The sequence below is a fragment of the Paenibacillus tyrphae genome (genome assembly GCF_024158745.1).
Classification (GTDB): domain Bacteria; phylum Bacillota; class Bacilli; order Paenibacillales; family NBRC-103111; genus Paenibacillus_G; species Paenibacillus_G tyrfis_A.
This window is the reverse complement of record NZ_JAMZAW010000021.1, coordinates 115,343-164,294: the sequence shown is the minus strand read 5'-3', so window position 1 is coordinate 164,294 and position 48,952 is coordinate 115,343. Positions and strand designations below refer to the sequence as shown.

The 48,952-nt window shown below is 54.1% G+C and carries 45 protein-coding genes (1 of these 45 only partly in view); 21 read left to right on the top strand and 24 right to left on the bottom strand.

The window, feature by feature from the left end; all coding sequences use genetic code 11:
• The 4 genes from NI000_RS27270 to NI000_RS27255 all read right to left on the bottom strand — a co-directional run.
• On the bottom strand, positions 1-987 hold a 987-nt coding region (locus tag NI000_RS27270), incomplete at its 3' end, for an ATP-binding protein (RefSeq protein WP_253414516.1).
• Entirely contained in the window at positions 975-1,529 is a 555-nt protein-coding gene (locus tag NI000_RS27265; RefSeq protein ID WP_253414515.1) for a hypothetical protein, read from the bottom strand. The genes NI000_RS27270 and NI000_RS27265, both read right to left, overlap by 13 nt.
• Before the next feature lie 7 nt (positions 1,530-1,536).
• Positions 1,537-2,769 carry a hypothetical protein gene (locus tag NI000_RS27260; RefSeq protein ID WP_253414514.1) on the bottom strand — a complete coding sequence of 411 codons (1,233 nt, stop codon included), beginning with the start codon at positions 2,767-2,769 and terminating at the stop codon, positions 1,537-1,539.
• Between the two features lie 624 nt (positions 2,770-3,393).
• A complete protein-coding gene (locus NI000_RS27255) occupies positions 3,394-3,570 on the bottom strand; it encodes a hypothetical protein (protein WP_253414513.1) in 177 nt (58 codons plus the stop codon).
• A gap of 316 nt (positions 3,571-3,886) precedes the next feature.
• Here NI000_RS27255 and NI000_RS27250 point away from each other — a divergent pair, with 316 nt between their 5' ends.
• The 6 genes from NI000_RS27250 to NI000_RS27225 all read left to right on the top strand — a co-directional run bounded on the left by NI000_RS27250 (position 3,887) and on the right by NI000_RS27225 (position 7,782).
• Positions 3,887-4,318 (top strand): GNAT family N-acetyltransferase, encoded by a 432-nt coding sequence (locus NI000_RS27250; RefSeq protein WP_253414512.1) that lies wholly within the window; start codon positions 3,887-3,889, stop codon positions 4,316-4,318.
• 5 nt (positions 4,319-4,323) lie between these two features.
• Positions 4,324-4,839 carry a GNAT family N-acetyltransferase gene (locus NI000_RS27245; protein ID WP_253414511.1) on the top strand — a complete coding sequence of 172 codons (516 nt, stop codon included), beginning with the start codon at positions 4,324-4,326 and terminating at the stop codon, positions 4,837-4,839.
• Positions 4,840-4,843: 4 nt separating this feature from the next.
• Positions 4,844-5,365: a hypothetical protein gene (locus NI000_RS27240; protein WP_253414510.1), complete on the top strand. Its 522-nt coding sequence runs from the start codon at positions 4,844-4,846 to the stop codon at positions 5,363-5,365.
• A 10-nt stretch (positions 5,366-5,375) separates the two neighbouring features.
• Positions 5,376-6,017 (top strand): histidine phosphatase family protein, encoded by a 642-nt coding sequence (locus NI000_RS27235; RefSeq protein ID WP_253414509.1) that lies wholly within the window; start codon positions 5,376-5,378, stop codon positions 6,015-6,017.
• Positions 6,018-6,105: 88 nt separating this feature from the next.
• Positions 6,106-6,816, top strand: a complete 711-nt coding sequence (locus NI000_RS27230; protein ID WP_375541008.1) for a GNAT family N-acetyltransferase — start codon at positions 6,106-6,108, stop codon at positions 6,814-6,816.
• Positions 6,817-6,888: 72 nt separating this feature from the next.
• Positions 6,889-7,782, top strand: coding sequence for an ATP-grasp domain-containing protein (locus NI000_RS27225; RefSeq protein ID WP_253414507.1), 894 nt, complete (start codon positions 6,889-6,891; stop codon positions 7,780-7,782).
• Positions 7,783-7,786: 4 nt separating this feature from the next.
• Here NI000_RS27225 and NI000_RS27220 read toward each other — a convergent pair whose 3' ends face one another.
• On the bottom strand, positions 7,787-9,070 hold the full coding sequence (locus tag NI000_RS27220; RefSeq protein WP_253414506.1) for an NCS2 family permease: 1,284 nt from the start codon (positions 9,068-9,070) through the stop codon (positions 7,787-7,789).
• A 72-nt stretch (positions 9,071-9,142) separates the two neighbouring features.
• Between NI000_RS27220 and NI000_RS27215 the strand changes: the two genes are divergently transcribed.
• From NI000_RS27215 to NI000_RS27190, 6 genes are all read left to right on the top strand, one after another.
• The gene (locus NI000_RS27215; protein ID WP_253414505.1) at positions 9,143-9,505 is read left to right on the top strand and encodes a DUF4339 domain-containing protein; all 363 of its coding nucleotides are present in this window, start codon (positions 9,143-9,145) and stop codon (positions 9,503-9,505) included.
• A gap of 30 nt (positions 9,506-9,535) precedes the next feature.
• The gene (locus NI000_RS27210) at positions 9,536-10,009 is read left to right on the top strand and encodes a hypothetical protein (protein WP_253414504.1); all 474 of its coding nucleotides are present in this window, start codon (positions 9,536-9,538) and stop codon (positions 10,007-10,009) included.
• Positions 10,010-10,047: 38 nt separating this feature from the next.
• On the top strand, positions 10,048-10,569 hold the full coding sequence (locus NI000_RS27205; protein ID WP_253414503.1) for a hypothetical protein: 522 nt from the start codon (positions 10,048-10,050) through the stop codon (positions 10,567-10,569).
• Positions 10,570-10,649: 80 nt separating this feature from the next.
• Positions 10,650-11,621 (top strand): hypothetical protein, encoded by a 972-nt coding sequence (locus NI000_RS27200; RefSeq protein WP_253414502.1) that lies wholly within the window; start codon positions 10,650-10,652, stop codon positions 11,619-11,621.
• Positions 11,622-11,629: 8 nt separating this feature from the next.
• Positions 11,630-12,103, top strand: coding sequence for a VanZ family protein (locus tag NI000_RS27195; protein WP_253414501.1), 474 nt, complete (start codon positions 11,630-11,632; stop codon positions 12,101-12,103).
• Between the two features lie 74 nt (positions 12,104-12,177).
• A complete protein-coding gene (locus NI000_RS27190) occupies positions 12,178-13,044 on the top strand; it encodes an Rpn family recombination-promoting nuclease/putative transposase (RefSeq protein WP_253414500.1) in 867 nt (288 codons plus the stop codon).
• A gap of 91 nt (positions 13,045-13,135) precedes the next feature.
• On the opposite strand, the gene NI000_RS27185 is transcribed toward NI000_RS27190, so the two are convergent.
• The 3 genes from NI000_RS27185 to ilvB all read right to left on the bottom strand — a co-directional run bounded on the left by NI000_RS27185 (position 13,136) and on the right by ilvB (position 16,236).
• On the bottom strand, positions 13,136-13,702 hold the full coding sequence (locus tag NI000_RS27185; protein WP_253414499.1) for a hypothetical protein: 567 nt from the start codon (positions 13,700-13,702) through the stop codon (positions 13,136-13,138).
• Between the two features lie 185 nt (positions 13,703-13,887).
• Positions 13,888-14,424, bottom strand: a complete 537-nt coding sequence (gene ilvN / locus NI000_RS27180; RefSeq protein WP_253414498.1) for an acetolactate synthase small subunit — start codon at positions 14,422-14,424, stop codon at positions 13,888-13,890.
• 3 nt (positions 14,425-14,427) lie between these two features.
• Positions 14,428-16,236 (bottom strand): biosynthetic-type acetolactate synthase large subunit, encoded by a 1,809-nt coding sequence (gene ilvB / locus NI000_RS27175; RefSeq protein WP_253414497.1) that lies wholly within the window; start codon positions 16,234-16,236, stop codon positions 14,428-14,430.
• Between the two features lie 124 nt (positions 16,237-16,360).
• Here ilvB and NI000_RS27170 point away from each other — a divergent pair, with 124 nt between their 5' ends.
• A complete protein-coding gene (locus NI000_RS27170; RefSeq protein WP_253414495.1) occupies positions 16,361-18,406 on the top strand; it encodes a helix-turn-helix domain-containing protein in 2,046 nt (681 codons plus the stop codon).
• 76 nt (positions 18,407-18,482) lie between these two features.
• Here the strand turns inward: NI000_RS27170 and NI000_RS27165 are convergent, their stop codons facing one another.
• The 5 genes from NI000_RS27165 to NI000_RS27145 all read right to left on the bottom strand — a co-directional run bounded on the left by NI000_RS27165 (position 18,483) and on the right by NI000_RS27145 (position 25,623).
• A complete protein-coding gene (locus tag NI000_RS27165; protein ID WP_253414494.1) occupies positions 18,483-20,048 on the bottom strand; it encodes a response regulator in 1,566 nt (521 codons plus the stop codon).
• Positions 20,026-21,930: a cache domain-containing sensor histidine kinase gene (locus tag NI000_RS27160; RefSeq protein WP_253414493.1), complete on the bottom strand. Its 1,905-nt coding sequence runs from the start codon at positions 21,928-21,930 to the stop codon at positions 20,026-20,028. The genes NI000_RS27165 and NI000_RS27160 overlap by 23 nt, the downstream gene beginning before the upstream one ends.
• Before the next feature lie 105 nt (positions 21,931-22,035).
• Positions 22,036-23,718 carry an ABC transporter substrate-binding protein gene (locus NI000_RS27155; RefSeq protein ID WP_375541007.1) on the bottom strand — a complete coding sequence of 561 codons (1,683 nt, stop codon included), beginning with the start codon at positions 23,716-23,718 and terminating at the stop codon, positions 22,036-22,038.
• 47 nt (positions 23,719-23,765) lie between these two features.
• Complete coding sequence (locus NI000_RS27150; protein ID WP_253414491.1) at positions 23,766-24,653, bottom strand: carbohydrate ABC transporter permease; 888 nt, start codon at positions 24,651-24,653, stop codon at positions 23,766-23,768.
• A 19-nt stretch (positions 24,654-24,672) separates the two neighbouring features.
• Positions 24,673-25,623, bottom strand: coding sequence for an ABC transporter permease (locus tag NI000_RS27145; RefSeq protein ID WP_253414524.1), 951 nt, complete (start codon positions 25,621-25,623; stop codon positions 24,673-24,675).
• A 260-nt stretch (positions 25,624-25,883) separates the two neighbouring features.
• On the opposite strand from NI000_RS27145, the gene NI000_RS27140 reads away from it, so the two are divergent.
• The 4 genes from NI000_RS27140 to NI000_RS27125 are packed head-to-tail and all read left to right on the top strand — an operon-like array spanning position 25,884 to position 30,825.
• Entirely contained in the window at positions 25,884-27,935 is a 2,052-nt protein-coding gene (locus NI000_RS27140) for an alkaline phosphatase (protein ID WP_253414490.1), read from the top strand.
• Between the two features lie 59 nt (positions 27,936-27,994).
• Positions 27,995-28,918 carry a hypothetical protein gene (locus NI000_RS27135; protein WP_253414489.1) on the top strand — a complete coding sequence of 308 codons (924 nt, stop codon included), beginning with the start codon at positions 27,995-27,997 and terminating at the stop codon, positions 28,916-28,918.
• Positions 28,918-29,604: an ABC transporter ATP-binding protein gene (locus NI000_RS27130; protein ID WP_253414488.1), complete on the top strand. Its 687-nt coding sequence runs from the start codon at positions 28,918-28,920 to the stop codon at positions 29,602-29,604. Before NI000_RS27135 ends, NI000_RS27130 begins: the two co-directional genes overlap by 1 nt.
• A 3-nt stretch (positions 29,605-29,607) precedes the next feature.
• Complete coding sequence (locus NI000_RS27125; RefSeq protein ID WP_253414487.1) at positions 29,608-30,825, top strand: ABC transporter permease; 1,218 nt, start codon at positions 29,608-29,610, stop codon at positions 30,823-30,825.
• A gap of 72 nt (positions 30,826-30,897) precedes the next feature.
• On the opposite strand, the gene NI000_RS27120 is transcribed toward NI000_RS27125, so the two are convergent.
• Positions 30,898-31,413, bottom strand: a complete 516-nt coding sequence (locus tag NI000_RS27120; protein ID WP_253414486.1) for a TlpA family protein disulfide reductase — start codon at positions 31,411-31,413, stop codon at positions 30,898-30,900.
• Positions 31,414-31,557: 144 nt separating this feature from the next.
• Between NI000_RS27120 and NI000_RS27115 the strand changes: the two genes are divergently transcribed.
• Entirely contained in the window at positions 31,558-32,037 is a 480-nt protein-coding gene (locus NI000_RS27115; RefSeq protein ID WP_253414485.1) for a hypothetical protein, read from the top strand.
• A gap of 23 nt (positions 32,038-32,060) precedes the next feature.
• Here NI000_RS27115 and NI000_RS27110 read toward each other — a convergent pair whose 3' ends face one another.
• Positions 32,061-33,017, bottom strand: coding sequence for a hypothetical protein (locus NI000_RS27110; RefSeq protein WP_253414484.1), 957 nt, complete (start codon positions 33,015-33,017; stop codon positions 32,061-32,063).
• Positions 33,018-33,213: 196 nt separating this feature from the next.
• Between NI000_RS27110 and NI000_RS27105 the strand changes: the two genes are divergently transcribed.
• Entirely contained in the window at positions 33,214-34,047 is an 834-nt protein-coding gene (locus NI000_RS27105; protein ID WP_253414483.1) for a hypothetical protein, read from the top strand.
• Between the two features lie 166 nt (positions 34,048-34,213).
• On the opposite strand, the gene NI000_RS27100 is transcribed toward NI000_RS27105, so the two are convergent.
• The 6 genes from NI000_RS27100 to NI000_RS27075 all read right to left on the bottom strand — a co-directional run bounded on the left by NI000_RS27100 (position 34,214) and on the right by NI000_RS27075 (position 40,727).
• Positions 34,214-34,696, bottom strand: coding sequence for a GyrI-like domain-containing protein (locus tag NI000_RS27100; protein ID WP_253414482.1), 483 nt, complete (start codon positions 34,694-34,696; stop codon positions 34,214-34,216).
• A gap of 98 nt (positions 34,697-34,794) precedes the next feature.
• Complete coding sequence (locus NI000_RS27095; RefSeq protein ID WP_253414481.1) at positions 34,795-35,718, bottom strand: helix-turn-helix transcriptional regulator; 924 nt, start codon at positions 35,716-35,718, stop codon at positions 34,795-34,797.
• Between the two features lie 132 nt (positions 35,719-35,850).
• A complete protein-coding gene (locus NI000_RS27090) occupies positions 35,851-37,107 on the bottom strand; it encodes an alpha-L-fucosidase (protein WP_253414480.1) in 1,257 nt (418 codons plus the stop codon).
• A gap of 119 nt (positions 37,108-37,226) precedes the next feature.
• Positions 37,227-38,759, bottom strand: a complete 1,533-nt coding sequence (locus NI000_RS27085) for an extracellular solute-binding protein (protein WP_253414479.1) — start codon at positions 38,757-38,759, stop codon at positions 37,227-37,229.
• Between the two features lie 89 nt (positions 38,760-38,848).
• Positions 38,849-39,730, bottom strand: coding sequence for a carbohydrate ABC transporter permease (locus NI000_RS27080; RefSeq protein ID WP_253414478.1), 882 nt, complete (start codon positions 39,728-39,730; stop codon positions 38,849-38,851).
• Position 39,731: 1 nt separating this feature from the next.
• Positions 39,732-40,727, bottom strand: coding sequence for an ABC transporter permease (locus tag NI000_RS27075; RefSeq protein ID WP_253414477.1), 996 nt, complete (start codon positions 40,725-40,727; stop codon positions 39,732-39,734).
• Positions 40,728-41,058: 331 nt separating this feature from the next.
• Between NI000_RS27075 and NI000_RS27070 the strand changes: the two genes are divergently transcribed.
• Positions 41,059-42,462, top strand: a complete 1,404-nt coding sequence (locus tag NI000_RS27070; protein ID WP_253414476.1) for a TraB/GumN family protein — start codon at positions 41,059-41,061, stop codon at positions 42,460-42,462.
• Positions 42,463-42,529: 67 nt separating this feature from the next.
• Here the strand turns inward: NI000_RS27070 and NI000_RS27065 are convergent, their stop codons facing one another.
• Positions 42,530-42,898, bottom strand: a complete 369-nt coding sequence (locus NI000_RS27065) for a VOC family protein (RefSeq protein WP_253414475.1) — start codon at positions 42,896-42,898, stop codon at positions 42,530-42,532.
• A gap of 162 nt (positions 42,899-43,060) precedes the next feature.
• Here NI000_RS27065 and NI000_RS27060 point away from each other — a divergent pair, with 162 nt between their 5' ends.
• A complete protein-coding gene (locus NI000_RS27060) occupies positions 43,061-43,774 on the top strand; it encodes a TetR/AcrR family transcriptional regulator C-terminal domain-containing protein (protein WP_253414474.1) in 714 nt (237 codons plus the stop codon).
• 13 nt (positions 43,775-43,787) lie between these two features.
• Here NI000_RS27060 and NI000_RS27055 read toward each other — a convergent pair whose 3' ends face one another.
• The gene (locus NI000_RS27055) at positions 43,788-46,106 is read right to left on the bottom strand and encodes an AraC family transcriptional regulator (protein ID WP_253414473.1); all 2,319 of its coding nucleotides are present in this window, start codon (positions 46,104-46,106) and stop codon (positions 43,788-43,790) included.
• Between the two features lie 137 nt (positions 46,107-46,243).
• On the bottom strand, positions 46,244-48,952 hold the 3' portion of the coding sequence (locus NI000_RS27050; RefSeq protein ID WP_253414472.1) for a polysaccharide lyase family 8 super-sandwich domain-containing protein. It continues 2,403 nt past the right edge of the window; 2,709 of the gene's 5,112 nt are visible here — the last part of the coding sequence; the start codon falls outside the window, past its right edge; the stop codon is at positions 46,244-46,246.

Here is a 48,952-nt window from a genome sequence, read left to right as displayed (position 1 = left end):
AATTTTATTAATATGTGAAACTTCTCTTATCAATTCTTCTTTTAATTCAATCAAGTCACGTTGTTCAAATGAAACATTACTAAGATTCGTTTGAACATCTGCAAGCTCTTGCTCTTTATGAACCAACTCTTGACGAAGTTGTTGAATTTGAAGTTCGAATTTTGAAGAATCTGACTTTCGATTTTTCACTTCATTTCGCAAAAGTTGAACTCGTTGCAGTTCCAGTTTATCTACAGTCAATTTTCTTAAGAGTTCACTTGATGGAAGACTGCTTACGTCATACCCCATTTCGGTAGCCAGAACGCCAAAATTATCGAATAATATTTTTTTTGCATCTCTTTGCTTCTCATACTCACGCAATTGCCCCAACATGGCATAGAAATCAGAAAAACGATGGCCTACTAATAATTCAAAGATGACCTTACGTATATGGACCGAATCTGAAACGAAATTACCATCCGTTTTATGCTCTTTATATATTTTCTTTGGTTCTGTGCCTTGGTCATAATGGATGAGGCGAAACAAGTCTGTAAAATTGACTTTAAAGTGAGACGTGCCTTGCCAAACATCAACTACTTCAATACCCAACTTTTGAAGTAACCAGTCTGAATAAGTGGATTGTCCCTCTGGCATATGTTGTCTGTTTAAATACAATGACTCTTCTTTACCACTCTTGTCTTGGACAATAATCATGTTATTCTGTTTTTGGCCAAAATAACGTTTAATCAAATAAGGTTCATGATTAATTTCAATTTCAAGAAGCACAAAATTGTTAGTGTCGTTTTTGACCTCTTTATGGACTTCTGTTTTAGAAAAATTAAACATTTGAACATAGTCGCCAAGTGCATAACAGATTAACGCACTAAATGTTGATTTTCCTCCACCATTTCCAGCTTCAATAATATTTACGCCATCTGATAATTTTGGCGAACTATAGGTGTACTTATCGCCATTGTAATGCACTCGATTAATTTTTAATCTTCCCATATATGTACACCCCTTTTCCTAAACAATTCATCAAGTAATGAGTCAGTTTTCATTGTTCTGATATATGAGAACATGGATTTAATTTGTTTACTATGGTCACGTTCCATACGAAATAACTCTGAGGACGAAAATTCTTCTGGAAGGTTTTCATTACATAACCATATATCAAATGATTTTCTCGTCTCATTTTTGGACATTGAAAGAATACCCTTTTGTTGAAGCGCATAGAACAATGACCCTGCCCAGTTCAATCGCAACCGACTTTTTAGGTAGGTTTCCTTTAAATGATTCCTATCAATAGGTGATGCTTTACTGTCCAATGCTTTATTAGAAGCTACAATCGAAAATAATGCGTGATTAGACAAAAAAGGAATTAAATAATTTAATTTTGACCATTCTTGTAAGCGTTGCTGCTTACTTGTAAAACCCAGTGTCTGTAAAAAAATTATCGTATTGTAAGCGAAATAATAATAATCATCTTCCGCGCTAAACATCATTCGTTTCTTAACGTTCACATTTTCATTCTTTATTTGGTCACCCATTGCACATTTAATTCCTCCTGTCAAAAGCTAAATAACATGAATTAATTAATTCATAAACTGTATCTCGAACAGCATTTTCACTTTTAAAAGGATAATGATAATCTTTACCCCAATCTTCTAAATGTGCTGTCGCTGAACGAACCAACATATCTATCCAGTCGTCAACGATTGGTGGTTCAACCGTAGATTGACGTGTCTGTTTATGTACGACTCGTATCAACTGTTCTTCACAAGTCTCAAACACACGATAAAGATATGCGCCACGTTCTTGCGGCTGAACTCTTAATAATTGTTTTTCAATTGAACCAATTTTTCGTGCGAAAATCTCAAAAGTTGATTCATCATATTCAGGTGATACGTCTTTAATTTTACTGTCAATATTTCGACCATCAAATGGTTTTTCCATTGACTCCCAATCTTCATAGCAAGGGTCTAATGGCTTTGCAGACGCAATATTGTTACCTATTTCAAGAAATTTTGCTCTTACTGTATCCGCATTAATCATTCGATGAATTGGGTCTTTAAATGCTTGTCTTTTTTCGAGTTCTTTATCCAATGCATCAATGATATACTGTTCTTTTCCAGAAATAGTAACTGTATCATACAAACGACAGCTCTTAACTTTTGACAATAACGAAATTTCAAGTTCATTTTCGTCTTCTTGGTCAAATTTCCAATCAATCTGTTCTAGGAACTGCGTCCATATTTCATCTGTATATTTTTCAATTATATCTAAATACCCAGTCTCATGTTTATCCTCGTATTGCTTTCTATAGTCGTCTAATACGATGCATTTAAGATATGGTAGTACCGTCTCATAATCCCTATCCATCAATAGACGCATAAGTTCTTTTTCAGGCAGCTCCAACTTATGTTTTTTCAGTAACTCAGTTGTACGTTCATTTGTAATACCAGTGTTGGTATAAAAGCCAAAACGAATATGTTTTCCATGATGTAAATACACATCTAGAAAGCTTACTAAACTATTCTTAACCTCATCTGAGTTTAGTGAAAAACATTTTGATTCATAACTTTTATCGCTCTCTAAATATTCATTGCTCCCACCATTCCCATCATTTGATGTGATATAGACATCTTCAATATACTCACATGCAACAAGCACAGAGATATTTGTGGATTTTTCAAGTTCGTCAAATATTAGTTGGATAGCTCTTAGTCGCTGCAGCCTTTCACCCTTACTTTGTTCACCTACTACCCGACTGATAACACTTCTCTCCATAGGCTTCCATCCTTATTATTATGAATCTTATGCACTATGGCATTTCGACACCATCCTCCATTATTCCTTTTTATTGTCCAAATTTTTGGATGACAAGGAATATATAACCTTCATAATAGAACATATGTTTCCATATTATCATTAGGAGATTAGTATGACTACTAAAAAATTTTCGAGAATAACCTTTTGCAATATTAATTAAATAATAAAATAAACACTCGTTATGGACCGAGTGTTTATTTCCCTTGGAATCATCTAAAATTATTCTTATTCGAGTCACAAATGCTTCAAATTTATATTTTAAAAGCAAATCGTCCAGTTCAACAATGATATAGCCTTTAACTAGACGATAGAGTAATGCTTCTTCTTGAAAAAGCAATCTTAACGTGAAGTTGCCTTTTTGGTTATGGAAAAAATATCCTTTCTGGATGAAAACAAAGTGTAAGAAAGCCACAACAGCTTGCAACTCAGATTTCGAATCTTATGTATTCCATTGTTCCATGAATTAATGAAAACAATATGATATTAAAAGAAAGCGCTAGGTATTTGCACGACCTTGATAATACACATAACCTCGGATGAACTGTTTGTACTAGACTCGAGCTGCCCCGTCATGTTCAACCCTCAGGCTCTGACCGTCCCGTCGCTCATGACAGCCAGCGTATGCGCCATCCCTCCGGAAACGGATACCACCGTCAACGACGATGACCCTTCCGGCTCCGCGCGCACGTACGCGAACGATCCGAGCCATGGCCCGGCGGTCAGCAAGAAAACAAGCAGCCAACGTATCCTTTTATTCAAGCTCCAGCCTCCATTCCCATAAACGAACAATAATCGCATCTATTGTAAGAAGTTTTCCAAGTCTCGTATACTTACGAAAGTTAATGGAGCAACCAACTTTTTTGAGGAAAAAGGATTTGCATGGCTTTGGAAAAACTTTTCAAATCCTATATACTGAATATAAGAAAGAGCTTTCCTGACTAAACCAAAAAGACGGTTAACGAAATTCATCATTAATAACAGCAATGAATGAGCGCAAGCTTGCATCACCCGCTACTTTTTTTATACCCTTAACCTTTCGCATCGTTTAGATCACACACCCAAAGGAGCGATCCCCTTGCTAATCGATATCAAATCCAGATTGAACCAGCCCGAAATCGCGGAGCTTCTTGAATACTCCATTTTTCCCGACCCGGTTCGGCTGGCGCAAACCCTGGACGACTATAAGCGCAACGAAGAGCTTGAAATGTACGGCTACGAAAAGGACGGAAAGCTGATCGGCCTCGCCGGCTTCCGGATCGATTCCGGGCGCGTGATGGAGCTGCGGCACATTGCGGTCCAGCCGGACTATCGGGGACAAGGCTATGGCCGGGGGCAAATTTTGGAGCTGATCCACCTCAAAAACCCCGCGGAAATCGTCGCGGAAACGGATGAGGATGCGGTCGATTTTTACCGGAACATCGGATTCGAGATTGTCAGCCTGGGCGAAAAATATCCGGGTGCGGAGCGGTTTCGCTGCACCTATGCGGTTGAGCCGGAGGAGGAATAGGAAGCATGAGCCGTTCCGTTGAAATCGTCGAAATCCGGGCGTACGAGCCGGAATCGTTGGAGCAGCTGGCCGAGCTGCTGATTGATGCCGTGGAGAGCGGCGCTTCGGTCGGCTTTTTGCCCCCGTTAAGCAAGGAAGAAGCCATGAATTATTGGAAAAGCGCGCTGGAGCCCGGCGTCGTCCTGTGGGCGGCCAAACTCGATCGGGCGATTGTCGGCACCGTACAGCTCCAGCTCGCGCAAAAAAAGAATGCCGCCCACCGGGCGGAAATCGCCAAGCTGATGGTCCATACCCGCAGCCGCAGACACGGCATCGCCCGCGCTCTGATGCTGGCGGCCGAGGAACGGGCCCGCACCGAAAACCGAACGCTGCTTGTGCTCGATACGCGCGCAGGCGATCCGTCCAACCTGCTGTATCGGTCGCTCGGGTATGTGGAGGCGGGACGCATTCCCCGCTACGCCCGCTCTGCGGACGGCAGCCTGGACGATACCGTGTTTTACTACAAGGAGGTCGAGCTATAGCGCCATGAAGCATCTCCTGCTTCTTCTCGCATGGCTGCTGGCAAGCCAACCTGTCACGACTCCGGAGACCGTCACGCAGCCCACGCGAGCCAGCCAGGCCGCGCCGGATCATTTTCCGTATAAGGTTTCCTTATTAACCCATGCGTTTGAAAAGTTGATGGCTCTGGAGCCAAGCCTGGACTCCAAGATGCAGTTTATTTCTTTGGATTGGCAGATGACGGACTGGAAGCTGTCCGAGGACGAGCGGAACGAACTTATCGATCATTTTCATACGAAATACGGCGCGGAGATCCTGTTCGACTCCTATCATCAATTAAAGGAGAAAAACAAGCTGGACCCGAAAACGAACAGCCTCTACGGTATCCTGCTCAATATCGAGAAACTGGAAATTCATTCACCGGAAAGCGTGACGGTCACCGGCGGAAAATATCGCTCTCCGTTAGGCGCCGCGGGAATGACAACCACTTGGCAGAAAACGAAGGATGGCTGGGAAATCGTCAAAATTACCGATAATTGGATCAGCTAGGAGGCTCGGGATGAACAAAACAACCGTATATTTAGTCCGGCACGGACAGACGGAATGGAACGTACAGCACCGGTTTCAAGGTCATCAGGATTTTCCGCTGACGGAGCTTGGCTTGAAGCAGGCTCGTTGGCTGGGCGAAGCGCTGCTGGAGCAGCCGCTCGATTGGATCTACAGCAGCTCCAGTCTCCGGGCCATCAAGACTGCCGAGCTGATCCGCGGCAGCCGGCCCATTGCCATGACGGAATGCGACGAAATGAAGGAAATCAACCTGGGCGAATGGGAAGGACAGGTCGCTGCCGAAATTGCCGAGCGCTGCCCGGAGGCTTACGAGCACTTCTGGCGTCAGCCGGACCGCTTCCGCGCCGCTCAAGCGGAGACGTTCGCGGAGGTGGAGCGGCGCGCCCTCGGCAAGCTCCGCCACATTCTGCAGGGCCATGCCGGGCAGACCGTGCTGATCGTCACCCATACGGTCGTGGTCAAATTGCTGATGGCCGCTTTCGAACAAAGGCCGATCGAGCAATTATGGGAGCTGCCGTACATACATCCGGCCTGCCTATGTAAGATCGAGTTTACTGAGGACGGCAAGCCGGACATCAAGCTGCACGGCGACATCAGCCATTATCAGGAATCGCTTCAGCCTGCGGAAGGATAAATGACGCATGATCCGGGATGGAGGTCTGGAAATGAGCATCGTACAAGTTACCTCAGATAATATCGCTCGGGAGCACATCTGCTGCGCCATGTCGGACAAGAAAGCCCAGCACGGCGTCAGCCTGAAGAAAGAGTGGCTGGCGTGCCGTTTTCAAGAAGGGCTTGTCTTTAAAAAGCTGGACGCCAAAGGAAAAGTGTTCATCGAATACTTGCCTGCCGAGAACGCTTGGGTGCCCATCGATGCGCCGAACTATACGTTCATCAACTGTTTCTGGGTGTCCGGAAGCTACAAGGGACAAGGCTATGGGGCACAGCTTTTGCAGGAATGCATCCGGGATTCGGAGGGCAAAGCAGGCATCGTTGCGGTATCGAGCCACAAGAAGCGGCCATATCTGTCGGAGAAGTCTTACTACGTGAAACACGGGTTCGAGGTGTGCGATACCGCCCCTCCCTATTTCGAGCTGCTCGTCAAGCGGTTCGATCCGAACGCCCCGCTTCCCCGGTTCAAGGAAAGCGCCAAGCAGCAGACCGTTGCGGACGGTGATGGCCTGGTCGTGCTGTACACGGACCAGTGCCCTTTTACCGATCATTATACCGGCGAAGAGCTCGATGCCATTGAACAAGCGTACGGAATCCCGGTGAAGCGCGTGAAGCTCACGACCAAGGAGCAGGCGCAAAATGCCCCGTCCGCCTTCACCACGTACAGTGCGTTTTATAACGGACGGTTTGTCACGCACGAGATTTTGACGAAAGCCAAATTCGATAAGCTGTGGAACACGCTCGGGGAGCCGCAGGGTTAGAAGTGGGTGCGGTTTTATCCAGGGTAGATACCCTCGGAAGCCCCCGATCCAGAGCCGAAGGAGAGACTTACGGTGAACATTGTATTTTGCAGCGATCCTCTGGACCCGAAAACGGCGGATGCCGACTACGAGCTTGAATACCGCACGGCCGCAGGACTGGGGCTCCCCGTCGAGCTGATCTCGCTCGAAGACTTGCTGGACGGACAGGCGGCTCGCGCCGTCCGGCGGGTCCGGGAAGCGGACACGGCTGAGCCTGCGATTTACCGCGGATGGATGTTGAAGCCCGCGCATTACGAGCAGCTGTACATGGCTCTGCGACAAAAAAACATCCATCTGGTCAATACGCCGGAACAGTACGTGCTCTGCCATCATTTTCCCCATAGCTACAGCTTCATTCAAGAGCATACCCCCGAGAGCCGGTGGCTGGACATCGCTGCGGTCCACTCGGACATCAACCGCGTCCATGACATGCTAGCCTCGTTCGGCAGCCGGCCGCTTCTTCTGAAGGATTACGTCAAATCGCGGAAGCACGAATGGGCGGAAGCCTGCTATATTCCCGATGCGTCTGACCGGAAGCAGGTGGAAAAGGTGCTGAGGACTTTCATTGGGCGGCAGGGTGACGGGCTGAACGGCGGAATCGTGTTCCGAGAGTACGTCGAGCTCGAAAAACTGGGAGCGCACGAAAAAAGCGGTATGCCCCTATCGAAAGAATACCGTCTCTTCTTCTACCGGCACCGGCTGATCGCGGCGCAAAATTATTGGGAGGAAGTAGCCTACGACGCGGAACAGCCGGATTTAAACGTGTTTGTCACGATCGCACAGCGGATTCGCAGCAGCTTCTTCACCATGGACATCGCAAAAACGACCGCGGGAGAATGGTTGATCATCGAGATCGGCGATGGGCAAGTATCCGGCCTTCAGGATATGACGGATGTGGAGACTTTTTACCGGTCGTTTCTGGACTGAGAGGTCAGATAAACGGCAGGGCAAAATTCAAGACGAACAAAGCAGCGATGGCCACGAACACCGGGGAAATTTCCCGTCGTTTGCCCGCCGCGAGCTTCAGGATCGGGAAAGCCACGAAGCCGAGCCCCATGCCGTCCACAATGCTGGAGGTGAGCGGAATTCCGGCCACGATCAGAAAGGCAGGCAGCCATTCCGACAAATCGTCGAACGGAATATCTTTCACGCCTCGGAGCATCAATCCGCCGATCAAAATCAGCACTGGCGCGATGGCCGAATCGGGAATCAGCCGCATGACCGGACCGAGCGGCACCGCGCAGGCGAAGAGCGCTCCGGCCGTTGCGGCCGTTAAGCCGGTCCGACCGCCGGCAGAGATACCTGCGGCGCTCTCTACCGCAGTCACCGTTGGACTCGTGCCCAGAACGCCGGAAGCAGCTACGGATACGGCTCCCGCCTGAAGGCTGCGGGCCGCCTTCCCCGGTTGCCCGATGAGCCGAAGCTGGGCGTCGATGAGCCCGATGTTTTCGAACAGCACAACAAGCACGAATGAAAACACCGCGGTCCAGAATACGACGGACGACAGCCCCGAGAACGACATCGCTCCGAACACGGAGCCGTAAGCCGCCAGCGATAATTCCGTCCCCACGCCGTCCCAAGCAAGCTGCCCGGTCACGGCCGCCAAGCCGGTACCGGCCGCGATCCCGATCAGCAGGTTTCCCGGGACGCCGCGGACGTACAAAGCCAAGGTCACGGCCAGCGTGGCCAGTGTCAGCAGCGTGTGCGCACTGCCGAAATCGCCGAGCGCAACGATCGACGAACTGCCGGGGACGACGATGCCCCCCTTTTGCAGTCCGATAAAAGCCAAAAATAAGCCGACACCCGCGCCGATCGCATGCTTGAGCGAGTCGGGAATCGTAGCGGCAAGCCGCTTGATCAGAGGCGTAAAAGCAAGTGCCGAGACGAGTAAGCCGGATACGAAGACGGCCGCCAGCGCCTCCGGCCACGACAGCCGCATTCCTTGGACGACAGTGTACGAGAACAGCGCGTTAACGCCCATTCCCGGGACGATGACCAGCGGACTGTTCGCCCAGAGACCGACGAGCAGCGATCCGAAACATGCCGCTAGCGCCGTCGCGATCACCCCCGCCTCGTACGGAGTACCCGCATCCGCCAGGATCGATGCGTTGACGGCGACAATATAAACCACCGTAACAAACGAAACGACGCCCGCGGTCATTTCCGTACGGACGGTCGTACCGTGCTGTTGTAGAAGAAACCGTTTGGTTAGCATGCGCACCCTCCCGAGCGACATCCCGCGCGCTCATTAGTTCCATACCTAAAATGCCAAAGGATGATCACGGCAATGAAACTGACTTGGTACTATCAAGCAACCGCTGCAGAAGGCCCTTTCTCGCAAACGGAAATGGAACACTTGATTGCAAACGGCATCATTGACGGGTTCACCAACGTAAGGGCAACGACCAGCGGACCGTGGATTCCTGCCAAAGATACGGACGCTTTTCATGCGGCTTTTCCTTCGGCTTTTGACGCCTTGCCCCGCCAAGAACGACGGAAGCATAAGTTCAGCCTCCGCGTCTCTCTTTATGTGATCTGCTTTATTGTTAACCTGTTCGTAGTTATCTTATTACTAATTTCTGTGGGACAGTTGGCGAATTTGGCGATGCTCAGCTTGGCCTTTCTCTTTTTCAGGCGGATGATTTTGTAAGATCTTTTTTTGGGGGAGGCTGCGGGGATAATGGAGACCGACTACGATTTTAGAAGAAGAAAGATCAAGGCACCGAACGGAAAATTAAGCATCTTGATCATCCTTCTCCTATTGGCTGCCGGAGGATACTACCTGTACCTGATGATAACCGAGAACCCGGATGCCGCTAAGAATAAGGATGTTAAGACTACGCTGGTCCAATTTTATAATGAGTTTGTGAAGAGCCGCAATGTCGGCCCTGCGGCTAAATATATTTATCGTAACGATGGGCAGCTCGTTGTCAATTACCGTTTTTATTACTGGGATATACAATCGTACCGGATCAAAAAAATTCAAGACATCGAAGCCTACAAAAAGAAAGGCATCGTCGAAGTCCGGACCCTGAATTGGGAGTCCAAGGAATCCAAGTATACGGATACCGTGACGCTCGAATACATCGAAGGCCGGTGGCAAATTACGAATTATTGGAGCACCAGTTCGGACGGTTGGCCGAAGCTGCCATAGCGGGGGAAGCATGAGTATTTAGGGACGTTCATAAAGTATTGAAGCATTTTGAAACCCATTTGTTCGCTTCCGAAACGCCCAGCGACAAAGTAACGATCCTGCGAAGCATACGGACTATTTGGCATGATATTGAAAAATATTCCAAGAATATTTTTCCTGCGAAAACGGCTGAATTATCCCATATCATTCATTGCATCCCTGCCGACGATCTGGCGATTACGAGAAAGATGTATGAGAGCGCTATCGGCCAATTTGTACGTTTAAAGGACGCTTGGCAACATGAAAAAGAGATTAAATCGTTTTATTCGCGGTTATTCCGGCTCTTGGAGGAATTGCTGCTGTTCAATAAAGATTGGGATGAATGCTGCGAGTTATGCCAGGGGGCCTTGTTTTATTATATTGAAGAGTGCAGGCAAATTGTCCTGAAGCAATGCCGCAGCTGCGGAAATGTTTACGATGCCGAAACGAACGAAAGGCTGCCGATTCGTCATGCTTATGAGCTGCGAATTGCCCTTAGAAGCGATCTCTCGCACATACTCGGACCCGATGAATGGATTTAAGCAAGAATTGGAACTTCTTGTTAAAATGAACCGTCTGTATTTAAAAAGCCACTACTTTTATTTTTCGGGAGGTCACGTCATTGAATTATACTTCGTTTTATGTCGATCTGGCTCAGCAATATGCGCAGCAGCAGCCGATCGCGCAGCAGGTTGGCGCTTTGGCAGGCGGCTCTGTGGGGCGCGGCGAAGCGGATCGGTTCAGTGACTTGGACTTAAATGTCTATACGTCGAACCAAGAACAGCCGCATTACAGCGCCAATGTGCTATTTCAGGAGCACGTCATTCAGCTTCATGTCCACCCGCTGCCGCAGATGGAGCAAATTATCGGTTCCCCGTGGGATTTCCGCTTTCTGGAGGAAGCCCGCATCGTTTCGGACCCTTCAGGACTGCTGCAAGCTTTGATCGCCGATGCTTCGGCATATTTTCAATCGCCGCAAGGCAGAGAACGGATGCTATCGCAGGCCAAGGCCGAGATAGCCGAACATCAAGCTTGGTTTCAGGAAAGTCTCGATGCCCAAGAACCGTTGACGGCTAGCTTCGCCGCCGATGCCGTTTGGGCAGATGCGGCACAAGCCTACGCTTATTTTGTCCATGGCGCGATGTCGACCGGAGGATTGCTGCCGATCATGAGACAGCTGGACTTGTACCCGGCCTACCGGGAAATTCGGTTCGGTGCGGGCAGTATCGAGCCCGACAAACTGCTCGCGTCGCTTCAGGCATACCGCGCTTACTTGCGCGAGCGGAGCGGCGATGCGGATGCCTTTGCGCTGCAATCCGTGCAAGACGAGCTCGCGGCCCGCAAGGCAGCGAGGTATCGTGAAACAGGCGACCCGGATAATCTCGCTTGGCAGCTTTATGCCGAGGCCTTCTGGTGTTATCTTGCCCTTGGGGACGGCCAAACGTTCGAACAGTATGTCCGGAAGCTGCCGGAAGCGATGCAGACGCACCTTGTCACGCTCGGCTTCCGAACGTATTCGGAGGAGCAAATGCATACCTTACTGAAACAAGCGGAGCACTTGATCGGTCTTTGCGAAGAAGGCCGGGTGCGCTAACGAACCTTATGAGGAGAAAAAAGAAAGGAGCTCGCAATCTATGGGCCGCCGCCGCATTCATCTTGTATACGTCCTGCATGCTGTACATGATGTTTGTCGGGTTCGGACGGTCCGTTCATGCGGACGAGCTCCGTTACAACCTGCATCCTTTTCGCACAATCGGCAATTATTTCATTTATTTTGATTCCTATGCGTTTTCCATTGTGCTCATCAATCTCGGCGGCAACATCGGGATGTTTATTCCCTTCGGAATTTTGCTGCCGCTCTTGTTCCGCAGCTGTCGCACGTTTGCCCGCTTTTCACTCGGCTTCATCGTTCCGCTAATCGCTGTTGAGTTTCTGCAGACGGTACTGCGTGTCGGTTCCGGCGATATCGACGACGTCATTCTTAATTACGCGGGCGCCTCTCTCGGGTATGTGCTGTATAGGGTTGTCTTTGGCAGGAGACGCCACAAAGGATCGCCCGGTATTTCCATGGTGTGAGAATATATTGTCCATATGTCTGAACGTTTTCCGTCGTGGTATAATAAAATGGCAAACGAAATGGAGTTGAGAGGATGACCAACAGACTTGACCCTAAAGTCGATTTCGTTTTCAAACGCATTTTCGGTGTTGAAGAAAATAAAGACGTACTGTTGGATTTTTTGAATGTAACCTTGAGAGAAAGCGAGCCTTCTCCGATCACGGACATTCAGCTCCTCAACCCGTATATTGATAAAAACGCGCTGCACGACAAGCAATCAATTCTCGATCTTCATGCCCGCACGGCGGACGGAAAGCAAGTAAACATCGAAATTCAACTGTTCAACCGGTACGATATAGAGAAACGGACGTTGTACTACTGGAGCAAAATGTATTCCAGCCAGCTTGAAGAAGGACAAAAATATAAAGATTTGAAGAAGACGATTACCATTAACATCTTAAATTTCAACTTTATCCCGAATGATCGTTACTATAATCTTTTTCATTTGCGGGAACACCATAGCGGATTGAGGCTTACCGATGATATCGAGATTCATTTCATGGAACTGCCCAAGCTGCAATCGCAGAGGGCCAGCTTATCCGATAAGCTGGTGAAATGGTTATTGTTCCTGAAAGGCGTAGATAAACAAGAACTATGGGAGGTCATCGCCATGAACGAACCGACATTGCAAAAAGCGATGGATACACTGGAGTTTCTGAGCCAGAACGAAGAAGCCCGCCGATTGTATGAAATGCGGCAAAAAGCGCTGCACGACGAAGCGTCCATGATCGATGGAGCCAAGGAAGAAGGTAAGCGCGAAGGTAAGCTGGAAGGAAAACGGGAAAAAGAAATTGAAGTCGTCAAAAATTTGCTGGAGATGGGCATGGATGTGGCCAAAATCGCCAAAGCGACAGGATTACCCGAAAGCGAAGTCAAAAAACTAAAAGAGCAGTTTCACTAATCTCCCCTGCCAAAAATTCATCTGTCATTCAAGAAAACACGTTCAATAGGACGTGTTTTCTTCTTGAACCCCGCTGCCTTTGCAGCCCCGTTTAATCTTCACCCTCCGCATCCTCTTCCCTCTCGACTTCGAACGTTTCCATCCAATATTTCGCCCGAAACGCCACCATTTCATTCGGCGAATCGACGAAAGGCGAAATAAACTCTTCTGCGCCTTCGTCGTTCCACACAATCGTTTCAAAATATTTCTCAATCACCGCATGGCACCAAGACGGATTCATCGGTTCTATACGTTGTTTCAGCCCCGGTATGGCTAACTCCGTAATCTCTTCAGGCATATATTCGATGGCGTCCAATGCCCAATAATGGGGAGCGTTGGCATCCTCTTCATCCAAGATTCGCAGCAAATAATCGATATAAGCGGGAGACGGATGGTTCAGCACCGACCCGATCCAATAGTGAGCATGCACCCATGCTTTCGTGACCAGATTTTCTGAAATGTAGGCAATGATTTCTTTCTGAACTTCCGCTGGATCCAATTCGCCCACTCGATCTATCAGCTCGTAAAGCAGCTTATGCGCCTCATTGTAATCTGCGGCATGCTCCATTTTATGTACATAGATCGTGATAAGTCTTGCTAGCGAACCCGATTCCTCCATAAACTTCTCTCCATCTCTTGATCGTTTTGTACAAAAGGATAAGGATTTATTAAGCATGGCACTTAGGCGTATACGGTCTCCAGCCCGCTATGAGCTAGTGTATATGCTACAGCATACGTTACTAGCACTCCCTCGGAGCCGTTTCCGTTTGCGATGCCGGTCCTTTTGCTATGATCCATTATCCCTCAAGCTAAGCTGGAAAGAAAAGGGGAACTTTCGTTAAAGGAAGCGATACCCGCTTGGCCTTCGCCGCGGTTCATGGCCGTCTCCCCCGTACGGGTCAGCTCCAGAATGCCGTACGGCTTCAGGACGTGCAGAAACGCATTGTTTTTGTCCGTGTCTCCGACGACCTGAACGACGACCGAGTTTGTGCCGATGTCAATGACCGAGCACCGGAACGTCTCGACGATGCCGAAAATTTCCGGCCGGGTGGCGGGCTCCACCCGCAGCTTCACCAGCATCAGCTCCCGCGAAACCATCGGATAGCGGCTGACATGGACGACTCCGATCACGTCGATGAGCTTCTCCAACTGGCGGCCGATTTGCTCCAGCGTCGTGTCGGTTCCCTTCAGCGTAATGACGACCCGCGACAGCCCTTCCTCTTCGGCCGTGCCGACGGAGATGCTATCGATGTTGTAGCCTCGGCGCCCGAACAGTCCGCAAATGCGCTGCAGCACTCCGGGGTGGTTGTTGACGAGGATGGAAATCGTGTGCTTTTGCATGCCCTACTCCGCCTCCAATATCATATCGCTTAGCGTCTGCCCTTGCGGAATCATCGGAAATACCAGCTCGTCCTTGGACACTTGAAAATCGATCAGCACCGGCACCGGCGTGTCCAGCGCTTCCTGCCACGCCTGTTCCGCTTCCCGTTTGTCAGACGCTCGCAGCCCTTTGACCCCGTACGCTTCGGCTAATTTGACGAAGTCCGGGCTACCGGACAGATCGATATGGCTGTACCGGCCGTCGTAGATCAGCTCCTGCCACTGCTTGATCATGCCGAGCGTCCGGTTGTTGATGACGACGATCTTGACCGGAATGTGATGAATGGCGCAAATCGCCAGCTCCTGCGCGCACATCTGCATGCCCCCGTCCCCGTTGACCGAAACGACCAACCGGCCGGGATGCCCCACCTGCGCCCCGATGGCCGAAGGAAAGCCGAACCCCATTGTGCCCAAGCCGCCGGAGGTAAGCAGGGAACGGGGATGCTTGAATTTGTAAAATTGCGCCGTCCACATCTGATGCTGCCCGACATCCGTCGTCACGATCGCTTCGCCGTCCGTCGTTCGCGAGATCATCTCCAGCACGTACTGCGGCTTCAGCTCCGTCTCGGAATCGCGATAGGTCAACGGATAGTCCGCCTTCCACCGCTTCACTTGCTCCAGCCAAGCTCCTTCCTTCGGCCGGATGCCCGAAGACAAGGCGTTCGCAGCTTGTAGAACCTGCCGGGCGTCGCCTGTGATGGGCAGCGCGGTCGGCACCAATTTGCCGATCTCCGCGGCATCGATATCAATGTGCGCGATCGTGGCCTGAGGCGCGAAGCCGTCGAGACGCATGGTAACGCGGTCGTCGAACCGGGCACCGACCGAGAGTAGGAAGTCGCAGCGCAGCAGCGCCTGATTCGCCGCATACGTCCCGTGCATGCCCGGCATGCCGAGCCACAGCTCGTTCCCGCTTGGAAAAGCGCCCAGCCCAAGCAGCGTCGTCGTCACCGAAACGTTCAGCCTGCTGGCGAACGCCGTCAGCTCCTCCGCCGCACCCGCCTGCACTGCCCCGCCTCCGGCGAGAATCAGCGGCCGCTCCGCCGCTTCGATCGCCCGCAGCAGCTCTTCCACCTCGCTTGCTTTGGCCTCCCGCACCGGACGGTATCCCCGCACGGACACCGTCTCCGGGTACCGGAAAGCCGTGATTGCCGCCGAGACGTCCTTCGGAATGTCCACCAGCACGGGACCTTTGCGGCCCGTTCCGGCGATGTGGAACGCTTCCCGCAGGATCGTAGCCAGTTCTTCCACCTTACGGACGAAATAGCTGTGCTTCGTAATCGGCTGGGTGATACCGACGATGTCGGCTTCCTGGAAGGCATCTGTGCCGATCAGTGAAGTCGCCACATTGCCGGTGATGACGACCAGCGGGATCGAATCCATGTGCGCGGTCGCGATGCCCGTAACCAGATTGGTCGCTCCCGGCCCCGACGTCGCCAGGCAGACGCCGATTTTGCCGGTGGCACGGGCGTATCCGTCGGCGGCGTGAATGGCCCCCTGCTCGTGCCGGGTGAGAATATGGCGGAAATGCGGATTCCCGTGCATCGCGTCATAAATGTACAACACCGCGCCTCCGGGGTAACCGAATACGCATTCCACCCCTTCGAGCAGCAAAGTGCGGAGCAAAATCTCCGAACCGCTGACCCGGTCCGGGGCAAGCAGCTTGGCACGAAGCGCCTCCCGTTCGGCGAGATCCCCCTGTCCGCTGTAACATTCCGGGCCTTGCCCGGCTCCAAAGCCGCTCAAGCGGCGCGCTTCCGTATCGAATGTGCTCATCGTCCTGCCTCCGTTTTATGAGATTACGGTTACTTTATCACGGGGTCGTAGAAGCAGGTACTACCCATTGGTTGACACTAATAGTATACTTTGTGATAAAAAACCGGCGGCAGGTGAGGACTCGTTGGAGACGAAACGAACGGAACAAGCTTCTGCTTTTCAAACGATAGGGGAACGGCTGGAGCGCTGGCATGCGGACGATTTTGTCGGCAGGGCGTTCGAGCTTGGGGTGTTCGAGCAATACGTGACGCAGCTGGCAAGCCGTCAGGAACGGATTATTAATGTGTACGCCACCGGAGGGATGGGCAAAACGCAGCTGCTGGAGCGGTTCCGGCGAAGCGCGGCGGACCACGGGGCTTGTTATTTGGGGATCGATATGCGGGATTATTTGAACAATCCGGCCGCCGTCTGCGGGCACCTTCTGCTTGAGCTGGGAGCACCGGTTAATCCGGAGGAGCCCGCGCTGCTGGAGCAGTGCTTGGATAGCATCCGGCAAAAGGCGGAGGAAACGCGCATCATCCTTGGCATCGATCACTATGAGGAGGCGGGCAGCCTCGACCGATGGTTTCGCGAGACGTTCATCCCGAGGCTTCATGCGAATATTCTTCTCGTGATCGCAGGGCGTTTTCCATTGGCAGGGTCTTGGCAGCTTTCATCCGCCTGGCAGAGGCTAATTGTACCGCTTCCGTTGTCCGAGCTCAGCTACGAAGAAACGCAAGACTGGCTGCTGCAAAACGGCATCACCGACGAAAAGCTTCAGGAAGCGGTATGGATGCGGACGTTCGGGCACCCGCTCTCGCTATCGCTCCTCGGCCCGATTGCTCGCGCAGATAGCTCCCCCCTCGCAAGTTCGGGAGACCCGCTGGAAGACCTTCTACGCCAGTGGCTGCGGGAAGCGCCGGACGACGAGCTCCGCAGGCTGATCCTGACCGCATCCGTCCCGCGGACGTTTAACCAGGAGTTGCTGACGCTGCTTGAGGAGCGGGACGTGCCCTTTTCGCTGTTCGACCGGCTGATCCGTCTGTCGTTCGTACGGCGCTGCTCCGGCGGCTGGCAAATGCACGATTTGGTCCGGGAAACGATCCGGCTCACCTTCCGGGAGCGGATGCCGCAAACCTTCGAACAGTATGGCAAAAAACTGGTCGAAACGTATTATTCGCGGATTGTCCGCGCGATTCCCTTCAAGCAGGACGTGTCGTGGGAGATCGCCGAGATGATTCCTCACACGGACAATCCGGTGCTGCGGGCCCATTTTCGCCATGCCCCGGGGTCGGGGAACTATCTGGAAACGATTGATGCGCACAACCTGAACGATGCGGAAAATTATATCGACCGGCGCAAACGGGAAGCCCGCAGCTGGAAAATCGCCTGCTCGGACCCGGAATCGGACACGTTGTTCCGCTTCACGATGACGGCGGAGCAGACGCTGTACCGACTGACGGGGCTCGAGCTGCCCCGGATGCTGCAGCTTGGCTGCGAGCTGCGCCTGCTCCGCAGCCCCGAAGGCCGCGTCGCCGGCTTGATGGCCGCCGTGCCGATTCACGAGCGGACGCTCGATTTTCTCGCGCAGTCGCCGATATCCGGCGCGTATTTCGCCAGCTTGCCGCCGGGCGAACAGGCACGGTACCGCACGCCGCCGGAGCAAGCGTCCGGCACGTTTCTGTTTACGATCGATGTGGAAAATCTGGAAAAAGAAGAGCTGCGTTCGGACATTATCCGCCTGCTTTTCGAATCCATGATGGCCGGCAAGGTGCTGCTTACCTCCCCGCCCCCGCTCGATTACTACAAGCTCGCTTTCCGCAGCCTCGGCTTCGAGACGGTTCCCGGGGCGGAGCACCGCGGCTATGACGGCACGACCCCGACTCCCACGTACCGGGTGGATACGCGCAAGGAAAAGCTGGCCGCGTTTCTGGACCGACTGATCCGCAGCTCCAAGGAACACGCTCCGTCTTCGCCGGGGCCGGTGGCCGGGGAAGCCTTGGACTTCACGCCCAGAGAGCGCGAAGTCGCCGACCTGCTCGTACGCGGCGATACGAATGCGCAAATCGCAGCCGCCCTGTACATCAGCGAGGTTGCCGTGAAGAAGCACGTCAATGCGATGCTGCAAAAGACCGGGCTGAAAAACCGGACGCAATTGGCGGCCAAAATATTGGACAGCCGCAACGGGTAACCATTTGGGCCATTCCCGCTTGCGGTGCCGGTCCTGCCTGCTACGGAAAGCCGGACGATTCGTTCAGCGGAAGCCACTACCGCTTCAGCGCTTCGTGCAGCTCCCGGTATTCCTGCGGGCTGATCCCCTCCATTTCCTTGAATACGCGGCTGAAATGCTTCGTATTCTCGAACCCGGTCATCCCGCTGATCTCGTACACTTTGAGTCCGGTCGTGACAAGCAGCTCCTTGGCTTTGTCAATGCGCAGCTTTTTCAAATAGCTCACGAAGCTCTCGCCGGTATATTCTTTAAAGGCTTGGCTGAAATAGGAATAGTTCAACGACACGTGATTGGAAACGACGGCCATGTTCAAATCTTTATGGAAATTATCTTGCATATACTGCACAGCCTGCTTCATTTCTTTGTGATCGATATGGAACGTCTTCATGCTGCGCACATAGTCATCGAGCCGATGCAGCAGCCCCTCCACGCTGTGGTAATAATCGTGAAAATAATAAAAATTCCAAAGGTCCCCGACCTTCTTGAATAACCGGAGAATCTCGACCGATTCGCCCCCGTAAACGTGAAACACCTTGTCAAAAATCAGCTCGTTGAACGCGCGGCTGACGCCTTCCAAATACGCAATATCGTATCGCGCCACCGTCCGGATATCGAGCACTTCCATCAGCAGCGACGTTATTTCCTTCTCCCGGCCTGTGCCCAGCATATTGGCCAGCTTTCTGATCTTGTCCGCAGGGATCGCAAAGTCCCTGCTCTTCCCGGCGATGCACTCGTAGGAGACGACCCCCGGCGCAGATTGAAGAAACGTATATTTCAGCGCCTGCTCCGCCTCTTGATAAGCCGTCCGCAAGCGCGCGACGCCTTGGGTATAGCCGCTCACTCCCATGCTGTATGCGAAATAACCCGTTTCTGCGATGCGTCCGGCCAAAAATTGAAAGAGCTCGCGGCGCTGTGCGATCAGCACAAGCTGATTCTCCTTATCCCATACGTGCGCACGCTGCTGTCCAGCCGACTCAGGAGCGTTTTCCAGCTCGGCTTGAATGCGCCCCAGAAATTCGGGCGGCCCCATCCCCTGGACGGAACCGCGATATTGCAGCACCGCAAGCTGAAAGCCCTCCACCAGCCACTCCAGACCGCATCCCTTCAGCCGCTCCAACAGCCCCGGCTCGTCCGGATGCGGATGGCGCAGCAAATAGCTTAGCTGACTTTCCCGATAGGCTTCCTGCTGCCGCATTGAACTCGTCAATTGTTCGTCGATGCGCTCCCTCTGCTTCAGCTCCTTCTCCAGCTTCAGCATCGTCCGGGCCAGCTCGTCACGGACGATCGGCTTGAGCAAATATTCCGACACATCGCAGCGGATCGCTTCTTGAGCGTATGGAAAGTCATCGTGGCCGCTCAAAATAACGACGGCCGGCTTCCGCTCCAGCTCCTGAATCCGCTGAATCAGCGCAATCCCGTCCATCACCGGCATCCGGATGTCTGTAATCACGACATCCATGGAGGCCCGATACAAAATCTCCAGCGCCTCCGCCCCGTCTTCGGCAAAATCGAACGTATAAGCGTCCGGGAACAGGCGGTCGATCATCGCTTTCAACCCGAGCCTAATATTTTTCTCATCGTCAACGATAAGCACTTTTCTCATCTGCAGACAACCCTCCCGATAAAATCAAATAGGGCAGCTTTATCGTCACCCGGGTGTAAGCTCCCTCCTCGCTGTCCACGGTCAGTCCGTACTCGCCGCCGTAATGCATGGCGATCCTTTGCATCACATTGCGCAGGCCGATCCCTCTGCCTTCCTGCTCCCCGGATAACCGCTGTCCATATTGGACCTGGAATCGAACATCGTCCATAACGAGCTTCTCGCGCAGCTCGGCAAGCTTCTCCCCCGGCATGCCGGCCCCGTTGTCCGTCACCTCAATGTACGTCGATTCGTCCCCTCTCCAAGCCCGAATCCGAATCGCAATCCCCTCCCGTCGTGTGCGCTCTGTCCGCATGCCGTGCTTAACCGCATTTTCCACAAGAGGCTGCAGCGACATCTTCAGCATCTCCTGCTCCCGGTATCCTTCGGGAATATCCAGCTGCAGGTCGAGCTTATCGTCATAGCGCATATTCATAATGGCGATGTAGTTGCGGATGTGCTGCAATTCGTCCCGAAGCTGCACGTATTCGCTCGACCACTTCAGGCTGTAGCGCATCAATGCCCCGAGAGAGGTCAACGCGTCCGAGATGGTGTACTGCGCCTCCACTTCGGCCAGCATCTTCAGATTCTCCAGCGTATTGTAGAGGAAATGGGCGTCGATCTGATTTTTAAGAGCATGCAGCTCCGCCTCCTTCGTCGCCGCTTGTTTATTCACCGCTTCCACGATCAGCTCGTTCATTTTCTTCATCATCTGCCGAAAATGATGCGCAAGCTCGCCTACCTCGCCGCCCGCATCGATATCGATCTGCACATTCAGATCTCCCCGGCGCACCTTTTTCATCGAATCGCGCAAAATGTGCAGCTTTTTCAAGATCAGCGACTGCAAAAAATAAGTGATCACGGACAAGAGCGCGATGAGGACGACCGCTGCGGCGATGAAGAGATTGCGCGTATGCCGAATTTGCGTCACCTGATTTTCTAGAGATACGACATTGAGCAGATAGGCGTCCATCTGGTCGATCGGCGTCGTCAGGCACAAATACGGCGTGTCCCCGACCGTAAACGTAAAGCTGGCCCCTTCCTCATGAGGACGCTCCGCCCAATCGCGCCGAAGCCGCTCCAAGTCGATATCCTTGAAAAAAGCGCTGCCCGTGTCGGTGAACATTCGTCCCGAACGGTCGATAACCAGCATGCGGGACTGATCGTCTTGAAGGGGACTGAACACTTTTTGAAAAAACTTATCGATTTTCATGTCCACCTCAAGAATGCCGACATGCTTGTCGCTCGGGTAATAAATTTCTTTCAACAGCGAGACATAGGTCGACGCAGCCCGGTTGTCCGCCGTGGCCCGGTTCATGATGTCTTTTTCATCCTTCAAAATCTCCCAAAGGAATTCGCCCCGCTGCTCCAGTACGCTCTTGTACCACGGCCTTGCAGAGATCCGGCTTTCATGGAAAATCATCGGCCAGATTTCCATCGTATTCGGATTATTCGTAAACAGGCGGACATTCGTAATGTTAGGGTTATTAAACATGAGCCTTTGCAAATTGGAGAACGACTTGGCATTGAAATCGACGAGCTCGGGAACCTCCAGATCGTCCGGGCTTTGCATATAATTCATGAGCTCTTTGTTCGCCGTGTAGAACTGTGCCGTGCGTAGCATGATTTCCATATTATTCAAAATATACGCTTTCTCGCTGGACAGCGCATATTGATTTTTCTTGAGCGTATCTTGAATCGTATTATGATAAAAGCCGTTGAATATATACCATGAAAACAAAATGATAGGGATCAAAATAATGAAAATATAGGCCCCGATCAGCTTGAACTGTATGGAAATGCGGTCCGTCAATCTGGCAAGCCTTATGCTCCGCATGCTTTTCATTTTCGTCCCCAGCCTTTATCCGACGTTTGTTCTCTTATTTTAATACGGAAATATGAAAAAAGCCCGGAGCCCCGGAAGCCGGGCTCGCGGGCCGAACCGCTCGAACTACTTGGCGAATTGCGCAATCTTTTGGCTGTTGGCCTCGAATTCTTTTTGCTGGTACGCTCTCACCTTCTCCAATCCGGCGGTCTGCCGATCCTTCTGAAATTTGTCGAAGAGCTGATCGAACTCCGCATCGGACTTGGCAAGCAGCAGCTTCGGCAGCGCCTTGCCCCAGAGCTGGGCAATCTTCGTGTTGGCGATCCCTTCGACGGAGTTGCCTGTCGGCACGATGTTATCGTATTGCGAGAAGCTCTTCGTCTTGCCCCGGGTCCACGCTTCCGGCTGCTTGATCGGATCGACGCTGGGAGGCGCCCATTTGAGGCTCATGTTCGTATCCATCAGCATCCAGAAGGTATGGGAGGCGCCGTACTTCTTGTCGAAAGCGGAGCGGTCTTTGTTCAGCATCTCCAGCGCTTCGGGCTTGAATTGGTCTTTTCCGTCAATGGTATCGTAGCTGATGCCCTTTTCGCCCAAGAACAGATCCTTATTCCCTTCTTCGCTGATCAGGTAACTGAGGAACTTGATCGCTCTCGCCTTGTCTTTCACATCCTTGGAGATGAGCGTCACCGTCCAGCCGGCAATTCCCGGACCTGCCAACGTCGGCGGGTCCTGCTTCGCGTTGGCCGGTCCGTCGATGGCAATGTAGGCCGTGTTCGGATCTTTCTGATACAGCGAAATATTTTGATTGGCCATATCGGAGCGTTGGAACAGCATGGCGAAGTATCGGCCCTGGGCGATTTTCTCCTCCATTTGCGGACGTTTGTCGATGAAAACGTCTTTGGCGAGCAGGCCGAGTTCGTTGGCTTGGCGGAACGTCTTCAGCCACTTCACCAATTCGGGGTCGGTATACCGGTCGTACAGCTTGCCGTCCTTTTCGTAAGGAACCGCCAGAAAGTTAGCCAGCATCGAGGAATTCTGGTTCGCATCAAACAGCGAGTAGTTGCCGGTATCTCCAAACTCGTGCAGCCCCAGCGGAATAAGCGGCTGGCCGTTCACGCTCGGGAATTTCTCCTTCGCCGCCTGCAGCGCCTTCAGAAAGCCTTCCGGCGTTCTCATATCCGGCTTGCCGAGAGCTTCGTACATATCTTTGCGGACCAGAAAGGTCTGGTTGGAAACGAAATTCTCCCCGTATTTCTTGTAATCCTGCGGGGACGAGGACGCGTTCGGATACCCGTAGAAATGGCCGTCCTTCTGCGTATACCAAGTGGTCTTAGCCGGGTCCGTTACCTTGAAGAAGTACGGGTCGTATTGCTTCGCCAACTCGTCCAGAGGCAGAACCATGCCCCCTTCGATCATTTTCTTGACCGCGTCTTCGTACCACCCCAGCGTAATGAAATCGGGCAGCTTGCCGGAAGCGATCATCGTATTCAGCTTTTCGTTTTCGTTGCCGGCCGGAACGATAAAGTTGATGTTCACGCCCGTTTTCTTCGTGACGTATTGGGAGGTCGGATCGACGCCCCACTTGTTCGGAAACCAGGAGAAATTCAAATACCAGTCGAACGTAATCGGCTTCGTGTCGGACTTCCAGCCCGGCTCGTCGGGATTTCCGGCCGGAGCCGCCGTGTCCGCGGAAGCGGTTTTCGCCTCTTTGGCCGGTTCGTTGCCGCGATCTGCGGAACATGCGCTCACGGATACGGCCGTGACCAAGGCAAGCAGCATAGCGAGCGTTTTGCGCGTTTTACTCATACCCATCTGCGTTTTCCCCTTTTCTGTATCATCATAGTTATATGGAATCAGCCCTTGATAGAGCCGATCATGAAGCCTTTCACAAAATATTTCTGCAAAAACGGATACACGATCACGATCGGCAAGGACGTAATGACCATCGTCGCCAGCTTGATCGACTGGGAAGACACGGACTTCGCGATAGTGCCGGAGGTGGCGGCCATCATCTGATTGGAGCTGGACTGGGCCACGACTCTGTACAGATACGTCTGGATCGGCTGAAGCTCGCTTTGATTGATGTAGATCATTCCCGTAAAGTAATCGTTCCACTGGTACACGCCGTGGAAAAGCGCAATCGTCGCAACGACGGGCATCGAGACCGGGAGAATGACCGAGCGGAAAATTTTGAAGTCGTTCGCCCCGTCCAGCTTCGCCGCCTCCTCCAGCCCGTCGGGAATCTCCCGAAAAAACGCCTGGAAAACGATCAGATCGAAGAAGCTGAACATCGCCGGAATGATGTAGACCCAGAAGCTGTCGAGCAGCCCCAAATCCCGAATGAGCAAGTACGAGGGAATGAGCCCGCCGCTAAAAAACAACGTGATCGTGCCCAGCATCATATAAGCCCGGCGTCCGATCAGTTCTTTGCGCGAAAACGCATACGCCACCATGGCGGTGAACAGCACGTGCACGACCGTTCCGACGACCGTCTTGGCGACCGTCACGCCCATCGCCAGCATAATGCCGTCGTTGGCGAATACGGCCAGATAGCTGTCGAAGCTGAACATGCGCGGCCACCAATAAATGCCGCCCCGCATCGCGTCGTTGCCGTCGTTCAGGGAATTCACGAGCACATACCAGATCGGGTACAGCGTGACGAAGCAGATCACGAGCATGAAGACATCGTTCAGCCGGTCGAATATAACCTCACGCAGCGTTCTGCGGTTCATGGAAACCATCTTGCGATCCTCTCCTTTCCTAGAATAGGGACGTGTTATTCAATCGCTTCGTGATGTAGTTTGCCGAGAGCAGGAGAGCGAGCGAAATGAACGATTTGAGCAAGCCTACGGCCGTTGCATAGGAGAAGCGGCTTTGCTTCAGCCCGACCTGATACACGTACACGTCGACGACGTTGCTGGCGCTCTCATTCAATTGGTTTTTGAGCACGAGAATCTGGTCGAAGTTCGAATTCAAAATGCCGCTGACGGCGAGAATGAACAGAATAGTAATCGTGCCTTTGATCGCCGGGAGTGTCACGTAAATCATTTTCTGGAACCGGCCTGCCCCGTCAATCGTCGCCGCTTCGTACATTTCCGGAGAAACGCCGGAGATGGCGGCTAAATAAATGATAGCGGACCAGCCCAGCTCCTTCCATATGTCCGAGGTGACGATAATGGTCCAGAAATAGTCGGGCTCGGCCAAATAGCTGATCGGCTCCTCGATAAGGTTCATGGCCAGGAGCAGCCGGTTGACGATCCCGACGTCGGCCAGCCAGGTCGCCAAAATGCCCCCCAGAATGACCCAGGACAGAAAATGGGGTAAATAAGAGATCGTTTGCACCGCCTTCTTGTAGCGTACGGAGCGCAGTTCGTTCAGGAAGAGCGCGAAGACGATCGGCAGCGGGAATCCGAAGAGCAGCTTAAGCACGCTCATTCCGATTGTATTTTTGACCACATCGGCCAAGCTGTCGTCTTCCAGAAAAGCTTTGAAATGCTCCAGTCCCACCCAGGGCGCTGCGGAAATCGACGCCGTGATATTGAAATCCTTGAAGGCAATGACAATGCCGTACATGGGGACATAGTTGAAAACGACGATCCATAGGACGCCAAGCAGCGCCATAATTTGCAGATGACGCTGTCCGTAGAGCCTGCGAAGCAGCTTGGATGCCGACCGGCTCAGGGCTTCCGGCTCTTGGCGCCGAATCGGCATATCTGTCTTGGGATTCAAATCTACTGCACCTCCGGCTCGCACCTTCGTAATGTAAGCATTTTCATCACTTTCATTGTAGAGGGCCGCCGCTTCCGGCGTAAGGAGTAAAATTTCGGCTGGGGTTGCTTTTTTTCGGGTTTTGTTCCTCTTGGGACAAGCAAGTCAAATTCTTCATAATTTCTTAACGTAATCATTCATTCCCCTTTACACAACTTGCCTATAATCGAGTTGTCCAATTCTAGTGGAGGTGCTTATTTATAATGAAAAAGGCTTTTAAAGTCTTAACCAGCATCGCGGTCACCGGCAGCCTGCTCGCAAGCGGCACGGGATTCGTCTCCGAGCCCGTACCGGCGGCTTATGCGGCGGAAACCGCGCAGGCTCCATCCGTGTATATCGCACCTATCGACCGAGCGAAATTTTTAGCCGGAAGCCTCTTCGACTTCCGTGTGGAATTAAATCACCTGACGGCGGTGCCGTCCTCCGTCAGCATTACGGTGAACGGCAAAGATGCCGAGCAATTTTTCGGCAAGCCTTTGGTCAAAACCAACACAGACAAAAGCCAGGAGTTCACCATCCGGGACGTCAAAATCAATGAGCCCGGCACCTATGAAGTCGCCGTCAAAGCCGACAACGGCTTGGCGAAAACCGTGAAATACGAAGTCGTGCTGGCCGATCAAGGCGGCAAAAAAGCGAAAAACGTCATCCTGTTCGTCGGGGACGGCATGGCTTTCCCGGACATTACGATGTCCCGCATCATGTCCAAAGGCATCACCGAGGGCAAATACAACAGTCTGCTCGAAATGGATAAATTCGATCAGCGCGCAGTCGTGACGACCTCCGGCATGGATGCGCTCGTGACGGACTCCGCCAACAGCGCCAGCGCGTACAATACCGGCCACAAGTCCGCCGTGAACGGCCTGGGCATCTACCCGGACAATACGGAAAGCTCGCTCGACGATCCGAAGGTCGAGACGCTTGCGGAAATGCTCAAGCGCACCCGCGGCATGTCGGTCGGCGTCGTCACGACATCGGAAATCGAAGATGCCACCCCGGCGGCCGTCGTCTCCCATACGCGCAGACGCTCGGACAAGCCGGAAATCGCCGAAATGCTGTATAAGCTGCAGCCGGAAGTGATTCTGGGCGGCGGATCGGCTTATTTCCTTCCGAAATCGACGCCGGGCTCCAAACGGAAGGACGAGAAAAACCTGTTCGACATGTTCCAGCAAAAAGGCTACACCATCGCGGAGAACGCCGCCCAGTTGAAAGCGGCGAATGCGCCGGACAAGCTGCTCGGCCTGTTCCATACGTCGGACATGAGCGTCTACTACGACCGCTCGACGAACAACAAAGCGGAGCTGAAATCGTTCACAGATCAGCCGAACCTGTGGGATATGACGCAAAAAGCGCTCGATACGCTCAGCAAGAACGATAAAGGCTTCTTCCTGATGGTCGAAGGCGCAAGCATCGACAAGCAGCTTCACCCGCTGGATTGGGAGCGCGCGGCTTACGATACGATCGAGATGGATAAAGCGATCGGCGTAGCCAAGCGGTTCGCCGAGCAGAACGGCGAGACGATGATCGTCGTCACCGCAGATCACTCGCACTCCGTCAGCGTCGCGGGCACGTACTGGGAAGGCGACGGCAAGTCGGGCCGCGAAGCGTTCCGCACGTATGAGGATTCCAAATTCCCGACGTATGTCGACGGCAACGGCGACGGATTCCCGGACCATCCTGACGTAGACCGCAAGCTGGCTGTCGTGTTCGGCTCCTACCCGGATTACTACGAAGATTACAAATTCGATCCGGTGCCGACTTCCCCGTCGGTGAAAAACAAAGAAGGACGCTATGTCGCCAACCCGGCGAAGCTGGCAAATCCCGACGATCCGAACCGCGACCGTTTCCTCCGGCAGGGTACCGTTAACCCGACGACGGAAAGCGTAGGCGTGCATACGGCCGATGACGTGCCGCTGATGGCCTACGGCCCGGGGTCGCAATATTTCAAAGGCACGATGGACAACACCGATGTGTTTTTCGGCATGGCTAACGCGCTTGGCCTGAACGTATCCGATGCGAAATCGGACGGAAAAAACTGGATCCCGCTGGCCAGCTTCGTCCATATGATGGTCGGTACGGTGAAGTTCAACGCGTCGACAAGAGAAATTACGATTCAAATCAACGACAGCACGGTTGTTTTGAATCTGAACAGCGGCAAAGCAACGAAGAACGGCAAAGACGTCGCGTTGGAGCATAAATTCGAGAACGGCACGACGTTCGTGTCCGGCAGCTCCATCCTGGAAGTGCTCGCGAAGTAAGAAAAGCTCGCAAGATCAAACGATAAATGGAAATTACGGAGTGAATGGAGGCGTTACCCATGCGGCTTGAACCAAGAGGCATGACCGCCCTAGCCGTCGGCCTGATCGCCGTTACGCTCCTCGTTCCCGGCTGCAATCAACCGGTTCCCCTGTCTTCCGGGGGGCCGGTTGATTCTTCCGTTTCGGCGGCAGCGTCCGCCCCGGCGGCGGAGACTTCGGCTGCCGGAGCGCAGCCGCAGCAGGCAGGCGCGGGAGAGGCCGGCAAAGCCGCTCAGCCAGCGGCGGCGGCGGATGCAGGGCAAGCGGGCGGCGGGCAGACCGCGGCTGCTGGAGCCCCGCAGGCAAGCACGAGCGAGGCCGGCGCGGGCAGTGCGGCGGCCTCCCCCGGGGCAGCGGGCACCGCGCCCGCAGGCACCGCCCCGGCGGGCGATGCGGCCACGGGGAGCGCAGCGGCTCCCGACGCGCAAGCAGCGGCCGACGCGGCTGCCAAGGGCGCTCCCGCGGCAGCCGGGACGGCATCGCCGCAGGAGAAGCCGCCTGCGGCCGAACAAGCGGCGGCCAAGCAAGCTAAACCCGAGACGACGAAAAATATCGTGAAGGAAGCGGGCAAAACGCCTGTTTTGACGTTCGAGGACCTGTATTCCGAGATGACGGTGCGCGGCGTGAAGCTATCGGACCAAGTGAATCAGTTGGCTGGCAAAAAAGTAGAAATGACCGGCTTCATGGCTCCGCCGTTGACCGCCAAAGTCAACTTTTTCGTCCTGACCAAAGTCGCGCTCACCGTCTGCCCGTTCTGCTCGACCGATGCGGACTGGCCGACGGATATCGTGGTCGTCTTTATGCCCAAGGGCAAGGACGTGACGCCGACGGAGCATCAGGTCAAAGTGACTGGCACGCTCAGCGTAGGCTCGCAAACGGACGAAGAGACCAGCTTCGTCAGCCTGATCCGCATCAACGCGGACAGCGTGGAGGTGCTGAAGTAATGCTGCATGCCGAGAACTTGACCAAATCGTACCCCCTTCCGGGCAAGCGGCAGGTGCACGTGCTGAACGTCTCCCATTTTGCCATGAGCGCAGGCGAACGGGTGGCCTTGGTTGGACCGAGCGGCTCGGGCAAAAGCACCCTGCTTCAGCTCATCGCCGGCATCCTGCGGCCTACAAGCGGCACCATCCGCCTGCTGGACCGGCAGCTCGAACGGCTGAGCGAAGCGGAGCTGGACCGCTTCCGGGCGCAGCATATCGGCTACGTGTTCCAGAGCTTCAACCTGCTGCCGGGCTTTACCGCGCTGGAGAACGTGCTGGCGGCCATGCAGTTTGGCAAAACCATCCCGCCGAAGGCGCAAAAGCAGCGCGCCGGCGAGCTGCTGGCGCAGGTCGGCCTTGAGCACCGGCTTCACCACAAGCCGGGCCAGCTCAGCGGCGGCGAGCAGCAGCGCGTCTCTATCGCGCGGGCGCTGGCGAACCGCCCGGCCCTTGTGCTGGCGGACGAGCCGACGGCCAGTCTGGACCACGCCAATGCGGAGCAGGTGTTTTCGCTGCTGGCCGAAGCCTGCGAACAGAACAGAACGGCCCTGCTGCTGTGTACCCACGACCCGGAGCTGGCCGGCAGATTGGACCGCGTCGTGAGCCTTCGGGAGCTTTCCATTTACGATACCAGAGAGGTCGGGTAATTCATGTCTTTGCTGCACATGGCTTGGCGCAACCTCATGAACCGGCGGGTCCAAACGCTCATTACCGTCATCGTCGTCAGTATCGGCGTCGCGATGACGCTCAGCATCATGATGCTCTCCGCAGGCATCAAGCAGGGCATCGTCAAAGCGAGCGAGCCGTTCGGTATGATCGTCGGCTCCAAGGGCAGCGCCAACCAGCTTGTGTTCAACACGATCTTTTTAATGGATAACCCTTTGGCGAATATTTCGCTGGATTATTACCATACGCTTGAGAACGATCCCCGGGTCACCCAGGCAGTTCCTTTTGCGCTCGGTGACAATTACAAAGGGTTCCGGCTCGTCGGCACGACCCCTTCCTTCTTCGCGCTGAAAGGGAAGCCCAGCGACCCCCCTTATTTCCAGCTCGCGGCCGGGCGGCTGTTCGACAAGCCGTTCGAAGCGGTGCTTGGCGCCAAGGTCGCCAAAGAAACCGGGCTGAAGGTCGGGGACCGGCTCATTTCGGGTCACGGCGTCGCCAAATCTTTGCAGCACGACGAAGGCCATAAGGACCATCCGTACACGATCGTCGGCATCCTGCATAGCGTATCGGCCCCTTCGGATCAAGGCATTTACGTCAGCATGGACAGCTACTGGATCAGCCATGAGCATGCGGGAGAGCAAAAACATGATGATGAAGACGAGCATGGCGTGACCGCCGCCTTGGTGAAGCCGCGAAGCTACGTGGACCTGATGAAGATGTACCAGGAGATCAATCAGGGCAAAGAGGCGCAAGCGGTGTTCCCCGGACAAGTCATTGCCAAAATCTTCGATATGATGGGCAGCGGCGAGCAAATTTTGAAATATATCAGCTACGTCGTTCTGGGAATGGCCGGGCTGACCGTCGTTCTGGCCCTGTACGGCTCCACCGTAGAACGAAGACGGACCGTCGCCATTCTGCGCGCCATTGGGGCAAGCCGCAGCGCCGTCGTCACGATCGTGCTGCTCGAATCCGTGCTGGTGGTCGTCTTCGGCTGCGTGCTCGGTACGGCGCTCGGCGGCGGACTCACCTGGCTGTTGTCGGACTATATCGGCTCGCAAATATCCGTGACCGTTGCCGTCGCGTACAGTTGGGACGTAGCTGCCGTTATCGGAGGCGTTGCGCTGCTGGGCATGATCGCGGGCATTCTCCCCGCCGTCGGCGCTTACCGGACGGAAACGGCCCGTTATTTGCACACGGCATAATCAAATTTGTAAAAAACGACGAGTCGCCCTCGCTTCAGCTCAGAAAAGGCTGAAAGAGGGCGATTCTTCGTTTTAACGCTGCAGCAGCGCCATTATTTTTTTCTCGAATGTGGCATCGTCGGCAGCACCGGTAATTTTATCCGCGATCATACCGCTGCGGTCCACCAGATAGGTTGTCGGGATCGGCACGATACGGTAGGCCTGAGCCGTCTCCGCCCGTTCATCGAGCAGCACCGGAAACGACAGGCCATGCTCCGAAACGAACGCCCGGACGGATTCGATCCGGTCCTTGGCCGTAATGTTGACCGCCACAAACTCCACCCGGTCCTTATACCGCTCATACAGCCGTGCCAACGCTGGAGCCTCCGCTTTACACGGCTCGCACCACGAGGCCCAGAAATTAATGATCAACGGCTTGCCGCGAAATTGCTCCGACGTATACGTTTGTCCGTCCAGCGCCGGAAGCGCAAAAGCGGGCGCCTGGGCTCCAATCTTCGCCGCCGTTCCAGCACGAGCCGGGAGCTTGGAATACAGCACCAAGGATACCAGCGCGACCAGAAGCAGCAGCATCCCTTTTCTTTTCATCATTTCACCGTCACCATCCGTCCTTGTCGAGCCTGTCCCCTTTATTATACCGGTCGAATGTTTTCCGAATGTCAACAAGGGGAATTGTGAAAGAACGGCCTCCAATGGTAGAATTAGGTTGCCAATGCAATTTATACGGGGGTTACCATGAATAGGTTTCGCTTACTGCTCGCTATTCCCTTATTTTTTATCGCTATCGTTGGCGTTCTGATCTTTTTCACGGACCCGTTCGCTCCCTTGAGATGGTACCTCGGTCCTCAATACAAAAATGACGCGAAAGCGTTCCTTAGCGCCGTCTCCAGCGGAGAATACGAGAAGGCTTCGAAGTCCTTGAGCCGCAATCCGCGTGCCGACGAAACCGGCAATGCCGCTAAAACCCAATGGATCTCGGCCATGCATGAGCTGAAAACACAGGGCTTCTACCCTGTCGAATATATCAATTTAAAGGTGCCTCACGACCGGGAACATATGGATGGGCGCGCCGACATCACGTTTATGGAGGACGGGAAGCGCCAATCGTATTACACCATTCTGACCTTCGACCTCGGCGGTGTGCATCAGGCCTGCATTTTCTCTCCCGAGACGAAGCATACGGAGGCTTGGAACAAGATCAACTGCCATTATTGAGCCGTAATTGAACGGATGAAACATTACCTTTCGATCGTTGCCGGAATCCGCGTACTGTCCGGCTGCTGCAGCCACGCGTTAACATCAGCCGTGAATTTAGGCGCGCCGATGACTCTTTCCATATGGACAAAATCGTGAAAGTCTTGGCTGGAATAACGATTTCTAAGATCCAGTAACGGCACGTTATACTTTTCAAGAATCCCTTGCACCCGCTTTTGAAGAGGGTCCCAATAGGACTGCGCGGGGTATGGATCGCTGAAATTTACAGGCATCCATACGACACCGACGGGAAGCTTTCGTTTCTTGCTTTCCTCCAGAACCCAGATTAAAGCATCGATATTTTCCGTAAGATCTTGGTTTATGGTCATCGCACCAAACTGTCGTTCATAGCCCTCCCATTTTTCTTTAAGCTTCTCTGGAGGAAGTTGTCCATAATAAAGCATTTTATCTGTCCACTCTTTTTCCAAAGTTATATCCAGCCTGCCCGACTTTAAATTATGTACTAAGGATTGGGTGGAACTAACCAGAGCTTGACGAATATAGTCGCGATAAAAATATACATAGGGTTCGTAAAATTGTTTAAACCAAGGATAGGTTGGGTCCGTATCCAATTTATCCAACATGATGTGGGGGTCGATCCCAATAATAAGCATTTCTTCAGGTCTAAACAGATTTTTCGTAAGAATCGCCTTTAAATCTGTTAATTTTCCGTAGGATAAACCCATTTCAACCAACGGGACAGATGATTGCTGTTCGATGAAAGCAGCAGCAACGGCAGAATTACCGAAAAACAGCGGCCCCTCTCTTTTTTGGTTATGATGTAATAACGTTTTATTAAAATCATCTTTGTAAAAAACGGATGAGGTTCGCATAGGGTCCCATCTGGAAAAGGAAATATCGACAGCGATAAAAGCGCATAAAAGTAAAATGAGAAATGAGTTAGCTTTAGCTAATTGAATCACTCTATGTCGTTTCTTCAAACTGATCACCATATTAATTAGAGTTTTAGTACATAAATAATTAACCACGAACCAGTCTCATAGATTACCTAAAATTTGTATTAAATTTTATTTGATGTATTTTTTTACAAAATAACGCAACTTTTTTTCATGAGATATAGTCTATACTAGTAGAATTCTGGCCAGAGTTCAAATTTATGGGATTGGTGGTAAGTAGATGAGAAGAGGGATTCAGATCTTACAGATTGTGGTGGTTGCATTTTTCATGAGCGTTTCAACAGCTTTTGCTTCATCATCTAACGAAGCGGAAACAAATCAAGCATTGGAGGCTGCAACAAATGCGTTCGAGGCAATGAAGGCTGGAAACGTTAATGAGTTAATCGCCAATACTAAAGACCTTAATTTTAATGACGAATCAGCACGTCGCTCACACTATGAAAAATCTTTCCAAGACCAGACCGTCACGTCCTATCAAATCATATCGGAGAATAAACTTAATGATAATAAGGTAGAATTAAAAGTGAAATTGACCCTTAGTGAGACCGGGGTTTTACCAGTTCTTCCATATTCGGTTGTAAAAGAAAATGGTACTTGGATGCTACAGATCGAACCATTAAAGATCAACTTAGAGAACTCACAAGATTATGGTAAAGTAAGTGCAGGCAAACCAATGGAGACCATCAAATTTATCGAACCTAGTTATACCGCATTCGGATCCGTTGCTTATTACAGTTTTGATAATTTGGCTACAAACAAATCGATCACAATTAATTCTGCTTATAGCATTTCCAAAAACCAAGTCACCTTCCACGGCTGGCAAACTACGCTAAGAAGCGCTACACCCAAACTTAAATATCATGTAATTAAATATTTCTTGGGACAAGAACAAAGTTACGGCAGTGCTGTTGTGTCGGGCGATATTCCGCAGTCGGGAACCTGGTATAGTGAAGTTGCTTCTGTTTCATCGACAGGAAGCAACTTCTATACCATGATTGAGAATATCAGTAATAATTTTGACTCCGCTAGCGGTGCAGGTAATGTTTACGAATAACTAAAAAATATAAAAGGGCCGACACGGCCCTTCCCAAACTTCAGACACTTGTTAGAAAGCTTTCACCTTTGAAACAAAACGCTAATTATTACTGCCCGATTCTTTTTGGAAAAAAATTCCCGATATCGCCGGAATGGTGTATCTTCGGGAATTTTTGTTTTGTCAGTTACGCCTCGCGTACCGCCACATAAATCTCGACCTCGGCATCGCCGGGGTCAAAGCCGCGCGCATCGTATACCTCGAAGTCGCCCGTATAGGCACGCTCGTACGACGACGTCTCGAACCACGCCCAGATCCGCTGCCACGCCTCGGCCACGACGCGGGCCACGGAGCCCCGCTCGCTTTTGAACACGACGTACCGCGCCTGCGGAACCGCCTCTACGGCCAGTCCTTCCGGCGCCTGCTCCTTTGCCCACGCATGCCCGATCAGCACCGTGTAAGCTCCGTTCACGTCGCTCTCGTAACCCGTGTACAGCACGTAGGTCAAATGCGGCTCGCTCACACCATCGATCTTGGACAAGTTTGCAGCAAAAAAATCGTTCCACAGCCGCGGAATCGTCCCGTCCGGGCCGGTTTCGCGCTGATTCGTCGTTCGGGCGCTCACGCCGACAAGGTGCATTGCGGGTTTGGAAGCAAAGCTCGTCTCCATAGGTTCGTCCTCTTTTCATCGTATAGTTGCGATCGGTCATCGCGATGTTCTGTAACCTTCGTTTCTTAGTATACGATGCAAAATTGGACAGCACCCTGTCATAGTTCCGCGTACTGCGCAATTATCTTTTGCGCCCGCTCCTTGAGCTCCCTCGCCATAAACGCCGGCTCGTCGATTCTCACCTTGTCCCCGAAGCTGAGCATCCAGCCGTAAAACCACTCGTTGGCCGGATAGCTGCCGCGGACGCGGATCGAACCGTCCGGCAGCCACTCCGCCTGCTCCGTCGGAAACGTATCCTCCACCCGGTCACGGACTTCCGGCCGAAAGGTCAGCACCACCTCGGATGCGCCGGGCTCCGACCATTCCGGCTGCCAGGAATACGAGTCCAGGGCCGGTGCCGGCCGCGGCTCGAAACGCTCCTCCGTCACGCGCAGCTCCCGGACCCGGGACAGCCGGAACACGCGAAATTCGCCCCGCAGCGTGCAGTAGGCATGCAAGTACCACAGGTAGCCTTTGAGGATCAGACCGATCGGCTCCACGGTCCGTTCGGTTCCCGCTCCATCCAGATTCGTGTAGCGAAACGTAACTGTACGACGCTCCCCGATCGCGGTTCTTAGCGCCTGAACCCTCGCCCTTGCCGACGCGCTCTGCCCCCACGGATTGAAGTCGAATGTCAGCGGCGCTCCGCCCTGCTCCAGCAGCTCCCGCTCTGTCGGCTGCAGCATCGTTTTTACTTTCTCCAGAAGATTGGAAACCGATTGGTCGTCGAACGCCGTACGTATGCCTTGAACCGCCGCCAGCATGGACAACAGCTCGTCCAGAGCCAGAAATTGACGGCTGATCGTAAACTGCTCCATAATCTCAAAACCGCCGGTCGTCCCCTGATGCGCAACGATCGGAATGCCCGCCAGGCTCAAAGCCTCGATATCGCGGTAAATCGTCTTGGTGGAAACCTCAAACCGGTCGGCCAGTGCTTTGGCGCTGAGCCTTTTTCGATTCAGCAGCAGCACGGTGATCGCCAATAAACGATCCGTTCTCAGATGCTCCGCCCTCCTGCCTCGTCATGACGGGAAGCTGCCATCGTTCGTCAACAGCCCCTCCGCCGCCTTTTTACGATCATTATAACAGAAAGGGCAAGCGGGGGCCGATGGCATCTATTTATTCCCTTCCTCCCCGGTAACGCAATACACGGACATCGAGCGGATTTTCGGCACAGCGATGCTGTCCAGCACGTTCAGACGCATGCGGTCCGTACGGACCGGAGCAAACCGGTCGATCTTCTTGTGGCCGACCGCACTGCCTCGGACGAGCTCAATCCACTGTCCGTCCAGCATCGCTTCCAGCGAATATTCCCGGATGCATTCGCCATACCGGATGTCTTCCATGAGCACCGCATGATCCAGCTCCATAGGTTCGTCCAGCGCCAATTCCGCCGTACCTTCGGCGTCCTTCACCTCGGCGAGCGGGCTGCCAAAACGGCGGCGGATCTCCTCCCCGAACGCCAGCACGCGCTCCACGTCCGCCTCCGGCAGCAGCCCCCGCCGATCCGGAGCTACGTTCAGCAGCAGCGTCGCTCCGTGCCCGACCGAGCGGTAATACACGTCCATGAGCTCCTCCAGACTAAGCAGGCGAGCTTCGTCGTCCGGATGCCAGAACCAGTGATTCCTGCGAATCGGCACGTCGCACTCGGCCGGCAGCCAGGCCGGCGTTTCCGGCAGCCAGTTCACGGCCGCCTCGGTGAACATGCTGACCCGGGCCGTCTCGGCCGTGTTCCAGCACGGATACGGCGCGACGCCGTCCTCGTTCCCGACCCACCGGATCGTCGGGGCCCCCATGTTGAAAATCATCGCGTCCGGCTGATGCCGTTTGACGAGCGCAATGATGCGCGGCCAATCGTACTGCCGGCCCTCGGACCCGGCCCCGTCGAACCATACCTCGACGAGCGGCCCGTACTGCGTCAGCAGCTCGGTCAGCTGCTCGGCGTAGAAGTCGTCGTAAGCGGCACGATCCCGATAGCACGCCGCATTCCGGTCCCACGGCGATACATAAATGCCGAATCCGAGCCCCTCGCTTCGGCAAGCCTCCGCACAAGCGCGCACGACATCGCCTTTTCCATCAAGCCACGGGCTCGACTTCACCGAATAGTCGGTCGTCCGGGTCGGCCACAGGCAGAAGCCGTCATGGTGCTTCGCGGTCAATATAAAATAGCGGAATCCGGCCTGCTTCGCGGTCCTTACCCACTGGACGGCGTCCAGCGCCGTCGGATGGAAGCGCTCGGGCGAGTCCGAGCCGTCACCCCATTCCTGATCGCAAAACGTATTGATGCCAAAATGGCAGAACATCCCAAGCTCCATATCCTGCCAGCGGAGCTGCTGCTCCGTCGGTATGGCCAACCGTGGCTCATGCTTCATGTGCCGGCACATCTCCTTCCGTTTCTTCAAAATTTTTGGGCAACCTCGCAGCCAAGCCCGCTCTGCCACTCCGTTTGGAGTACAGGCGGGCTTGCTAGCGTCGTTCGTTCCTCTGCGGATTACTTCTGACCCTTGGCTTTAAAGCTGTCGTTCATTTCCTTGATGTGGCTTTGGTAGCCCGGGTCGTCCTTCATCGTCTTGACGAATTTGTCCCAATCGTCGATCGTCGATTTGCCGATAATGACGTTGATCATCATATCGTTGATCTTTTTGTTCCAGTCGGCTCCTTTTTCCTTGAACGGCGCCGATTTCGGCAGCCCGAATTCCGGATTCGGCTCGGATTGTCCCGCGATCGTATCGACCAGCTTTTTATTGTATTCCAGTACGTCGGACGGCATGCCCGGCGCGCTGGCGCGCAAATACTTGTTATAATAGCCGGTTACCCATTGGCCCGTGGAATCGCCCGAATAGCCTTTCTTCTTGCCTTCTTCCGTTTGCGTGACTGCACCGTCGGCGCCGATCGTGAAGTCCGTATCCTTGATGCCGTACGTGCCCAGATTGTAGCCTTCCTCGGTAGCGGTATAATCGTACACTTCCAGAATGCGCTTCAGCTTCTCCTCGCTCACTTTCTTGCTGACGAGGAATTGGCCGTAATAGCCGATGGCCTGCTCGTAATGCGCTTTGCCGTCCGCAGCTTTCGGAATCTCATAGGCCATCAGGTTAGCGTTCGGATTCGCTTTTTTCAAGTCTTGATTGAATTTATAGGCGTCGGAGACGTTCGTGATCGCCGCACCGGCTTTTCCTTGCACGAGCATGTCGCGCACCTGCTGGCTCTTCATGACCGGCAGATCCGGCACGATGCCTCCGGATTGGAACGTTTTGTTCCAGAACTGCATCGCCTCTTTCGCCTGCGGTGTCATCCAGTTCGGGGTGATGCTGCCGTCCGTGCCTTTCTGCCAGCCCGTTCCCGCGCCGAACATACTGATCAGATACCCGGCCGGGCCCGGCGAGCCGAAGAGCGCCAATCCGTACGTGTCGGCTTTGCCGTTGCCGTCCGGGTCGTTCTTCGCGAAGGCCGTGAGTACGTTATGCAGCTCGTCCATCGTCTTCGGCGGCTGCATGCCCAGCTTGTCGAGCCAGTCTTTGCGCAGCAGGAGCGCCTCGGAGCCATCCAGCGGACGCACCCTCGGCAGCGAGTACAGCTTGCCTTTAATGGAGGCGTTATCAAAAACGTTTTGCGGATATTTGGATAAGTTCTGATAATTTTTGACAAACGGTGTCAGTTCCCAGAACGCGCCTTTGTCGATCGCATTCAGGAAGCTTGGCGTCGTATTGAAGTCCTCTACGAACATCACGTCGGTAATGTCGCTCGACGCCAGCAGCACGTTCAGCTTTTCCGTAATATTGTTGGCCGGGATGTAGTTGATTTTCAGATTGACGTTGAATTTCTCGCCGATCTTCTTGAGCCCTTCCAGCTCCCCGGTCGGCGCCGCGCTGAACGCGATCGTCGTGACGGTGATATCCATCGGCTTGCCGGATTTGCCGTCCCCTTGAGCTGCCGGAGCGTCGGACGGCTTCCCGCCGCAGGCGGCGAGCGAAGCGACCAGGGCGACCGATACGGCGCCCGCTGCGATTGTTTTCATCGTTTTCATTCCAAGATGACCTCCCTTAAGTATGTTTCCGGATGCGAGGCGAATGTTCTTTATCGGTGAACGGCCGGACACGGTCAGGCTTGAAACTGTCAGCCTTTGACCGAGCCCACCATCATACCCTTGACGAAATACTTCTGCAAAAACGGATAAATTACAACGATCGGCAGCGAGGAGATGACGACGGCAGCCATTTTGATAACATCCGGCGGCACGGTCTGTTCGCTTTGGATCATGGCCGCGACGCTCGGGTCGGCCACCTGCGTGGACGCCTGAATCAGCAGCAGTTGGAGCAGCACCTGCATCGGCCGCAGCGAGTCGTCGTTAATGTACAGCACCGCGCTGAAATACGTATTCCAGTACGCCACCGCAAAAAACAGTCCGAAAGCGGCCAGCGCCGGCAGCGACAGCGGCAGCATGACCCTGAAGAAGACGCCGATGTCCGAGCAGCCGTCGATGTTGGCGGCCTCCTCCAATTCGGCGGGCACGTCCTGGTAGAAGTTCTTCATCAAGAACACGTACCAGGCCCCAGTCAGCACCGGCAATATGAGTGCCCAGATCGTATCGGTCAGGCCCAAGCTGTCCACAAGCATATAGTTCGGAATCATCCCCGGCTGAAACAGCATCGTGAGCAAAATCGCCACGAGGAAAAATTGCTTGCCCTTGAGCCGCTTGCGTGACAGCACATACGAGAGCGAGCTGGTTACGACAAGACTGAGCAGGGTACCGACGACGGCCAGCGTTGCGCTGATGCCCATCGAGCGGATGAATGTCCCCGTCGACAAGATGTATCGATACGAGTCAAGACTCCATTTTTCCGGAAAAAGAACGACCGACTTCGTCACGTACTCGTTCGCGTCGGTGAACGAGACGATCACCACATACATAAACGGCAGCAGCGTCAGCAGCGAGATGACGGTCAACAGCACGTAATTCGCCGCTTGAAAAAAACGGTAAGAGGCCGATGCTTTCATGTTAGTATAGCCCCTCCTCTCCGAAACGCTTCGCGAGACGGTTGGCCGCAACGACGAGGATGAGACCGACCACGGACTTGAAGACGCCGACGACGGTCGCATAGCCGAACCGGCCGTTCAGGATGCCTACGCGGTAGACGTAGGTGTCGAACACGTCGGCCACGCTGGATACCGGTGCGCTCGCCATCAGGTAAATTTGCTCGAAGCCGACCTCCAGCACTTGTCCGAGCCGCAGGATGAACAGCACGATGATCGTGCTGCGGATGCCCGGCAGCGTAATGTTCAGCATCTGCTTCCAGCGGTTCGCCCCATCGATTTGGGCCGCCTCGTACAGCTCTTGGTTAATGGCCGTAAGCGCTGCGAGGAAAATAATCGTCCCCCAGCCCGCTTCCTTCCAGATGCTCTGCGCGGTCAGCATGAGCCAGAAGCCGTCCGGGTTCGTCAAGAAAGCAATCGACTTGCCCCCGGATTCCGTAATCAATTGGTTGACTACGCCGGTGCCTTGGCTGAGCAGCAGGAAGCAGATACCCACAATGACGACCCAGGATAAAAAGTGAGGCAAGTAAATAACCGTTTGCACGAATTTCTTAAAGAACAGCGCGCGCACTTCGTTCAGCAGCAGCGCCAGCACGATCGGCATCGGGAAGAAAAATAAGATGTTCATAAAGCTGATCCCCATCGTGTTGCGGAACAAAATCCAAAAGTCGGGGTTCGAGAAAAATTCTTGGAAATATTTGAACCCTACCCATTCGCTGCCCCAGAAGCCGCTCCAAGGCGAGTAATCCTTGAAAGCCAGAGCCAATCCCCAAATCGGGAAATATTTAAAAACGAGAAAAAACAGCAATCCCGGCGCCGCGAGCAAGTATAAGCCTTTGTCTCTTCGCAAAGCGACCGCCCATTCTTTGATGAAGCCGTTTGTCTTCGGCCCGGCTCCGTTCTTCCGCAAGCCGGCCGGAACGTTCGTACCGCGAACCGCTTCCGTTTCGGATGAACCCATGCTTCCACCTCCTGCGTTGTCAGATCAATCCGTCTTCGATCGAATATGTCTGCATCGTACAGCGAAGCGGAGGCGGCGGCAAGGCGCAATTCTTGGGGCGGTTTCCGGGCAAAAAAGGAGCATCGCCCCTCGCGACAGATGCCGAAAAGACGCGCCGGTGCACGATTTATCGGCGTCATGCCCACTTCTTATCTTCGCCGGCAATATAAAAAATGAGCATGTCCGCAGCCCGCGTTTTCCACCCAATGGTTGAGTTTTCCAGTCGAAAGGTCTATAATCAGTACTGCTTTCATCTATGATTCTACTACATACATCTAGGAGGCAACATCTCATGAAATCTGGAACATGGAACAAGTGGAAACGCGGCCTGGCCGGGGGCTTGCTCGCCGTCACCACAATGCTCGGAACCGTCGTACCCGCACTGGCGAACGAAGCGCCACAGGCTGCGCCTCAGATCAGTCCATGGTCGATGGGCGTACTGAACGAAGGGGAAAAATACGGTATTTTCCCGCTGTCTTGGTACTATGACGGAACCTTTCAAAAACCGATCGCTCATGATAGATTTCAATCGTTAGTCCAAGCAGCCGGAGCGAAGCTGGATGCGCTGGGATTAAGCAAAAAGGGCGAGTTCACGCTGCCATCGGGAACCGCAACGATCACTAGAGACACCGTTCTCCAATCTTTGTTCGCTTTGTTAAAGCAATACGAGCTGCCGGCAGCCTTCGAGATGGATAAGGACGCTGAGCCGATTGCGTATTTGCAGAAAAAAGGCATCGTCCAAGGAACGGGCAGCGGTCTGGAGCTGGATCAACCGTGCACCGTCGAGCAGGCGGCCGTGCTGGCCAGTCGGGTCATCGAATATGCCTACGAAACTGCCGACGGCGGGGCAAAAGGGCTTTTCTGGAAAGTGACCAAGGGGAACAACACGATGTATTTGTTCGGATCGATTCATCTGGGGATTCCGGAGATGTATCCGCTGCGGAAACAGGTCAAGGATGCGTTCCAATCGTCCGACGCGCTGCTGGTCGAAGTGAATCTCATGCCGGACGACACGGCTGGATTAGAGTATTTCACCAGTCTGACGAGCTATAACGACGGCACGACGCTGAAGGATCACGTCTCCAAAGAAACCTATGAAAAGCTGGAGCGCGTAATCGACAAATTGGGACTGCCCAAGCAAGCCTTCGATCAGCTTAAGCCTTGGGTGATCAGCTCCAACCTGTCCCTTACGGCGCTTATGAAATCTCCTGAGGAGTTGGTGCAGGCGACCGCTTTGGGTGTCGATATGCACTTCCTGTCGAGTGCCAAGCTGGCTGGAAAACCGGTGCAGGAGCTGGAAGGGTTCAAGCTGCAAGGTGATGTTCTGAGTAGCGCGTCTCCGCAAGAGCAGGAGAAGGAATTGAATGCGATGCTGGACCACCTGTTGACGCCTGACGCCACCGCTCCGGATATGGCCGCACAATTCAAGCAATGGCAGCAGCTGTGGGCCAAGGGGGACTTGGACGGCTTTACCCAATCCTTCTCCGCTTCTTCCCAGCAGTTTAACCAAAGCGGGCTGGCTCAAAGGCTGCTCGGGGAACGGGACAAGAACATGACGAAAAAACTGGCGGAATTGTTGGAGAAAGACGGTAAATCCACTTATTTTGTCGTCATCGGTGCGGCGCACTATGCGGTGAAAGATATGGTTCTCGACCAATTGAAGCAAAAAGGCTACGACGTGCAATTTATTAAATAACACTAGGCGATAAAAGTGCCGCCCCGTATCGAAGCGAATTCGATATGGGGCGGTTTCTTGCTATTCGTCATTCGGATTCGCGAAAGAAAGACGTGACTTCAAAGAGCAGGCCGCCAAGGGCCGTAAAGTACAAGGTATAGCCGCCTCTCATTTTTCTGGGACCGTGCTCCGTATGAATATTGGCGGCAGCGAGCTTGGCGTAGAACTCATCTACCTCGGCCATCGTTTCAACATAAAAACCGATGTGGAAATCCTTCGGGTAAGTTACGGTTTCTTCTCCAAAACGGCTCAAAACCAAGGTAAAGCCCTCTCCATCGCTCATCACGGCGAGAGCGTCGCCTTTCTGGCCGAGCAGTTGAAAGCCGAATAAACTCTGGAAGAAATCCGTTGCTTCGGGCAGATCGTTGACGCAAAGATTTAAGTGGTTCAGTTTCATATAATTGCCTCCTTTATAACTTTGACTCTACCGCAGGGCAGAATATGTACTTTATCGCAGGTATTCACCAGGATCACCTTTTAATCTAATTATATTAGATTAATCTAATAGTGTTAGAATAATCTAATATGGTATACTTGTCAACGGAAAGGGTGAATTCTTATGGCTAGGAAAAGGATCTCTCCCCCGGACTCCATCCTGGGTTGGCCGGAGGCAGAAGCCGCGCATGTTCCGCTCGACCGGGTTCGTATCCTTCAAACCGCGCTGCAGGTGCTGGATGAGATCGGCCTGAAGGAACTCAGCATGCGCAAAATCGCAGACAAGCTGCAGGTCAAAACCGCCTCCTTATATTACCATTTCAAAGATAAAGAGCAGCTGATGCAATTGCTTTCGGACAAAATCAGCGGGGAAATGGTTTGGCCGGAGGCGTCGCTACCATGGAAAGAGCAAGTGTTGCAATGGGGAATTCAGTTCAGGAAAGTCCTTCTTCAGCACCGGGATGCGGTAGAGCTGTTCAATCTTACCATCGGGGTAGGCTATCAGCGTCTAACGCAAATCGAAAAGCTCTATCAGCTCTTCGTCTCGGCGGGCTTCACGGACCCTCAAATTCCGTGGATCGCGTCCATGCTGAAAAACTATGTGCTGGGATTCGTCGCCGAAGAAACCCGGCTTCACGCTTTTGCCGGGGATGAAGCTCATGGTTCGTTTGAAGCAATGGGCGAGCGGTACAGCCGGTTTTTTCAACAATTACCGGAGGAGCAATTCCCCAATACGATCCGCCTGGCCCCTCATATCACGAATACGGATTGGGAGAAGGAGTTTTCTTTTGGCTTAAGCGTATTGATCGAAGGTTTTTCAACCTTTCAACCAAAATAAAACAGGTCCGGCTTTACGCCGAACCCGTCTCGCGGAACTGACCGGGCGTTTGCCCGGTTTGTTTTTTGAATACGCGGATGAAATTTTTCGGCTGATAGCCGACGCTCTCCGCCACTTCGGCGACGGACAGGCCGGTCGTCTGCAGCAGCGTCTTGGCGCGGTCGATGCGGTAGGCCGTCAAATATTCGATGAACGACACACCCACGATCCGCTTGAACAGCTTGCTGAAATAAGGCGGGCTAAGCCCGCAGCGCTCGGCGACTTGATCCAGCGACAGATCGATATGATGATTCGCCTCGATATAAACGATGGCGGTCTCAAACGTCCGCTCGTATTCCTGATGGTGCCTTTGCTGCACCTTCCGGGCAATCGGACGGATCAGCCGCTCCCGGAACCAGTCGTTCAGCTCCTGGATCGAATGCACGTTCTTGATCTGCACGTACAGGTCGGTTTCGTCACCGGTGCCGTCGCCTTCCTTAAGCGACAGATTGAGCAGGAAGACGACCCGCAGCGCGGCGGTGAGGAGCTGGTAATAGGCCGTCCGAATCCGCTCCGTCTCCCGCAGCGTCTCCTGCGCATAGGCGGCGAACTGCTCAAGCTGCAGCTCCGCTTCCGCGGCATCGCCGTTGCGCAGCGCCTGCTCCAGCCCCGCTTCGATCTCGAACGGGTACGGGTAGGACTTCGCTTCCCCGATGTCTCCGTCCCCGCTGCGGATGACTTGACCGGTCCCGGCCCAGAAGCGGGAGCGGATCGCCATCGCCGCCTGCGCGAACAGCCTTGGCATGCCGCCCGGCGCCCCCGGCCCGTCCCCAAGCCCCGCCGTGACCGGCAGCTTCAAGTAGTCGGCCAGCACGGCGCGCAGTCCCGCGGCCAATTCCTGCACGTGCGCGAACCATGCCACAGGGTCCTCGGTGTCTTCCCAGAGCCAGACGGCAATCTGATCGTTCAGCAGGTTCACGACCATGCCGCTTGCACCCTGCTGCGCGAGTACGTCCTGCGCGATATTTTTCATCGTAAATACGATCAATTCCTTGTCGCTTTCCCGAAACCGGCTGCTGCCGTCCGGCGACTGATCGTAAGCGAGCGCAAAAACGGCGTGCATGTGCTGATAGGGCACGGCATAGCGTTCGAACAGAACCGGAAGCTGCTCCGGCGTATAATGCGCGTAATGCCCTTGCAGCCACTGCAGCGCGAACGCCTCGCGAATGGCCGGCAGCTGCCGGTTGAGCTGCGTCTGCAGGCGGGTTGTCGCCTGATTCAGCTCCGCCCACCGGCTCTGCACGTAGCCGATCTCGTCGGCCAGCAGCTCCTCGTCCCGGTTCCCGCGCACCAGCGAAACCAGATGCTCGATCGGCCGGTACAGCCGCTTCGTGCTCCACGCCGTCGCCGCTGCGCCCAGCAGCAGAAATACCAGCACAATGACCACGGTGATGACGGCGATGCCGCGGGATTTGGCATTCAACTCCTGCAAAGGCACCATATCGAGGTACGTCCAGCCATTGAACGAAGAATGGAGGGCGGTGACCAAATAATCGCGACCTTCCCACGCGAAGGAGAAGGCGCGCCCGGGATGCTCTCCCACCTGCTCGTACAACCCTTGGGGAGCGGGCTGCCCGGCCGACGAGACGACCTCCCGGCCCTCCTCGTTCAAGATGAACGAAAGCTCGTCCGGATAAGCGGAAAAACGCGTCATATTTTCCTGAAGGAACGACGGATTCAGCTGCAGAAGCAGCAGCCCGATCGGCTCCGAGGCTTGAAACGGCACCTGACACACGAGCGTTACGCCCGCCTGTCCGCCGGGGGCGTCCCCCATAAACCGGAACGTATCGTGGCTCCAGTACATCGCTTCGCGGGAAGCAAGCAGGCCTTGCAGTTGCCGGCGGTCCTCCTCTCCGGCTACCTTATGTCCGCCTTGATCCGGCGACACCAGATAATCGTCTTCGGCAATATACATGACAATGCGGCTAATCTCGGCGTTGCTATTTTGAAGAGAAGATAAATTTTGGAATAAATTGGAGTAAAATCCGGCGTAGTTCGTCCATTTCTGCTCCGTCAGGTTGCCGTTGAAGAACGAACCGAGCAGCATCTGAAGCGCATTGCTGCGGACCCGCTGCAGCGCCGTATCGATGGAGTACGAAGCGTGCTTCAAGACGCGGGCGTTGGCTTGGTCCACTTCCTCGCGGATCGCGGACGACGAAAACCAATAGCTGGAGAACCCGACAAAGATGACGGGGAAGATCGAGGCAAAAAGCGATACGGCGAGCATGCGCCGCAGCATCGACTTGCGAAACGAAGCAAACGGGTTCCGTATGCGGAAATAGGTGCGTTTCATGGTGTATGACTCCCCCTCGCTTTCTCCACTTTAGTCTAATGCGTCGTCCCGCCATTTGGCAAGACCACAGGCGCACCGGTCAAAAAGACACGGTACGCCCGCATGGATGGCTTTCTATAGTCCTGTCCGGCAATCGCCTACTTCCCTTGCGGGTCGGCTGCCGTGATCATGTGCAGCAGCACTTGGGCGACTTCGGCGCGTACCGCGTGAACTTGCGGAGCAAGCCTATCTTCCGCCTGCCCCTGCAGGAAGCCGAGCTTAACGGCTTGCCGGACCGCGTCCTCCGCCCATGCGGAAATTTGTCCGGCATCCCGGTAGCCTGCAAGCTGCTGTACATCCGGCGCTGCCGTCTTGCCGCCCTGGAAAGCGTAAGCCCGCATCAGCATGACGGCCATTTGCTCCCGGGTGATCGGTTCGCCCGGAGCAAACGACGTACTCGTCACTCCGTCGACTACCCCCGCTTCATGGACAGCCGCAATCGCGTCCGCATACCACGCCTTCGGGTCCACGTCGCGGAAAGGCGTCCCCGACGGGCTTGCTTTCAGTCCAAGGGTGCGAACGAGCATGGCAGCAAATTCCGCACGCGTCGTCGCTCCTTGGGGGTTGAATTCGCGTTCCGTCACGCCGCTGACGATATGCTTGGACGCCATGACTTTCAGCGTACGGTACGCCCAGTGATCCTCCGACACATCCGCGAACGATTTGTCGTAATCCAGCACGGCGAACGTGCAGCAGGCCGTAACGGCTGCAGACACCGTACCTGCCGCTTTATCGACCTTCGCTCCGACAAAATCCCATGTCTTCGACGTTTCGTTGTATGCGTAAATGCCCAGTCTGTCCGGATCGGCCGTCCGGGCGGCATCGTAAGGCAGCTTCAGCACGACCGGCGCGGAGAACTTCTCCGGACGGAACACCGGTTTGTTTGGCGCGACGGCCCTGATTCCAAGCTCATACACGGTCCCCGCCAAGCGAAGCTCCGACGACGTGTCTGGCTTGGCCGCATTCGGCGCGACCGCCTGTTCTGCGGCAGGGAGCAGACGCAGCACAATCCGCGCGTCCGCCGTATCCGAAGGCAGGCTGCCGCTCACTTGTTCCAGCACCGCGGCCGGAATCGTGAGCGCTGCCTTGCCGATTTCCACTTCCAGCGGGTTGTTCCGCAGCAAGGAGGCCGCTTGTGCCGGGAGCGCCAGTTCTGACGCCGATTCGTCCATGCGCAGCGTCACTTTGCCATTCGCTGCTCGCTGCAGCTCCTCTTCCTTCACGACGACCGTGCCGGGCTTCTTGGACGGATCGTTCGATCCCGCCGCAGCAGAGCCGGATGCTCCAGGCTGCGAAGCGGAACCCGGCGAAGCCTCAGGTGTTGACGAGCCCGAGTCCGAGCCGGAATCCGAATCGGAGCTCGAATCAGGCTTCGGCGACGGTCCAGGGCTAGGGCCTGGACCAGGCTCAGGCGTTGGGCCAGGTCCAGGCTCTGGTTTCGGCCCCGGGCCGGGACCTGGCTTCTCGGGCTCTATGCCCGCCGTGGTCATCGTCACGCTAGGTCCCCCGGCGCTCCAGTTGCCTGCGCCGTCCACCGCCTCGACGCGGAACGTGTACGCCGTGTTCGGGGCCAAGCCCCGGATCACGGTCGAATACACGCTGCCGGCCACGGTGGCCGATTGACCGGCACCCCAGCCGACGCGGTATGCGGCTACGCCGTTGTCATCGGCGGCAGGCGTCCAAGCGAGCGTGACTTCGCCGCGGTTCACTTCCGCTGCGGTTAACGCACTGCCCGACGGCCACGTAGGAGCGGCCGTATCCGGCCGCTCCGTACGCAAAGTCGTTACTGTTACGCTTGGACCGTCAGTGCTGACGCGTCCGCCTGCATCCGCCACCTGTACGGCGAACGTATAAGTCGTGCCCGGCGCCAATTGGCGCACGTCATACCCGTAGGTGCTGCCGCTGACGCTGGCGATCGGGGCTCCGTTCTGATAGATGCGGTACGTCGCATCGGTTACCGTGCTCGTCACCGCCCCGGACCAGGCGAGGGATACGCCGGTTTCCGAGACGTTAGTGGCCTGCAGCACACCGCCCTCCCAGTGCGGGACGAGCGGGTCGCGCAGCTTGATCGTGTGCGTCGCCCCTGCCGAACCGGCCACGTTGATCTGTACGATCAGTTTAGGCGACGTCTGAATGACCTGCACCGTGCTATCCTGACTTACCGGCACCAGCGAGCCGCGGTTCAGCTCGACGGTAACCGACGATTGCTTCTGCGTCGGATCGGAGACGGAGAGCGTGATTTCTCCATTCCGCTCCTTCACCATCGCGGAAACCGGATTTCGCGCCGTCAACGAATCGACCGTCGCGGCCTGCCAGAAATTCGCCGCCGTGATCCCGAGCGACGGCTTTCGCACCGCCTGCACCTGAGCATTGTTCGCGAGAATCGACACCGGCGGCTGCGCGCTGTAGTTCTGGGTTGCCGCCGCATTCCGGTTCGGCAGCAGAACGTAAGCGTAATCCGCGTTCACCGGCTTGACGCCGTGCGCAAAAGCCAGACTCAGGTAATTACGGGTGATCGGCGTCGAGCTGAACCCCGTATTGATGTCCTTCCACGCTCCGGTGCGCGCTTCCCGTTTCACAGCCACATTTGCGCCGTTCGGGAAATAATACCCTATATCCGTCCCCGGAACGTTCCCGGTCAAATGCGCCCATTGGACCGTCCGATTGAGATCCGTGGTCTCCTTCGGCACGACGGTACCATCGATCGTCAGAATGTTGTCGTTCCCGTCCGTCAGCTTCCGGTTGTCGGCAATGGTCTCAACGGGATTGCTGCCCGTGGAGGTGATGCCGGCGCCGAGCGCGACGAT

Excerpts from the sequence above, each read along its gene's own strand:
- NI000_RS27265 (WP_253414515.1), bottom strand. The coding sequence starts at position 1,529 with ATGGGTGACCAAATAAAGAATGAAAATGTGAACGTTAAGAAACGAATG.
- NI000_RS27260 (WP_253414514.1), bottom strand. The coding sequence starts at position 2,769 with ATGGAGAGAAGTGTTATCAGTCGGGTAGTAGGTGAACAAAGTAAGGGT.
- NI000_RS27245 (WP_253414511.1), top strand. The coding sequence starts at position 4,324 with ATGAGCCGTTCCGTTGAAATCGTCGAAATCCGGGCGTACGAGCCGGAA.
- NI000_RS27240 (WP_253414510.1), top strand. The coding sequence starts at position 4,844 with ATGAAGCATCTCCTGCTTCTTCTCGCATGGCTGCTGGCAAGCCAACCT.
- NI000_RS27235 (WP_253414509.1), top strand. The coding sequence starts at position 5,376 with ATGAACAAAACAACCGTATATTTAGTCCGGCACGGACAGACGGAATGG.
- NI000_RS27230 (WP_375541008.1), top strand. The coding sequence starts at position 6,106 with ATGTCGGACAAGAAAGCCCAGCACGGCGTCAGCCTGAAGAAAGAGTGG.
- NI000_RS27220 (WP_253414506.1), bottom strand. The coding sequence starts at position 9,070 with ATGCTAACCAAACGGTTTCTTCTACAACAGCACGGTACGACCGTCCGT.
- NI000_RS27215 (WP_253414505.1), top strand. The coding sequence starts at position 9,143 with ATGAAACTGACTTGGTACTATCAAGCAACCGCTGCAGAAGGCCCTTTC.
- NI000_RS27210 (WP_253414504.1), top strand. The coding sequence starts at position 9,536 with ATGGAGACCGACTACGATTTTAGAAGAAGAAAGATCAAGGCACCGAAC.
- NI000_RS27195 (WP_253414501.1), top strand. The coding sequence starts at position 11,630 with ATGAGGAGAAAAAAGAAAGGAGCTCGCAATCTATGGGCCGCCGCCGCA.
- NI000_RS27190 (WP_253414500.1), top strand. The coding sequence starts at position 12,178 with ATGACCAACAGACTTGACCCTAAAGTCGATTTCGTTTTCAAACGCATT.
- NI000_RS27185 (WP_253414499.1), bottom strand. The coding sequence starts at position 13,702 with ATGGAGGAATCGGGTTCGCTAGCAAGACTTATCACGATCTATGTACAT.
- ilvN (WP_253414498.1), bottom strand. The coding sequence starts at position 14,424 with ATGCAAAAGCACACGATTTCCATCCTCGTCAACAACCACCCCGGAGTG.
- ilvB (WP_253414497.1), bottom strand. The coding sequence starts at position 16,236 with ATGAGCACATTCGATACGGAAGCGCGCCGCTTGAGCGGCTTTGGAGCC.
- NI000_RS27165 (WP_253414494.1), bottom strand. The coding sequence starts at position 20,048 with ATGAGAAAAGTGCTTATCGTTGACGATGAGAAAAATATTAGGCTCGGG.
- NI000_RS27160 (WP_253414493.1), bottom strand. The coding sequence starts at position 21,930 with ATGAAAAGCATGCGGAGCATAAGGCTTGCCAGATTGACGGACCGCATT.
- NI000_RS27155 (WP_375541007.1), bottom strand. The coding sequence starts at position 23,718 with ATGAGTAAAACGCGCAAAACGCTCGCTATGCTGCTTGCCTTGGTCACG.
- NI000_RS27150 (WP_253414491.1), bottom strand. The coding sequence starts at position 24,653 with ATGGTTTCCATGAACCGCAGAACGCTGCGTGAGGTTATATTCGACCGG.
- NI000_RS27145 (WP_253414524.1), bottom strand. The coding sequence starts at position 25,623 with ATGCCGATTCGGCGCCAAGAGCCGGAAGCCCTGAGCCGGTCGGCATCC.
- NI000_RS27140 (WP_253414490.1), top strand. The coding sequence starts at position 25,884 with ATGAAAAAGGCTTTTAAAGTCTTAACCAGCATCGCGGTCACCGGCAGC.
- NI000_RS27135 (WP_253414489.1), top strand. The coding sequence starts at position 27,995 with ATGCGGCTTGAACCAAGAGGCATGACCGCCCTAGCCGTCGGCCTGATC.
- NI000_RS27130 (WP_253414488.1), top strand. The coding sequence starts at position 28,918 with ATGCTGCATGCCGAGAACTTGACCAAATCGTACCCCCTTCCGGGCAAG.
- NI000_RS27125 (WP_253414487.1), top strand. The coding sequence starts at position 29,608 with ATGTCTTTGCTGCACATGGCTTGGCGCAACCTCATGAACCGGCGGGTC.
- NI000_RS27120 (WP_253414486.1), bottom strand. The coding sequence starts at position 31,413 with ATGATGAAAAGAAAAGGGATGCTGCTGCTTCTGGTCGCGCTGGTATCC.
- NI000_RS27115 (WP_253414485.1), top strand. The coding sequence starts at position 31,558 with ATGAATAGGTTTCGCTTACTGCTCGCTATTCCCTTATTTTTTATCGCT.
- NI000_RS27105 (WP_253414483.1), top strand. The coding sequence starts at position 33,214 with ATGAGAAGAGGGATTCAGATCTTACAGATTGTGGTGGTTGCATTTTTC.
- NI000_RS27100 (WP_253414482.1), bottom strand. The coding sequence starts at position 34,696 with ATGGAGACGAGCTTTGCTTCCAAACCCGCAATGCACCTTGTCGGCGTG.
- NI000_RS27090 (WP_253414480.1), bottom strand. The coding sequence starts at position 37,107 with ATGAAGCATGAGCCACGGTTGGCCATACCGACGGAGCAGCAGCTCCGC.
- NI000_RS27085 (WP_253414479.1), bottom strand. The coding sequence starts at position 38,759 with ATGAAAACGATGAAAACAATCGCAGCGGGCGCCGTATCGGTCGCCCTG.
- NI000_RS27080 (WP_253414478.1), bottom strand. The coding sequence starts at position 39,730 with ATGAAAGCATCGGCCTCTTACCGTTTTTTTCAAGCGGCGAATTACGTG.
- NI000_RS27075 (WP_253414477.1), bottom strand. The coding sequence starts at position 40,727 with ATGGGTTCATCCGAAACGGAAGCGGTTCGCGGTACGAACGTTCCGGCC.
- NI000_RS27070 (WP_253414476.1), top strand. The coding sequence starts at position 41,059 with ATGAAATCTGGAACATGGAACAAGTGGAAACGCGGCCTGGCCGGGGGC.
- NI000_RS27065 (WP_253414475.1), bottom strand. The coding sequence starts at position 42,898 with ATGAAACTGAACCACTTAAATCTTTGCGTCAACGATCTGCCCGAAGCA.
- NI000_RS27060 (WP_253414474.1), top strand. The coding sequence starts at position 43,061 with ATGGCTAGGAAAAGGATCTCTCCCCCGGACTCCATCCTGGGTTGGCCG.
- NI000_RS27055 (WP_253414473.1), bottom strand. The coding sequence starts at position 46,106 with ATGAAACGCACCTATTTCCGCATACGGAACCCGTTTGCTTCGTTTCGC.